59 protein-coding genes, 1 tRNA gene and 1 pseudogene (2 of these 61 cut by a window edge) are annotated in these 57,127 nt (G+C 38.8%); 36 read left to right on the forward strand and 25 right to left on the reverse strand.

What is annotated here, in order from left to right; genetic code table 11:
* The 4 genes in view from tkt to J5F42_RS06855 are tightly spaced (at most 46 nt apart) and all read right to left on the reverse strand, a layout consistent with a single transcriptional unit that may run on beyond the window.
* On the reverse strand, positions 1 to 1,814 hold the 5' portion of the coding sequence (tkt, locus tag J5F42_RS06840; RefSeq protein WP_283491276.1) for a transketolase. It extends 112 nt beyond the left edge of the window; 1,814 of the gene's 1,926 nt are visible here — the first part of the coding sequence; the start codon lies at positions 1,812 to 1,814; the stop codon falls past the left edge of the window.
* Positions 1,815 to 1,860: 46 nt separating this feature from the next.
* Positions 1,861 to 2,703, reverse strand: a complete 843-nt coding sequence (locus J5F42_RS06845; protein ID WP_097699451.1) for a bifunctional riboflavin kinase/FAD synthetase — start codon at positions 2,701 to 2,703, stop codon at positions 1,861 to 1,863.
* Entirely contained in the window at positions 2,669 to 3,376 is a 708-nt protein-coding gene (gene tlyA / locus J5F42_RS06850; protein WP_097699450.1) for a 23S rRNA (cytidine-2'-O)-methyltransferase TlyA, read from the reverse strand. Before tlyA ends, J5F42_RS06845 begins: the two co-directional genes overlap by 35 nt.
* Complete coding sequence (locus J5F42_RS06855) at positions 3,376 to 3,891, reverse strand: hypothetical protein (RefSeq protein WP_000523548.1); 516 nt, start codon at positions 3,889 to 3,891, stop codon at positions 3,376 to 3,378. The genes tlyA and J5F42_RS06855 overlap by 1 nt, the downstream gene beginning before the upstream one ends.
* Before the next feature lie 66 nt (positions 3,892 to 3,957).
* On the opposite strand from J5F42_RS06855, the gene pyrB reads away from it, so the two are divergent.
* From pyrB to J5F42_RS06895, 8 genes are all read left to right on the forward strand, one after another.
* On the forward strand, positions 3,958 to 4,881 hold the full coding sequence (pyrB, locus tag J5F42_RS06860; RefSeq protein WP_283491277.1) for an aspartate carbamoyltransferase: 924 nt from the start codon (positions 3,958 to 3,960) through the stop codon (positions 4,879 to 4,881).
* Positions 4,882 to 5,163: 282 nt separating this feature from the next.
* Positions 5,164 to 6,603, forward strand: a complete 1,440-nt coding sequence (hofB, locus tag J5F42_RS06865) for an outer membrane beta-barrel protein HofB (protein ID WP_283491278.1) — start codon at positions 5,164 to 5,166, stop codon at positions 6,601 to 6,603.
* A 90-nt stretch (positions 6,604 to 6,693) separates the two neighbouring features.
* Positions 6,694 to 8,349 (forward strand): ABC transporter ATP-binding protein, encoded by a 1,656-nt coding sequence (locus tag J5F42_RS06870; RefSeq protein WP_283491279.1) that lies wholly within the window; start codon positions 6,694 to 6,696, stop codon positions 8,347 to 8,349.
* Complete coding sequence (locus J5F42_RS06875) at positions 8,343 to 8,966, forward strand: neuraminyllactose-binding hemagglutinin family protein (RefSeq protein WP_097699445.1); 624 nt, start codon at positions 8,343 to 8,345, stop codon at positions 8,964 to 8,966. Before J5F42_RS06870 ends, J5F42_RS06875 begins: the two co-directional genes overlap by 7 nt.
* 3 nt (positions 8,967 to 8,969) lie before the next feature.
* Positions 8,970 to 9,539: a restriction endonuclease gene (locus J5F42_RS06880; RefSeq protein WP_000721761.1), complete on the forward strand. Its 570-nt coding sequence runs from the start codon at positions 8,970 to 8,972 to the stop codon at positions 9,537 to 9,539.
* A gap of 132 nt (positions 9,540 to 9,671) precedes the next feature.
* Positions 9,672 to 10,817 (forward strand): ATP/GTP phosphatase, encoded by a 1,146-nt coding sequence (locus J5F42_RS06885; protein WP_097699444.1) that lies wholly within the window; start codon positions 9,672 to 9,674, stop codon positions 10,815 to 10,817.
* Positions 10,810 to 11,502 (forward strand): DUF3226 domain-containing protein, encoded by a 693-nt coding sequence (locus J5F42_RS06890; protein ID WP_283491280.1) that lies wholly within the window; start codon positions 10,810 to 10,812, stop codon positions 11,500 to 11,502. The genes J5F42_RS06885 and J5F42_RS06890 overlap by 8 nt, the downstream gene beginning before the upstream one ends.
* A 57-nt stretch (positions 11,503 to 11,559) precedes the next feature.
* Positions 11,560 to 12,555 carry a HoxN/HupN/NixA family nickel/cobalt transporter gene (locus J5F42_RS06895; protein WP_077655321.1) on the forward strand — a complete coding sequence of 332 codons (996 nt, stop codon included), beginning with the start codon at positions 11,560 to 11,562 and terminating at the stop codon, positions 12,553 to 12,555.
* Positions 12,556 to 12,558: 3 nt separating this feature from the next.
* Here the strand turns inward: J5F42_RS06895 and J5F42_RS06900 are convergent, their stop codons facing one another.
* Positions 12,559 to 13,074 carry a flagellar FLiS export co-chaperone gene (locus tag J5F42_RS06900; protein WP_097699378.1) on the reverse strand — a complete coding sequence of 172 codons (516 nt, stop codon included), beginning with the start codon at positions 13,072 to 13,074 and terminating at the stop codon, positions 12,559 to 12,561.
* Positions 13,075 to 13,209: 135 nt separating this feature from the next.
* Between J5F42_RS06900 and csd4 the strand changes: the two genes are divergently transcribed.
* Positions 13,210 to 14,526 carry a DL-carboxypeptidase Csd4 gene (gene csd4, locus J5F42_RS06905; protein WP_097699379.1) on the forward strand — a complete coding sequence of 439 codons (1,317 nt, stop codon included), beginning with the start codon at positions 13,210 to 13,212 and terminating at the stop codon, positions 14,524 to 14,526.
* A gap of 645 nt (positions 14,527 to 15,171) precedes the next feature.
* Here csd4 and copP read toward each other — a convergent pair.
* Genes copP through J5F42_RS06945 form a run of 7 tightly spaced genes read right to left on the reverse strand, consistent with a single transcriptional unit; the run spans position 15,172 to position 21,826 of the window.
* Positions 15,172 to 15,372 carry a copper-binding metallochaperone CopP gene (gene copP / locus J5F42_RS06915; RefSeq protein WP_000869064.1) on the reverse strand — a complete coding sequence of 67 codons (201 nt, stop codon included), beginning with the start codon at positions 15,370 to 15,372 and terminating at the stop codon, positions 15,172 to 15,174.
* The gene (gene copA / locus J5F42_RS06920) at positions 15,373 to 17,598 is read right to left on the reverse strand and encodes a copper-translocating P-type ATPase CopA (RefSeq protein ID WP_097699380.1); all 2,226 of its coding nucleotides are present in this window, start codon (positions 17,596 to 17,598) and stop codon (positions 15,373 to 15,375) included.
* Entirely contained in the window at positions 17,595 to 18,308 is a 714-nt protein-coding gene (pssA, locus tag J5F42_RS06925) for a CDP-diacylglycerol--serine O-phosphatidyltransferase (RefSeq protein WP_001122219.1), read from the reverse strand. Before pssA ends, copA begins: the two co-directional genes overlap by 4 nt.
* Positions 18,298 to 18,552 carry a hypothetical protein gene (locus tag J5F42_RS06930; RefSeq protein ID WP_097699381.1) on the reverse strand — a complete coding sequence of 85 codons (255 nt, stop codon included), beginning with the start codon at positions 18,550 to 18,552 and terminating at the stop codon, positions 18,298 to 18,300. Before J5F42_RS06930 ends, pssA begins: the two co-directional genes overlap by 11 nt.
* A 2-nt stretch (positions 18,553 to 18,554) precedes the next feature.
* Complete coding sequence (ftsH, locus tag J5F42_RS06935; protein WP_187915131.1) at positions 18,555 to 20,453, reverse strand: ATP-dependent zinc metalloprotease FtsH; 1,899 nt, start codon at positions 20,451 to 20,453, stop codon at positions 18,555 to 18,557.
* Positions 20,454 to 20,461: 8 nt separating this feature from the next.
* Entirely contained in the window at positions 20,462 to 21,451 is a 990-nt protein-coding gene (prmA, locus tag J5F42_RS06940; RefSeq protein ID WP_283491281.1) for a 50S ribosomal protein L11 methyltransferase, read from the reverse strand.
* Positions 21,452 to 21,826 (reverse strand): chemotaxis response regulator CheY, encoded by a 375-nt coding sequence (locus J5F42_RS06945; RefSeq protein ID WP_000772151.1) that lies wholly within the window; start codon positions 21,824 to 21,826, stop codon positions 21,452 to 21,454.
* Between the two features lie 324 nt (positions 21,827 to 22,150).
* Here J5F42_RS06945 and J5F42_RS06950 point away from each other — a divergent pair, with 324 nt between their 5' ends.
* The gene (locus J5F42_RS06950; RefSeq protein WP_001879972.1) at positions 22,151 to 22,723 is read left to right on the forward strand and encodes an outer membrane protein; all 573 of its coding nucleotides are present in this window, start codon (positions 22,151 to 22,153) and stop codon (positions 22,721 to 22,723) included.
* Between the two features lie 2 nt (positions 22,724 to 22,725).
* Here J5F42_RS06950 and J5F42_RS06955 read toward each other — a convergent pair.
* From J5F42_RS06955 to panB, 9 genes are all read right to left on the reverse strand, one after another.
* Positions 22,726 to 22,813 (reverse strand) — tRNA-Ser (locus J5F42_RS06955).
* 42 nt (positions 22,814 to 22,855) lie between these two features.
* Positions 22,856 to 23,263, reverse strand: coding sequence for a hypothetical protein (locus tag J5F42_RS06960; protein ID WP_097699385.1), 408 nt, complete (start codon positions 23,261 to 23,263; stop codon positions 22,856 to 22,858).
* Between the two features lie 2 nt (positions 23,264 to 23,265).
* Positions 23,266 to 23,508 (reverse strand): PP0621 family protein, encoded by a 243-nt coding sequence (locus J5F42_RS06965; protein WP_000944365.1) that lies wholly within the window; start codon positions 23,506 to 23,508, stop codon positions 23,266 to 23,268.
* Positions 23,502 to 24,038, reverse strand: coding sequence for a 16S rRNA (guanine(527)-N(7))-methyltransferase RsmG (gene rsmG / locus J5F42_RS06970; protein ID WP_097699386.1), 537 nt, complete (start codon positions 24,036 to 24,038; stop codon positions 23,502 to 23,504). Before rsmG ends, J5F42_RS06965 begins: the two co-directional genes overlap by 7 nt.
* A complete protein-coding gene (gene queA, locus J5F42_RS06975) occupies positions 24,035 to 25,072 on the reverse strand; it encodes a tRNA preQ1(34) S-adenosylmethionine ribosyltransferase-isomerase QueA (RefSeq protein WP_097567143.1) in 1,038 nt (345 codons plus the stop codon). The genes rsmG and queA overlap by 4 nt, the downstream gene beginning before the upstream one ends.
* Positions 25,073 to 25,807 (reverse strand): twin-arginine translocase subunit TatC, encoded by a 735-nt coding sequence (gene tatC / locus J5F42_RS06980; protein WP_078247101.1) that lies wholly within the window; start codon positions 25,805 to 25,807, stop codon positions 25,073 to 25,075.
* Entirely contained in the window at positions 25,800 to 26,282 is a 483-nt protein-coding gene (tatB, locus tag J5F42_RS06985; RefSeq protein ID WP_078251363.1) for a Sec-independent protein translocase protein TatB, read from the reverse strand. The genes tatC and tatB overlap by 8 nt, the downstream gene beginning before the upstream one ends.
* 67 nt (positions 26,283 to 26,349) lie before the next feature.
* Positions 26,350 to 27,360 (reverse strand): Holliday junction branch migration DNA helicase RuvB, encoded by a 1,011-nt coding sequence (gene ruvB, locus J5F42_RS06990; protein WP_000664485.1) that lies wholly within the window; start codon positions 27,358 to 27,360, stop codon positions 26,350 to 26,352.
* Complete coding sequence (panB, locus tag J5F42_RS06995; protein WP_283491282.1) at positions 27,361 to 28,173, reverse strand: 3-methyl-2-oxobutanoate hydroxymethyltransferase; 813 nt, start codon at positions 28,171 to 28,173, stop codon at positions 27,361 to 27,363.
* 147 nt (positions 28,174 to 28,320) lie between these two features.
* Here panB and J5F42_RS07000 point away from each other — a divergent pair, with 147 nt between their 5' ends.
* From J5F42_RS07000 to J5F42_RS07055, 12 genes are read left to right on the forward strand one after another with little or no spacing between them, the layout of a single operon-like run.
* On the forward strand, positions 28,321 to 29,043 hold the full coding sequence (locus J5F42_RS07000) for a hypothetical protein (protein WP_050825497.1): 723 nt from the start codon (positions 28,321 to 28,323) through the stop codon (positions 29,041 to 29,043).
* A complete protein-coding gene (locus J5F42_RS07005) occupies positions 29,033 to 29,887 on the forward strand; it encodes an outer membrane beta-barrel protein (protein ID WP_097699128.1) in 855 nt (284 codons plus the stop codon). The genes J5F42_RS07000 and J5F42_RS07005 overlap by 11 nt, the downstream gene beginning before the upstream one ends.
* A gap of 8 nt (positions 29,888 to 29,895) precedes the next feature.
* A complete protein-coding gene (locus J5F42_RS07010; RefSeq protein WP_283491283.1) occupies positions 29,896 to 30,840 on the forward strand; it encodes an outer membrane beta-barrel protein in 945 nt (314 codons plus the stop codon).
* A 9-nt stretch (positions 30,841 to 30,849) separates the two neighbouring features.
* Positions 30,850 to 32,172, forward strand: coding sequence for a M23 family metallopeptidase (locus J5F42_RS07015; RefSeq protein WP_185080584.1), 1,323 nt, complete (start codon positions 30,850 to 30,852; stop codon positions 32,170 to 32,172).
* Between the two features lie 2 nt (positions 32,173 to 32,174).
* Entirely contained in the window at positions 32,175 to 32,762 is a 588-nt protein-coding gene (gene minC, locus J5F42_RS07020) for a septum site-determining protein MinC (RefSeq protein WP_198973072.1), read from the forward strand.
* The gene (lpxC, locus tag J5F42_RS07025; RefSeq protein ID WP_021175359.1) at positions 32,759 to 33,646 is read left to right on the forward strand and encodes a UDP-3-O-acyl-N-acetylglucosamine deacetylase; all 888 of its coding nucleotides are present in this window, start codon (positions 32,759 to 32,761) and stop codon (positions 33,644 to 33,646) included. Before minC ends, lpxC begins: the two co-directional genes overlap by 4 nt.
* Positions 33,647 to 33,667: 21 nt before the next feature.
* Positions 33,668 to 34,141 (forward strand): tRNA threonylcarbamoyladenosine biosynthesis protein TsaB, encoded by a 474-nt coding sequence (locus J5F42_RS07030; RefSeq protein WP_283491284.1) that lies wholly within the window; start codon positions 33,668 to 33,670, stop codon positions 34,139 to 34,141.
* 53 nt (positions 34,142 to 34,194) lie between these two features.
* A complete protein-coding gene (thrB, locus tag J5F42_RS07035; RefSeq protein WP_000261723.1) occupies positions 34,195 to 35,076 on the forward strand; it encodes a homoserine kinase in 882 nt (293 codons plus the stop codon).
* The gene (locus tag J5F42_RS07040; RefSeq protein ID WP_001232480.1) at positions 35,063 to 35,317 is read left to right on the forward strand and encodes a DUF448 domain-containing protein; all 255 of its coding nucleotides are present in this window, start codon (positions 35,063 to 35,065) and stop codon (positions 35,315 to 35,317) included. The genes thrB and J5F42_RS07040 overlap by 14 nt, the downstream gene beginning before the upstream one ends.
* Positions 35,314 to 38,154: a translation initiation factor IF-2 gene (gene infB / locus J5F42_RS07045; RefSeq protein WP_283491285.1), complete on the forward strand. Its 2,841-nt coding sequence runs from the start codon at positions 35,314 to 35,316 to the stop codon at positions 38,152 to 38,154. The genes J5F42_RS07040 and infB overlap by 4 nt, the downstream gene beginning before the upstream one ends.
* A complete protein-coding gene (gene rbfA, locus J5F42_RS07050) occupies positions 38,154 to 38,489 on the forward strand; it encodes a 30S ribosome-binding factor RbfA (RefSeq protein WP_108305125.1) in 336 nt (111 codons plus the stop codon). Before infB ends, rbfA begins: the two co-directional genes overlap by 1 nt.
* Positions 38,482 to 38,922 carry a ribosome maturation factor RimP gene (locus J5F42_RS07055; protein ID WP_283491286.1) on the forward strand — a complete coding sequence of 147 codons (441 nt, stop codon included), beginning with the start codon at positions 38,482 to 38,484 and terminating at the stop codon, positions 38,920 to 38,922. The genes rbfA and J5F42_RS07055 overlap by 8 nt, the downstream gene beginning before the upstream one ends.
* Before the next feature lie 107 nt (positions 38,923 to 39,029).
* On the opposite strand, the gene acs is transcribed toward J5F42_RS07055, so the two are convergent.
* Positions 39,030 to 41,018: an acetate--CoA ligase gene (gene acs / locus J5F42_RS07060; protein ID WP_097699565.1), complete on the reverse strand. Its 1,989-nt coding sequence runs from the start codon at positions 41,016 to 41,018 to the stop codon at positions 39,030 to 39,032.
* Between the two features lie 197 nt (positions 41,019 to 41,215).
* On the opposite strand from acs, the gene J5F42_RS07065 reads away from it, so the two are divergent.
* Both J5F42_RS07065 and hsrA read left to right on the forward strand, forming a co-directional pair.
* Positions 41,216 to 42,328, forward strand: coding sequence for a metallophosphoesterase (locus J5F42_RS07065; protein ID WP_042629858.1), 1,113 nt, complete (start codon positions 41,216 to 41,218; stop codon positions 42,326 to 42,328).
* A gap of 351 nt (positions 42,329 to 42,679) precedes the next feature.
* Positions 42,680 to 43,351, forward strand: a complete 672-nt coding sequence (gene hsrA, locus J5F42_RS07070) for a response regulator-like transcription factor HsrA (RefSeq protein ID WP_001264984.1) — start codon at positions 42,680 to 42,682, stop codon at positions 43,349 to 43,351.
* Between the two features lie 191 nt (positions 43,352 to 43,542).
* On the opposite strand, the pseudogene J5F42_RS07925 reads toward hsrA, so the two are convergent.
* The 3 genes and pseudogenes from J5F42_RS07925 to flhA form a co-directional block, all read right to left on the reverse strand.
* Positions 43,543 to 43,805 (reverse strand): annotated as a pseudogene (locus tag J5F42_RS07925) (hypothetical protein).
* Positions 43,806 to 44,141: 336 nt separating this feature from the next.
* Positions 44,142 to 45,185 carry a 3',5'-cyclic-nucleotide phosphodiesterase gene (locus J5F42_RS07075; protein WP_198934268.1) on the reverse strand — a complete coding sequence of 348 codons (1,044 nt, stop codon included), beginning with the start codon at positions 45,183 to 45,185 and terminating at the stop codon, positions 44,142 to 44,144.
* Positions 45,186 to 45,214: 29 nt separating this feature from the next.
* Positions 45,215 to 47,416 carry a flagellar biosynthesis protein FlhA gene (flhA, locus tag J5F42_RS07080; protein ID WP_097699809.1) on the reverse strand — a complete coding sequence of 734 codons (2,202 nt, stop codon included), beginning with the start codon at positions 47,414 to 47,416 and terminating at the stop codon, positions 45,215 to 45,217.
* A 136-nt stretch (positions 47,417 to 47,552) separates the two neighbouring features.
* Here flhA and rpsO point away from each other — a divergent pair, with 136 nt between their 5' ends.
* The 12 genes from rpsO to J5F42_RS07140 all read left to right on the forward strand — a co-directional run.
* Entirely contained in the window at positions 47,553 to 47,825 is a 273-nt protein-coding gene (gene rpsO / locus J5F42_RS07085) for a 30S ribosomal protein S15 (RefSeq protein ID WP_001207128.1), read from the forward strand.
* Positions 47,826 to 47,855: 30 nt separating this feature from the next.
* Entirely contained in the window at positions 47,856 to 49,145 is a 1,290-nt protein-coding gene (locus J5F42_RS07090) for an O-antigen ligase family protein (protein ID WP_283491287.1), read from the forward strand.
* Positions 49,146 to 49,275: 130 nt separating this feature from the next.
* Positions 49,276 to 49,779, forward strand: coding sequence for a type II 3-dehydroquinate dehydratase (gene aroQ / locus J5F42_RS07095; protein WP_000699293.1), 504 nt, complete (start codon positions 49,276 to 49,278; stop codon positions 49,777 to 49,779).
* 13 nt (positions 49,780 to 49,792) lie between these two features.
* Positions 49,793 to 50,866 (forward strand): aminopeptidase, encoded by a 1,074-nt coding sequence (locus J5F42_RS07100; RefSeq protein WP_283491288.1) that lies wholly within the window; start codon positions 49,793 to 49,795, stop codon positions 50,864 to 50,866.
* Positions 50,866 to 51,354, forward strand: coding sequence for a 2-amino-4-hydroxy-6-hydroxymethyldihydropteridine diphosphokinase (folK, locus tag J5F42_RS07105; RefSeq protein ID WP_001884421.1), 489 nt, complete (start codon positions 50,866 to 50,868; stop codon positions 51,352 to 51,354). The genes J5F42_RS07100 and folK overlap by 1 nt, the downstream gene beginning before the upstream one ends.
* Positions 51,351 to 52,727, forward strand: a complete 1,377-nt coding sequence (gene flhF, locus J5F42_RS07110; protein WP_283491619.1) for a flagellar biosynthesis GTPase FlhF — start codon at positions 51,351 to 51,353, stop codon at positions 52,725 to 52,727. The genes folK and flhF overlap by 4 nt, the downstream gene beginning before the upstream one ends.
* Positions 52,724 to 53,608 (forward strand): flagellum site-determining protein YlxH, encoded by an 885-nt coding sequence (gene ylxH, locus J5F42_RS07115; protein WP_283491289.1) that lies wholly within the window; start codon positions 52,724 to 52,726, stop codon positions 53,606 to 53,608. The genes flhF and ylxH overlap by 4 nt, the downstream gene beginning before the upstream one ends.
* Positions 53,609 to 53,612: 4 nt before the next feature.
* On the forward strand, positions 53,613 to 53,927 hold the full coding sequence (locus J5F42_RS07120; RefSeq protein ID WP_001265943.1) for a hypothetical protein: 315 nt from the start codon (positions 53,613 to 53,615) through the stop codon (positions 53,925 to 53,927).
* Positions 53,905 to 54,672: an RNA polymerase sigma factor FliA gene (locus J5F42_RS07125; protein ID WP_283491290.1), complete on the forward strand. Its 768-nt coding sequence runs from the start codon at positions 53,905 to 53,907 to the stop codon at positions 54,670 to 54,672. Before J5F42_RS07120 ends, J5F42_RS07125 begins: the two co-directional genes overlap by 23 nt.
* Entirely contained in the window at positions 54,665 to 55,729 is a 1,065-nt protein-coding gene (fliM, locus tag J5F42_RS07130) for a flagellar motor switch protein FliM (protein WP_000763587.1), read from the forward strand. Before J5F42_RS07125 ends, fliM begins: the two co-directional genes overlap by 8 nt.
* A gap of 3 nt (positions 55,730 to 55,732) precedes the next feature.
* Positions 55,733 to 56,590 (forward strand): flagellar motor switch protein FliY, encoded by an 858-nt coding sequence (fliY, locus tag J5F42_RS07135; protein ID WP_283491291.1) that lies wholly within the window; start codon positions 55,733 to 55,735, stop codon positions 56,588 to 56,590.
* A 28-nt stretch (positions 56,591 to 56,618) separates the two neighbouring features.
* A protein-coding gene (locus J5F42_RS07140) for a NanQ anomerase/TabA/YiaL family protein (protein ID WP_097699373.1) crosses the window boundary here: on the forward strand, positions 56,619 to 57,127 show its 5' portion. It continues 28 nt past the right edge of the window; 509 of the gene's 537 nt are visible here — the first part of the coding sequence; it begins with the start codon at positions 56,619 to 56,621; its stop codon lies beyond the right edge, outside the window.

Consider the following 57,127-nt stretch of genomic DNA (forward strand, 5'->3'; position numbering starts at 1 on the left):
ATTTTATCCGCAAAACGATACCACTCTATCGCGCGGCTCGCTTCAATGACTAAGACTTTACCCTTAAAGAGTTCTTTAAAATAGCTTTCATCTTGCTCTATCAATAAATCAAAGCATGGCGCACTCACCACTTGAGTGGGGATATTTTCTCGCTCTAAAATTTTAGCACTCTCTAAAGCCAAAGAGACTTCGCTCCCGCTCGCAACAAGCGTGATAATGGGATCTTTAGCATCATGTTTAACATACGCCCCTTTTAAAACCTGCTCTTTAGAAACCTCATCAAGCACGGGCAAATTCTGGCGCGATAAAATAAGAGTGCTAGGAGCGTTCAAACTTAACGCTACTTGCATGCAAGCCGTATTTTCAAAAGCGTCGCTAGGCCTGAAAGCATAGAAGTTGGGCAAAGCGCGTAAATGGCTCAATTGCTCTATGGGCTGGTGCGTCGCCCCGTCTTCGCCCACCCCAATGCTGTCATGCGTGAAGATAAAAAGGGCTTTCAGTTTCATTAAAGCGCTCAAACGCATGCTGGGCATTAAATAATCGCTAAACACAAAAAAGGTTGCGCAAAAAGGCACAAACAAGCCATACGCCGCTAAAGCGTTAGTGATAGCCCCCATGGCATGCTCTCTGATCCCAAAATGCAAGTTTTGCCCTAAAGGGAAATCGCCAGAGTGTTTTAAATGCGTGTTATTGGATGGGGCTAAATCCGCGCTCCCTCCTAAAAAGCCCTCGCATTCTTTAGCGATAGCGTTTAAAATCATGCCGTTACTCACTCTCGTGGCTAGAGATTCGCCTTTTTTAAAGGTGGGGTAATGGATGGCGCTAAAATCAAAATCCTTTAACGCATGGATTTTTTCTTTTGTTTTAGGGCTTAAGGATTTTTCCCATAAGGCCTCTAAGCTAACGCCCCTAACTTTCACTTCTTCAAAATGCATTTTGTTTTTTGGACTAATGATAAAGCTTTCATCAGGGTTGATTTGAGCGTTTTCTTTGGATTGTTTTAACACTTCTTTATTTAAAGGCGAGCCATGCGTTTTTTCACTCCCCTCTAAACCAATAGCCCCCTTACCAATGATCGTATGAGCGATTAAAAGCGTGGGTTTATGGGATTTTTTGGCTTCTTCTAAAGCGTTGTGAATCGCTTGATAGTCATGCCCATCGCATTCTAGCACTTCCCAATTTTGCGCTAAAAAACGCGTTTTAATCTGTTCGCTAAAACTAATATTAATAGCGCCTTCAATGCTAATTTGGTTGCTGTCATAAATCACAATGAGATTATCAAGGCGAAAGTGCCCGGCCAAAGAAGCGCTCTCATAACTAATGCCTTCTTGCAAATCCCCATCCCCACACAAGCAATAGACTTTATGAGAAACCGCTTCTTTATCTAAAAGGGTTTGAGCGTATTGGCTCGCCATGCTAAAGCCCACAGCGTTAGCAAAACCTTGCCCCAAAGGGCCTGTGGTGATTTCAATGCCTTCGGTGTGGTGCAATTCGGGGTGTCCTGGGGTTTTAGAGTGTAATTGCCTGAAACGCTTTAAATCGTCTAAACTCAAATCAAAGCCCCACAAATGCAACAAACTATACGCTAACGCGCTCGCATGCCCTCCGCTAAAAACCAACCTGTCCCTATTGAGCCATTTAGGGTTAATGGGGTTAAGGTTTAGGTGCAAGCTTAAAACCACCATCACATCAGCTAGCCCTAAGCACACGCCCGGATGCCCACTATTAGCCTTATCTATCATGTCCGCACACAAAAAGCGAAGCGTGTTGGCCATGCTTTTTAATCGTTCTAAGTCAGCGTTACTCAATCGCATTAAATTTTTCCATTTTTAAGGTTTTTAAAAGCCATTTTAACACAAATTATCTCAAAATCTCTTTGGCTCTTAAGATGTCTTGTTGGATCTGATTTTTAAGCTCTTTTAACGAAGAAAAACGCATGTTGTCTCGTATTTTTTGAACCCAACGCAAAGCGATTTCTTTGGGCGGGTTTTCTATGATGGTATCAAGCACATGGCATTCTATGGCGAAATTTTGATCCGCGCTTAAGCGGTTGCCTATAAAACTCACGCTTTTTTGATAAATTGGATCTTTTACTTTCACTAAACTCGCATACACCCCAAAACTAGGGAGGATAAAATCTTTAGTTTTGATATTTAAAGTAGGCGCTAATTCTTTATGCCCTAAGCCTTGATCGCTAATGACTTTTCCGCACACTTCATAAGGCCTGCCTAAGAGCTTGTTAGCTAAAAGCAAGTCGCCATGACTTAGGGCTAGTTTGATCATCTTAGAATGCACGCTAATCTCTTGGACTTTCACTTCAGGCACAATAATGGTTTTTTCAAAACGCTCTTTTAAAAATAAAGCGTCATTTTGTCTTCCATGCCCAAACCTGAAATCATAGCCCACCACTAGGCGTTCTAAATGGGGGAATTTCTTTTTTAAAAGCTCTAAAAATTCTAGGGCGTTTAATTGTGAAATCTCTTCTAAATACACAAAAAATAAAGGCATGCCCACGAGTTTAGCGCGGTATTTTAGGGGGGTTAAATAGCCTTTAGTGTAATGTTTTTTTTCTATGATTAAAAGGGCTTTGGGATCTTTTAATTCCTTAAAAAGGGCTTGATGCCCTAGATGCAAGCCATCAAATTTACCGATAGCTAGGCTTTTAATCTCATGCTCGCTTGAAATGGATAAAAAATTCAACATTCCCGTTTTTCCCTTTCACTAAGCTTTCTTGGATCTTTAAGATTTGAAAATCCTTTGTTTTTAAATGGTTTTTAAAGTTTTCTAAAGCGTTTAAAATGGCTTCTTTATCCATCACCACCCCCTTTTTATTGCGTTTTACTGCTCTGCCCACTTCAAATTGCGGTTTGAAAAGCGCTAAAAATTCACCGCTTAAAGGCAAAATCGCTTCCAAAATACAATATAAAGAAATAAAGCTCACATCACAAAGCACTAAATCAATTGTTTCTGGCGTTTTAAACCCTCTAATATCGCATTCTTCGTAACATTCTATGCGTGTATCGTTTCTCAAACTTTCATCTAATTGCATTTTCCCCACATCCACGCAAAGCACCTTTTTGGCCCCTTTTAAAAGAGCCACTTGACTAAAGCCCCCCTTGCTCGCTCCCACATCTAAAACCACCTTTTCTTTAAAATCTATAAAGTGATCTTCTAAAAAAATCCCTAATTTTTCCCCAGCCCTGCTAACGAATAAATTTGGAGCGATGAGTTCAATTTGATCACCCTCTTTAACGATAAAAGAGGGTTTAGAAACCACTATTTTATTGACTAAAACCTGATTTTTTAAAACCAACGCTTTAGCTTTTTCTCTGCTATTCGCTAAATGCTGGTTGAATAGGGCGTAATCTAGGCGCATTAAAATTGAGGCAAGGGGACTTGATAAGCGAAATTAAAAACAATCTTGCCTAAACTATAGGCATCAAGCTCTAGTTTGGCTTCTTGCACCGCTAAATAATCCAATTTGTCAAAAGCGAGCAAAAAGGCTCGGCTCCACCGGTTCGTGGTTTCTAAAATGCCATCAAATTCATCTTTTGTGATTTCTCGCACCCATAAAGGCTCTGAGCCTGTAGGTTTTGTGCCAAAAAGCTCATAAGAAATATAGCCATCATCTATCCAATCGTTATTTTGCGTGAAAATCTCCACTAAAAAATACTCATGGTCATAGTAAGTGCCGCTATCCACATCGTTTAAATGCGTAGCGATAGCCGTGATGATAGGCACATTATTTTGGGTGATTTCGCCCTTTCTGCTGGCTTGGATCTTTTTTTCTAACACTAAGTCTAGCGTGTAAGTGTCTTCATTGAAATTGCTCACACACCCCAAACAAAAGAATAAAAACACCAGAAGTGTTGAGAGATTTTTCAAACCCATTCCTTGCTAAAACCCATGCCATTTTTAGCTAAAATAAAACCGATATTATAACTAAAAGGGGGTTTTATGCCAAAAAAATGCCGACACTTGCTCCAAACCAGCGATTTAAGCCTAGATGAAATCAAGCTTTTATTGAACAAAGCGAGCGTTTATGCGAACGATTTTAACGCCGTATCTTTAGAAACGAAAGAAAAAATGCACAATAAAATCATCGTGGCGTTATTTTTTGAAAATTCCACCAGAACGGTGTCTAGTTTTGAAATCGCAAGCCTAAGGTTGGGGGCAAAAATAGTGAAATTAAACATGCAAACGAGCTCCACTTCAAAGGGTGAAACCCTAATAGACACTTTCAAAAATATCCATGCCATGCAGCCTGACGCTATCATCACACGGCATGCTTTTTCAAGCGCACCTTTTAAATTAGCTGAATTTTCACAATGCCCCTTGATTAACGCAGGAAGCGGCACAAGCGCTCACCCTACCCAAGCGTTATTAGATTTGTTCACCCTTTATCAGCATTTTGGCAGTTTGGAAAATTTAAAAGGGAAGAAAATCGCTTTCATAGGCGATGTGAAAAATTCAAGAGTGGCTAATAGCAACATTAAATTGCTCCAAAGGCTAGGGCTTGAGATCATGCTGTGCGCTCCAAGCTCCATGCTCCCTAGCGTTTCTTTAAAAACGACGCATAACGTTGAAGAAGCGATAGGATTTGCTGACATTTTAATGAGTTTGAGGACCCAAACCGAACGGCACAACGCGCCCATTTTTGCGAGCTTGAAAGATTACGGCAACGCTTATTGCATCACCCAAAAACGCCTAGACGATCACGCTAAAAATAAAGAGGTCATTATTTTACACCCAGGCCCGGTGCATAGGGATATTGATATAGAAAGCGCGGTGTTAGAAAACAAGCGATCTAAAGTTTTAGAGCAAGTCAAAAATGGCGTGGCAATGCGCATGGCGGTGTTGGAGTTTTTATTAATAAATTAAGTTTTAAAAACTTAAAAAAGGCTTTTAGCATTGTTTAAAATCAATATAAGAACTTTCATATTAAAAAAGTGGGTTTGATTGTAAAACGGTGCAAAAATCCCACTTTGATTAAATTTTGATTTACTCTATCTCATTTTATGATGAAACTAAAAAAATTTCGTTATAATCTAAAATAGTTGAGTTAATTAAAAGTAAATAAATAGCTTGATTATGCTTCTTTGTTTTTAGATCAGTTAAGAATTGTATAGTCTTTAAGATGTATTGGCTATTAAAAGGGAAAAAATGAAAAATAGCGCGCCTTTAAAGAATAAAGTTTTTTGTGGTTTATACGTTTTGAGTTTGAACGCTTCTGTGCAAGCGTTTGATTATAAAATTGAAGTTTTGGCGGAGTCCTTTTCTAAAGTTGGCTTTAATAAAAAAAAGATTGACATAGCTAGGGGGATTTATCCTACAGAGACTTTTGTAACCGCTGTAGGTCAGGGCAATATTTATGCGGATTTTTTATCCAAAGGCCTTAAAGATCAAGGGCATGTTTTAGAGGGAAAAGTCGGCGGCACGCTAGGAGGGGTCGCTTATGATGACACCAAATTCAATCAAGGCGGATCGGTTATTTATAACTACATCGGTTATTGGGATGGCTATTTAGGGGGTAAAAGAGCCTTGCTTGATGGCACGAGTATCCATGAGTGCGCGCTTGGATCTGATGGCAAGGTGATTGATTCTATAGCATGCGGGAACGCTAGGGCTAATAAAATCCGCCGTAATTATTTGATGAATAACGCTTTTTTAGAATACCGCTATAAGGATATTTTTACGGCTAAAGGAGGGCGTTATCAATCTAATGCTCCTTATATGAGCGGTTACACGCAAGGCTTTGAAATCAGCGCTAAAGTTAAGGATAAAAATGAAGCAAGCCACAAATTATGGTGGTTTAGCTCATGGGGTAGGGCGTTCGCTTATGGGGAGTGGATTTATGATTTTTACTCTCCAAGAACCGTGATTAAAAACGGGCGCACTCTAAATTATGGTATCCATTTAGTGAACTACACTTATGAAAGAAAAGGAATTAGCGTCAGCCCTTTTTTCCAATTTTCGCCTGGGACCTATTATAGCCCTGGGGTGGCTGTAGGCTATGATAGTAACCCTAATTTCAATGGCGTGGGCTTTAGATCCGAAACGAAAGCTTATATTTTGCTCCCTGTCCATGCCCCCTTAAGAAGGGATACTTATCGTTACGCTGTGAAAGCTGGTACTGCTGGGCAAAGCTTGCTCATTAGGCAACGATTTGATTACAATGAATTTAATTTCGGAGGAGCGTTTTATAAAGTGTGGAAAAACGCAAACGCTTACATCGGCACGACAGGAAACCCTTTAGGCATTGATTTTTGGACCAATAGCGTTTATGATATAGGGCAAGCCTTAAGCCATGTGGTAACCGCTGATGCCGTCTCTGGCTGGGTTTTTGGTGGGGGCGTGCATAAAAAGTGGCTGTGGGGGACTTTATGGCGTTGGACTAGCGGCACTTTAGCCAATGAAGCGAGCGCGGCTGTTAATGTGGGCTATAAGATCAGTAAGAGTTTGACAGCGAGTGTGAAATTAGAATATTTGGGCGTGATGACGCATTCAGGCTTTACGGTAGGGAGTTACAGACCCACGCCCGGCTCTAAAGCGCTTTATTCAGACAGGAGCCATTTGATGACAACCCTTAGCGCTAAATTCTAATCAATCGCTTTAAGCTGTTTATTAAAGCGTTAAAAATCCCTTAATAAAAACACTATAATACAAGTTTAATCAAATCCAAAGGTTAAGCATTTGAAACTCTTTTTCAGGCGGTATTCTAAATACCTTAAAGAGCATTATAAAAGTTTTATAGTGGTTTTATTTTCTTCTTTGGTGGTGGCTTTAAGCACGGCTTGGGGGACTTATTTAGTCAAGCCCACTTTAGATGAAATTTTTATCAATAAAGACACTCACATGCTCAAAATCCTGCCTTTTTTAGTGATTTTGGCGTATTTGGGTAAGAGTGGGGGCATGTATTTAGGCACTTATTTCACCAATTTCATTGGGCTTGATATTGTCAAAAAAATACGCAACACCATGTTAGAAAGCCTTCTCAAAATGGAAATGGATTTTTTTAATAGGACGAAAAAGGGCGAATTGATCGCAAGGATCACCAATGATATAGGTTTGATTAGAGCGAGTTTGTCCAATTACCTTTCAGAGAGCCTAAGAGAGGGACTAACCATTGTTGGATTAGTGGGGGTGGTGATCTATCAAAGCCCTAAATTAGCACTAGTGGGGCTAGTGATCATGCCGCTAGCGGCCATTCCTATCAGTAAAATCATTCGTAAGGTTAAAAAACTCGCTAAAGCCCATCAAGAGAGTAACGCCAAAATCACCGCTCGTTTGAGTGAAGTTTTTAACAATGTGGAAGCGATTAAAATCTCTAATGGCGAAAAATTAGAGCATAAGGCTTTTGTGAAAGAAAATGAAGCGTTTTTTAAAATCGGTATCAAAAACATCGCCGTGGCTGAAATTTCTTCGCCTTTAATGGAGTTTTTAGGTTCAATCGCTATAGCGTTAGTGATTTATTTAGGGGGGAATGAAGTGATTAGGGGCCATATTAGCGTGGGGGCGTTTTTTTCTTTCATCACGGCCCTTTTTATGCTCTATACGCCGATCAAACGCCTAACTAGGATTGTTTCTAATTTTCAAGAAGCCTTAGTCGCTAGCGACAGGATCCATGAGATTTTAGAAAGAGAGCCGGTCATTATTGATGGGGAATTAACGCTAGATAACGCTATACACACCATAGAATTTAAAAAGGTATGGCTGGCTTATGCGCTAGACAATCAAGAGCGTTATGTTTTAAGCGATATTAGTTTGAAATTCCAACAAAATGAAATCATCGCTTTAAAGGGCGAAAGCGGGAGCGGTAAAAGCTCATTAGTGAATCTGATCTTACGCCTTTATGAGCCAAGCAAGGGCGAAATTTTCATCAATGATCAAAAAATAGAGAGCATCACTCAAAAATCCTTAAGGGAAAAGATTAGCGTTGTCACTCAAAGGGTGTTTATCTTTAACGGGAGCGTGGCTGAAAATGTGGCGTATGGTTTAGAAATTGATGAGGTGAAAATCAAAGAATGCCTAAAAAAAGCTCAAGCCTTAGATTTTGTGGAAAAAATGCCTCATGGGATAGAGAGCGTTTTAGATGAATTTGGCGCTAACCTTAGCGGCGGCCAACGCCAAAGGATCGCCATTGCAAGAGCTTTGTATAAAGACGCTCAAGTTTTAATCTTTGATGAAGCCACTTCCGCTTTGGACAATAACACAGAAGAGAGCGTTAAGCAAAGCATTTTGGAATTGAAACAAAACCGCTTGATCATTCTCATCTCGCATAACCCAAGCACGCTAAAATTAGCCACTAAGCATGTGAAATTAGAGCATGGGCGTTTGATAGAATGCTAAGGATTTTAAGCGTTGGTGTTGTTTTTATTTTACTAGGGTGTCAGTTTTTCAACAACACGACTCTGCATTTAAAATATAAAGATTACCCCAAAAACAGCACTTTAAAAACCGTTTTTACTTTAAACCCACCTAAAATCTTTTTTAACGCCCGTTTTGTGCCGCCCTTTTACCAAAAAGAATTTAAAAAAGCGATCGCCCAGCAAATCGCTTATTTTTTAAAAGATAAAAGCGCTCTCACTTTCAATATTTCAGGCAATGTTTTTTTTTCTTTTGAAGAGAGTCCTAAGGATTTAAAAGCCATTAAAGAAAGGCTTAAAAAGACGATTGAGCCTAACGCTGACCCTAAATCTGTCATGCGTTTTTTAAACCTTCAAGCGAGCTTGATTTTAGAATGCGTCCCGCAAACCACTTGCCCGTTTGACACCCTTTTAATCCCCACCGCTCTCAGCGTGCCTGTTGATTACGCCAATCGTTTGGGCGATAACCCCTCTCTTTTTCCCCAAGAAGATAAATCCTATCATAACGCTTTAATCAAAGCCCTTAATAAGGCTTACTATTCTCTTATGGAGGGTTTAGAAAAGCGTTTGAACGCTATAGAAAATGCGGCATGGCTTTAGGGCATGAAAAAGATTTTATTTTTTATTTTTGTTGTTTTGTTTTCGGTAGGGATTTATTTAACTTGGCATGTTTTATTGGAAAAAGCCCTAGAATTGAAATTAGTAACCTCGGCTAACGATTTGCTTTTAAAATTGTTGGCAATTCTTGGCGTTTTTTCCATGTTAGTGCTTTTTCAAGGCGTTATCTCTTCGTATAAGAAGCGCCAACTCAAACGCATTTTGCAAAAAATAGACGCCATGAACGGCTTTGAATTTGAAGAATATTCCAAAATCTTTTTCACTTCAAAGGGTTTTGAAGTTACAATCACTCAAAAAAGCGGCGATTATGGAGCGGATTTGATTATAGAAAAAGACGGCGTCAAATGGGCGGTTCAAGCCAAACGCTACTCGCACAAAGTTTCGCCCAAAGCCATTCAAGAGGTGGTCTCTTCTAAAGCTTACTACGCTTGCGAAAAAGCCTGCGTGATCACTAACAGCTACTTCACGCAAGCGGCTCAAAAACTGGCTCAAGCTAATGAAGTGCTTTTGATTGATAGAGACGAATGGATCAAATTTTTGGGTGGGAAAAACTAATCCAAATAGGATAATTTATATAATGTTTTTATTTTTATGATTTCTTATTTATTTCCTATTAAATTTTTTCGTAATCGCATGCGTTATAATATGAAAATTTAGCATCAATTTTTGTTTGGATAAAGGGGTTCGATGATTCAATCTGTTCGCATTAAAAATTTTAAGACTTTTAAGGACACTCAAATTGATGGTTTTACCAAACTTAATATTATCACCGGCCAAAACAATGCGGGCAAATCCAATTTGTTAGAAGCGTTGTATTATTTGGTAGGTAAATCCATGCACCCATGCACTAATGTATTAGAAATTTATGACAATATACGCAAAGAGCCTTTAACATCAGAATCAAAAAGCTTAATGTTTTATGGTTTAGACACTAAGGAAGAAATACAAATTGTTACAACTTTAGACAACAATCAGACCTTGGACTTGCAAATAAAATTCATAGCCAGTGAAAACCAAAAGGTAATAGAGTCGCAAATAATACCTACAGCAGAACAAACTCAAATGCTCTCTCAGCTTAATTTCACTCTTAAAAAAAATAATGAAGAAATCTATAACGATCATTTAAATATTGCTAAAGTTCCTAATTTCCCACCAATTCCTAATCAGTCAGGCTACAACAGGCAATTTAAGAATTTTGATCCTAATCAATTGCAAAAACTTTTACCCTTTGAAAGCGCTACCATAATACCTAGCGATGTTGTTTACAGGCAAGCTCATATGATTCAAGCGGTGAGTAAAATTTGCAGTAACAACCAATTAGAAGAAGAATTAAATAAACATCTTAATCAATTTGATAACAATATCCAATCTATTAGCTTTAACACCAACAACCAACTCAAATTAAAAGTGAAAAATATCAAAGAAAAAGTCCCACTATCTGTATTTGGCGATGGTTTGAAGAAATATTTGCATATTGTAAGTGTTTTTATGGTTGATAACGCAAAAACGATTTATATTGATGAAGTAGAGAATGGCTTACACTTTTCTCGCATGAAATTATTATTAAGGTGTGTTATTGATTTTATCAACGACAACAAAGATGGTAATTTGCAAGTGTTTATGACCACCCACAGCCAAGAATTTATAGAAATTCTAGATCAAGTTATCAGAGAAAAGGATTTTGTGCATCAAACTAAGTTGTTTTGCTTGGAACAATACGATGATTTAATCGTTGCAGAGCCTTATTATGGAGAAAATTTATCTCTTTATTTCAAGAATGGTGCCAATCTTTTTGGAGGTAAAGAAAGGTTTAAGGAAAATAACTATGAGTAAAAAGACACTCATTTATACAGAAGGAAAAAATGATAAAATTTTTCTAAGTTGGTGTCTTGATGTTTGGAAAAATGAAGATCATTTTGATCAAGCTCATTTTGATATAATCCATGTAGGAGGTAAAAATAAAATATTCTCAGATGAATTTTGTGAAAGAATTGAGAATATTTTAAAGAATGAAAACCAAGAATATGGACAAGTGTGCATTATTTTTGATGCAGACATAAAAGAAGAGAACCAAGAACGCGATGCAGGTTTTGATAACAAGCTTAAGCATATTCGTAAAGAATTCAAAGAAAAAGGGATTGATTTTCCAAAAGAACAAATCTTTTTATTCCCTAACAATCAAGATGATGGCGATTTAGAAACCCTATTATTAGAAATTGCTAAACACGATGAATTTCTTAAATGCTTTGAAGGATACTTAGAATGCATTAAAAGTAAAGAATATTATAAACCGATTAAGAACATAAGAAAAAGTAAGTGGCATGCCTATTTAGAAGCACTTGGATTAGAGAATTTAGATATTTTTGATAGTAAAGGTAAAATAAAGGAAAAATACAAAGAAGAATATGAAAAACTAAAAGAAGCGATTGATTTTAACTCAAAATCTCTCATTCCCCTTAAAAATTTTCTAGGGCAATTCGCAGAAAATAATCAAAAAACAAATTTTAAGATTTTCTAATTTAACAAAATATATTACAATTATCTAAAAAATATTATTTTTACAAAAAGGCACGTTGTGAAATTGTGGTTTCCTTATTTTTTAGCGATTGTGTTCTTGCATGCATTGGGTTTGGCGTTACTTTTTATGGCTAATAACGCTTCGTTTTATGCGGCGGCGTCTATGGCTTACATGCTAGGGGCAAAGCATGCGTTTGATGCGGATCACATCGCTTGCATAGACAACACCATTAGAAAGCTCACCCAACAAGGCAAAAACGCCTATGGTGTGGGGTTTTACTTTTCTATGGGGCATTCAAGCGTGGTGATTTTAATGACCATCATCAGCGCGTTTGCGATCGCTTGGGCCAAAGAGCATACGCCGATGCTAGAAGAAATAGGGGGGGTAGTGGGGACTTTAGTTTCTGGGCTTTTCTTGCTCATTATAGGGCTATTGAATGCGATTATTTTAATAGATCTATTAAAAATCTTCAAAAAATCGCATTCTAACGAAAGCTTGAGCCAGCAACAAAATGAAGAGATTGAACGGCTTTTAACGAGTAGGGGCTTACTTAATCGCTTTTTTAAGCCTTTGTTTAATTTCATCTCCAAGTCGTGGCACATTTATCCTGTGGGTTTTCTTTTTGGGCTAGGCTTTGATACCGCTAGTGAAATCGCACTTTTAGCCCTTTCTAGCAGTGCGATTAAAGTGAGTGTGGTGGGCATGCTCTCTTTACCCATTCTTTTTGCCGCTGGCATGAGTTTGTTTGACACATTAGATGGGGCGTTCATGCTCAAGGCGTATGATTGGGCGTTCAAAACCCCTTTAAGGAAAATCTACTACAACATCTCCATCACCGCTTTAAGCGTGTTTATCGCGCTTTTTATCGGGTTGATTGAGCTTTTTCAAGTCGTTAGCGAGAAACTCCATTTAAAATTTGAAAACCGCCTTTTAAGTGCCCTACAAAGCCTGGAATTTACAGACTTGGGCTATTACTTGGTGGGCTTATTCGTAATAGCGTTTTTAGGCTCATTCTTTTTATGGAAAATCAAATTTTCTAAATTAGAGGGCTAGATTTTAAGTCCTCAAGTTATCGCTCAACAAATCTTTAGGGCTTTTATTTGAAAAACTTGGCATGAAAGCTTTAGGGTTTGAAAGGCTTTCACTCAAATAACCTAATAATTCCTTAATTTCGTTTAATTTTTCTCCCAAATAAGCTTGAAACTCGCTTACATTTTCCAATAAATCCAAAGGATTATCCACAATCATGGAAAAAACTTCATCATGGATTGCAATGTTGAGTTGGGTGTCAAACAAAGGGGAGGCTAAAAACTGGCAATTTTCTACAATTTCTCGCAATTCTTGTTTGATGATAGAAGTTTGCAAAGCGTCTTTATCTTCTAAACCCATGCTCTTATTGAAAAGCTTTTTGCAAGCGATTTGCAAGACTTGCAACGCCCCAACGCTCTCGTTTATATTTTTCATGTCCCTACTGAATTTGGCGATTTGTTGGGATTTTTCTATCGCATTGGTTTTAAAATCGCTTGTTTCAACATCGCCCAAATGCTTTTGAAGAGTTTTTAAAATATCCATAAAAAACCTTTTAAATAGAATTAATCATTCACAAGCATTTTTCGTTCCTTTTTTATGGAAACTTTAAAAAACCCCCTTAAAAAGGTTTTTAGGTATAATTAGCGATCTTTTAGTTTCAAATAGTAGAGAGATGGGATGAAAAAAATATGGCTTTTAGTGTGGGGCTTGTATTCTTTGGTGTTTTTGCATGCGATAGAGATGATAGAAAAAGCCCCTACAAATGTAGAGGATAGGGACAAAGCCCCCCATTTGTTGCTTTTAGCAGGGATTCAAGGCGATGAGCCTGGAGGGTTTAATGCAACTAATTTGTTTTTAATGCATTATAGCGTTTTAAAAGGCTTGGTGGAAGTGGTTCCGGTATTGAATAAGCCTTCCATGTTAAGAAACCATAGGGGCTTGTATGGGGATATGAACCGCAAATTTGCCGCTTTAGACAAGAATGACCCTGAATACCCCACTATCCAAGAAATCAAATCCTTGATTGCAAAACCCAGCGTGGATGCCGTCTTGCATTTGCATGATGGCGGTGGGTATTATCGCCCTATTTATATTGATGCGACGCTCAATCCTAAGCGTTGGGGGAATTGCTTTATTATTGATCAAGATGAAGTTAAAGGGGCGAAATTCCCTAATTTGCTTGCTTTTGCAAACAATACGATTGAGAGCATCAACGCCCATTTATTGCACCCCATTGAGGAGTATCATTTAAAAAACACGCACACCGCACAAGGCGATACAGAAATGCAAAAAGCCCTAACTTTTTATGCGATCAACCAAAAAAAGAGCGCTTTTGCCAATGAAGCCAGCAAAGAACTCCCTTTGGCATCAAGGGTGTTTTATCATTTGCAAGCCATTGAAGGCTTACTCAATCAGCTCAATATCCCTTTTAAGCGCGATTTTGAGCTTAACCCTAACAGCGTGCATGCCCTAATCAATGATAAAAGCTTGTGGGCAAAAATCAGCTCTCTGCCTAAAATGCCCCTTTTTAATTTACGCCCTAAACTCAATCATTTCCCTTTGCCCCACAACACTAAAATCCCACAAATCCCCATAGAGAGCAACGCTTACATTGTGGGGCTAGTCAAAAATAAGCAAGAAGTGTTTTTAAAATACGGCAACAAGCTCATGACACGATTATCGCCCTTTTACATAGAGTTTGATCCTTCTTTAGAAGAAGTGAAAATGCAAATTGACAATAAGGATCAAATGGTTAAAATAGGGAGCGTGGTTGAAGTGAAAGAGAGTTTTTATATCCATGCTATGGATAATATCCGCGCGAATGTGATTGGCTTTAGCGTTTCTAATGAGAGTAAGCCTAATGAAATGGGCTATACGATTAGATTTAAAGATTTTCAAAAACGCTTTTCACTAGATAAGCAAGAAAGGATCTATCGCATAGAATTTTACAAAAATGATGCGTTTAGCGGGATGATCTTGGTGAAATTTGTGTAGGGATGGATAAACCTTACCAAAAGAGCTCATAGCATTTTAAGGCAACGCCTGATAAAATATGATAATCGCAAATAAAGGATAGTGATGCCAGATATTAGAAATCTTTATTTATCATTACCTAACTTAACAGAGAGGCTAAGCAAAACAAGCAATAGACTCTACACCATGCATTCATCTTGTTCTTTTTCAGCAAGGGGGCATCGTATTTTAGAAAGAATGCATGAGATAATCCAAAAGGGTCCAAAAGGGTATGGATGGCTTAATACAGCGACTAGACAATGACTTAAAGGATGATTGCTCTCGTATTCTTGTCCCTATTGAATGCATACAAGGCTTATGCCTTGTTGGCAACATGAAACCTGATTGATCTATGCGTATTGTTTGTTAAAATCTCTGAACTGATTCGTTCGCAATGCAGAAGCAATCTGTCTCGTAATTCCCTTTTTTTTATTAGTGGTGTAATTAGCAGCTTGAACAGGCAGATTCGTTTGTATCAAAAATGGAAATGAGAAAAGGAAAATGCGATAATTTTTTTCTCTTATTGTTATGATAAATCACCATTAAAGGGCGTAAAAACACCCAAACAAAGCATTCAAAGACAACAACCCTTTTGAACGTTGCGGTCTTTAAACTACTACCTCTATATCACACCACTTCTTGCCCCGCATCTAATAAGGCTTCTTTAATCAAATCCTGTGTCGCTGGAGCGTCAAACTCTACAACCACGCTCTTTTTTTCCACGCTCGCATCAATAAAGCTCACGCCTTCAATTTCGCCCACAAATTTTTCAATTTTATCCACGCAATGGTCGCAAGTAATGCTTGGCACTTGAAAAGTAACTTTCATTCAATGATCCTTAATTTTAAAATTCCTTAGCCTTTGGGAGTTTAAAACCACACTCACAGAGCTTAAACTCATCGCTAAACCCGCAATCGCCGGGCTTAACATGATATTAGCCTTATAAAGAACCCCACAAGCTAAAGGGATAAACACGCTATTATAACAAAAAGCCCAAAACAAATTTTCTTTGATATTTTTAATGGTCGCCTGGCTTAATTTAATCGCGCTATAAACCGATTTAATGTCGTTGTTAAAGCTCACAATATCCGCTGCTTGCACGCTCACATCGCTCCCTTTAGCCATCACCACCGCCACATCGCTCATAGCAAGGCTAGGGGCGTCATTCAAGCCATCGCCTACCATCATCACGATCTGCCCTTTTTCCTTAAGCTCTTTGATCTTATTGAGCTTGTCTTGTGGTTTGGCGTTGCTGATATAACCATCAATCCCTAATTCAAGTGTGCATTTTTGGACATTCTCTCTATTGTCCCCGCTTAAAAGAAAAGTGTTAATGCCTAATTTTTTGATTTGAGCGATATGCTCTTTCACGCCTTTTTTGGGCAAATCTTCTAAAACAAACGCCCCTAAAAGCTCGTCTTCTTTTTCATTAATCATTCTACCCACAAACACTAAAATCCCGTTTTCTTTAATTTCTAGTGCGTTAATAGGGTTAAAAAACTCGCCATTGCCTACTTTAATGATCTCTTTAGTGCCTTGATAATCTGTTTTAGCGCTGATGCCAAAACCCGTTTTCACTTTAACTCCGCTCATTTCTTTTAAGGGAGCGTTATGCTCTTTGGCGTATTCTACAATCCCTTTAGCAATGACATGCTCGCTGCTCTTTTCAATACTGCCCGCCAAACTCAATAACTCTAATAATTCTATGTTAGAATGAACGCTTTTAACGACAGGTTTTCCGTTAGTGAGCGTGCCGGTTTTATCAAAAACGATCGTATTGACTAGCCTTGCTTTTTCTAAACTTTTAGCGTCTTTAAAAAATAAGCCTAAAGAACTCGCTTTCTGGTTCGCTACTAAAATACTCATAGGTGTAGCCAGCCCTAAAGCGCAAGGGCAAGAAATCACTAAAACCGATACAAACACTTCTAAAGCGATCCCAAAATTCCACCAAAAATCAGGCTTAGGCGCAATGATGAGCCACACCACAAACGCTAAAACAGCGATAGCGATCACGCTTGGCACAAACACGCTTGAAACCTTATCCGCTAAGCGAGAAATCTCTGCCTTTGAGCTTTGAGCGTTATGGATCATTTCTACAATTTGAGACAAGGTGCTGTTTTTGTTATTTTGCGTGGCTTTCATTAAAAAACTCGTGTGGCTATTGAGCGTCCCTGAAAAGACTTTATCGCCGACTTTTTTATAAACGGGCAACGCTTCACCGCTTAACATGCTCTCATCTAATTCCCCTTCGCCTTCTATGATTTCGCCATCCACCGCAATCGCGCTTCCAGGGAGGACTTTTAGAATATCCCCCACCACAATGCTATCCACTAAAACTTCAATCTGTTGGTTATTTTGCATTTTAAGGGCGGTTTTTGGGGCGTTTTTCATCAAAGCTTGCATGGCATCTAAGGCTTTGTCTTTAGAAACATTTTCAATGCGTTTGCCCACCATCACAAACATTAAAATCACGCACACGCTTTCAAAATAATAATGCCCATAAGACCACTGGCTTGTATAAACGAAATACAATTGCCACAGGCTTGAAATTAAAGCAGCGCTTGTGCCTATGGCGATAAGGCTACTCATGTTAGGCTGTCTGTGCCATAAGGCTTTAAACCCTTGAATGTAAAAATCCCTCCCCCAATGCATGACAATGAGCGCGCCTATAAGCTGTAAGCAAGCGTTTAAAAAATTACTATGGTTGTTAATCGTAAGCAAGCTTTCAGGTAAAAGGCTAGGACTAAGCATCGCCCCCATAGAAAGATACACCACAAAAAGCGTGAAAATAACCGCCAACGCTAATTTAACATTAGGGCTAAAAAATTCTTTTTTTTCTTCTGCTAGAGTTTTTTTAGGGCTATAGCCTAGCTTTTCAATGAGTTTAAAAATCTCGTCTAAATTGGTTTCGTTTTCGTTAAATTCAATGTTAGCGCTCTTATTTAAAAGGCTCACTTCTATTTTTTTTACAAAACTCTTACGCCCTAAAGAGCGTTCAATCCCGCTAGAACATGCCGTGCAAGTCATTCCCTCTATGTAAAAAGATTCTTTCATGCGCTTTTATTTTTATTAAAAATAATTTTTACCATTAAAAAGAGCCACCGAATGATGCCATAAATCAAATACAGCCCCATAAACACGCTTAAAGCTTCTAAAGGGCGCACAAACACTAACGATAAAAAAATCAACACTAAGATGAAAAGCTTGAGATTCCATTTGACTTTTTTAAAATTAGGGTAGCGGATATTGCTCACCATAAGCACCCCCAACAAGACAATAAAGCTTAAAAATAACTTTTCGGTATTGCCTTCTAAGAAATGGTATTTGTTATCCAATAACACACAAAGCACCACCAATACCGCCGCCGCAGGAATGGGGATACCGATGAAAGAATAGGGGTCGCTTGTGTTGGTGCTGATATTGAATCGCGCTAATCGTATCGCTCCAAAAATCACAAACAACGCGCTCACCGCCATGCCTATGCGCCCAAAGTTATACCCCACATAAAAGTAAGTGATTAAGCTTGGGGCCACTCCAAAAGCGACCACATCAGCCAGAGAGTCAAATTCAATACCAAACTTGCTAGTGGTGTTGGTAAGCCTTGCGACACGCCCATCAAGCCCGTCTAAAATAAGGCTCGCTACCACTAACCAACACGCCATGACAAATTGATAACTGGAAGCGTAAAAAATACTCATCATGCCTAAAAAAATACTGCTAGCGGTGAAAAGATTAGGGAAAAGATAGAGAGGGTTAATAGGCATTAGAAACTCTTTTTAACTTGGCTTTTAGAATGGGAATAAAAACGATTTTAAAATCCATTATGGGAATAAAAATCTCACAAGCGTTAAAAAACCTACAAGAAAAGAGCGTTAGAGCGAACGCTTTATAACGCTGTTGATAAGCATGAATTTTTAGAAAACAGAATTTAAAAAAAGGCTTTAAGCAAACAGAATGTTTATAATAGGGCTTTAAACCCTTATCAAAAATCTGTTTGCAAGATCGCACTTTTAACTCGCTTGCTCTTCTAAAGGGATCAAACGGCTTTCTAAATTGTTGGCGGCTTCGTATTCGCTGATGATTTCACGCACCCTTTCGCCTGTAATGACTTCTTTGTCAAACAATTCTTTGACCATGATTTCAATCGCCTCTCTATAGTCGCTTAAGGTTTGTTTGACATGCTGATAGCGCTCTTCTAGTAGGTTTTTAATGAAAAGATCCATTTCTTCTGCGGTCTTTTCGCTAAATTCCCTACTGCTTCCATAACCGCCTCCTAAAAAGGCGTTCCGTTGCTTTTCTAACACCATAAGCCCACTGACACTGCTCATGCCGTAGTAACTCACCATGCCTTTAATAATATCAGTCGCTCTTTCTAAATCGTTGCTCGCACCGGTAGAAATTTCTTCCAAAAAGACTTCTTCAGCCGCCCTCCCGCCTAAAAGCACATCAATTTCAGCGATGAGTTCGTGTTTTTGCATCAAGTATTTGTTTTCTTCAGGCGTGTTAAGGGTGTAGCCTAAAGCCGCCATGCCCCTTGGAATGATAGAGACTTTATTCACCCTAGCGCTCCCTTTAGTCATTTCAGAAATCACGGCATGCCCGCTTTCATGGTAGGCGACGATTTTCTTTTCTTTAGGGCTGATGCGCCTGCTTTTCTTTTCTAACCCTGCAATCCCTCTTTCAACCGCTTCTTTTAAATGCTGTTGCCTGACTTCTTTTTGGTTGTTTCTTCCTGCTAAAAGCGCGGCTTCATTGATGATATTCGCTAAATCCGCCCCAGCAAGGCCTGCAGTGAGCTTAGCGACTTCTTGCAAATTCACATCATTAGCGAGTTTCACGCCCTTAATATGCACTTTTAAGATTTCCACCCTGCCATTAAAATCAGGCTTATCCACTAAAACCTGCCTGTCAAAGCGCCCTGGACGCATTAAGGCCGGGTCTAAGATTTCAGGGCGGTTCGTTGCAGCTAAGACAATCACAGGCGCGTTTTCGCTCCCAAAACCATCCATTTCGGCTAAGAGCTGGTTTAAGGTTTGCTCTCTTTCATCATTCCCGCTCACCACGCCTCCAGCCGCTCGGCTTTTACCTATGGCATCAATTTCATCAATAAAAATGATGCTAGGGGCTTGTTTTTTAGCGGTTTCAAATAAATCCCTAACCCTGCTTGCCCCTAAGCCCACAAACATTTCAATGAAACTGCTCCCTCCCATAGAGAAAAACGGCACATGCGCTTCGCCGGCCACCGCTTTTGCTAAAAGGGTTTTACCCGTTCCTGGAGGCCCTACTAACAGCACGCCTTTAGGGATTTTAGCCCCTAAGTTGGCGTATCGTTCAGGGTATTTTAAGAAATCTACGATTTCTACCACCTCTTCTTTGGCTTCTTCATTGCCCGCCATGTCATTAAAACGCACATTAGGTTTTTCAGCGTTAATGAGTTTTTTCGCACTCCCCATGCCAAAAATACCCCCACCCATATTTTTTTGCATGCGGTTTGCCATAAACATCCATAGCCCTAAAATCACTAAAATAGGCATGAGCCACCCTAACATGTCCGTAAAAAAGTTAGACTCGCTAAAACCAGAATAATTGATTTTTTTCTCGTCTAACAAAGGCACTAAGGTCAAATCAGGCACTCGTTTAGCGATATAAATCACACGATTGTTGCCCTCTTTATGGCTGGCTTTGATCAAAGTTTGACCGATGCTCACATTTTCCACTTCATTATTGCTGATGAGCTGTTTGATTTCATGGTAGCTCACATTTTTAGTGCTAGAAGCTAAGAAATTGTCCGAAAAACTGCCATCAGAATTGAAAGAGCGCAGAAAAAAAATGAGTAAAATCCCTCCAAGAACCGCAAGGATAATGGGACTTTGAAAAAAAGGTTTTTTAGGTTCGTTCGTTGGTTTCATTATAATCCTTAATTTATTGGTTGTTTTTTAAGCAATTTTAGAGCGACCCATTCGTTACGCTTTCGTTGCTCTAAAACCTCAAATCCATTATAATAGATCTGTAAAACAGAGTTTAAATGGGTTTCTAAAATCCCTGACAAAATAAGAGTGTGGTTACAAAGCCGCACAAATTCACTATACAAACTCTTAATCACATCAGCGACAAGGTTCGCCACAATAATATCAAAACGCCCTTCAATTTTTTGCGTAGAGCCATAAATGACCTTATCTTGCACTAATAGGGGTGTTTGATTCAGGCTAAAATTTTTTAGGGTTTCTTCAACGGCTAAACTATCCGTATCGCAAGCTACTAAAGCACTAACGCCTTGTTTTTTTAGGGCGATACTTAAAATCCCGCTCCCACAGCCCACATCTAAAGCGTTTTTGCGTTTTAAATCAAGGTTAGAGAGCAATTCCAAACACATAGAAGTGCTTTCATGATGGCCTGATCCAAAGGCCAAAGCCGGATCAATCATTATGCTATCATCTGTAGCGATATGGCTTGGTTTTTGATGCCAGCTAGGGTGTATGTAAAATTTGGCGCATTGCACCGGTAAAATAGCTTGTTTGTAGGCTTCTAGCCAGTCTTTTGAAGCCAAATTGCGTGAAAGATAGAAAAAATCAAACTCACTTTGCAGGTTTTGTTTTAAATTCAAACAAAACGCTTTTAATGCTGGAATGAGCGAGTGATTCAAATCCTTTTCAGAGCGTAAAATAACGAAATTTTTGAGGTGTGGGGGTTTTTCTTTTAAATCTTTCTTTAGGGGGTCATGAGTGGCGAAATAATGCCAATTGGATTGGCTTATAAACTCAATGGTTTCTTCATCATCAAACGCTTTTAAATTGTCTAAGCTTGATTCTTCTAAGGCTAGACGCGTGGTGTCTAAAAGAAAGCCCTCAAAAAGCTCTCGCTCCTTAGGGAAGATAAAGAAAAACTCATAGTACATTGATTCTAACACTCAATCGTTCGTCCCTAAAACAACCTCTAATTTTTCTTTCAAAACTTGGGGGGTAAAAGGTTTCACAATGTAGTTATTCACGCCCGCTTTCAAAGCCGTAATGACCTCGGCCTTACCGCCCTCTGTGGTGATCATGATAATAGGGATTTCTTTAAAACGGCTATCAGAGCGCACCTTTTTAACGAGATCCAAGCCGTTCATTTCAGGCATGTTCCAATCTGTGATAAGCACCTTAGTGTCCGCATTAGCGTCCAGTTTCTCCCAAGCTTCCACCCCATGCTCAGCTTCTAAAACATCTTCATAGCCTAAGCGTGAAAGTGTATTTTTAATAATTCTTCTCATAGTTGAGCTATCATCTACTACTAGTAGTTTCAAAGCGCTTCTCCTTTTAAGATTGCATTTAAATTAGATTCTTTTAAACAGCCAAAGCGTCTCTAACGCCTTATAATAATAAATCGTTCCAAATAATAGCATGTTTTGATTAAAATTACCTTGACTAACATTAATCATTGGCTGAGATGGAGCGTTCAATGAGCGTCCTTATTTGTAAAAAAATTCAGTTTGTTTGCTATGATAATAGTTCAAAAATAATAAGACACCCCTAACTTTTGAGCGTGATAAAGGGTCATTGGATGGTTTGAAAAAGAAAGACAAGGATTTTACAAGCAAGTGCATTATTTAAGAATTTTAATACTGAGTATGAGTTTTTTAAATATTTTAAATGCTGAAAATTTGAGTTATATGTCTTCTTCTTATCAAATAGGCACGGTGTTTATGCGCCCTTTAAACACCAACAAGCTTTTACAAGGGGCTTCAATCCTTCAAGGCTATGAAGTGAATCCTAAAAACGATTGGGCTTATTCTAGGTATTATTTCTTTATAGATTATGGCAATGTGCTTTTTAATAATGACTCTACTTTGCAAGCGAACATGTTCACTTATGGGGTGGGAGGGGATTTCATGGTCGCCTACGCTAAAAACCCTATCAACCGCTGGGCTTTTTTCTTTGGTTTGCAACTAGCAGCTAACACATGGATACTCAATAATAAAGTCAAAGATTTGGTGGTGAATACTTGGGATTCATTGAAAGATTTCAATTTTCACAACACTTATTTTAGGGCTATTGGGAAGTTTGGGGTGCAGTTTCGCACGATCGTTTTGTATCATAAGGTGGATGTAGAAATTGGCATGAAAATCTTTTTAACGCCTGAAAGGCGTAGCTTGTTTGAAAGGAGCTTTTTGTTTTTTGTTTCGCACTCGTGGCATTTTTAAAATGGCGGAGAGAGAGGGATTCGAACCCTCGAAGGCTTGCACCTTACACGCGTTCCAGGCGTGCTCCTTCAACCACTCGGACATCTCCCCTTAAAAAGGGCTTATTATAACTAAGATTTGTTTAAAAAGGGCTTATTTTAAAAGGAGTGAGTCTTTAGAAATGACGCCATCTATTTGATTTTTAGCACAAATTTCCCATGACTCTGTATCGTTTAAATCCATAGAAAACAAGATTTTGCTATCTAATAAGTAATTAGTGGCGTGTTGTTGGGCGAGTATGGCTTGCTTAATATCCTTAAAAATGCAATAGAGCGGTTTGAAAGCGTTGAATAAAAAAAAGGCGTCCGTTTCTATCTTGTGCGATAAAAAGATCACGCTAAAATTGACGCTATTTTCACAGCAATACTTAGCTAATTCCAAATTTTTTGGGTGTGCTTCAAAACACACTATATCGTTATTGGTGCTGGAATGAATAGCATCGGTGTCTTTAATGAAAACAAAACGAGTGCTAGGGATTAAAGGGTGTCCTAAAATAAGCATATTTACCTCTTATCCTTCAAACAAGTTTCACTGCAATAGGCTACCGCCCCGCTATAAATAGCGTCTTTGCTAGAGACATAGGTTTGGCATTTAGAGCATACAATCATGTGATCTTCTAATTCTTTGGGGGTTTGTTGCGTGTAAGAGTGGTTGTCTTTGGGGTCGTCTTTGTGGGGTTTTTGTCTCAAAAACAAACGCCATAAAATCCATACAATAATGAGTAGGGGGATTAAAATTCTTAACATAAACTTTCCTTTGATTTGTAAAAATAAACTCGTTTTTGATGCATAAAGCATTCATTGTCTTTACAAGCGATTTCATCTTTTAACTGCTCGCCTTTATAAAATAAAAAATACCCCTTATCTTTTAGGAAGCGTTGGCTTTTTTCTATCAAAAAAGAAGAGCTAGCGACCGCTCTAGAAGTGATTAAATCCACTTGTAAAAGATTTTTATAATCTTCTAAACGCTTTTTAATGATTTCAATGTTTTTTAAAGGCAAAACACTTTTAAGGTAGTTTAAAAAAGCCGCTCTTTTTATTCTTGGCTCTAAAAGAATGAATTTGACTTCAGGTTTTTCAAGGGCTAAAGGGATAGCAGGAAGTCCCGCCCCGCTCCCAATATCCAAGCAGCTTTTAAAATCTTTGATAAATTCTAAGGGCTTTAGAGCGTCTGTGATCTGGGGTTCTAACTCGCTTAAATTCCTCGCGCCGCTCAAGTTGTGCGTTTGATTCCATTCTAAAAGGATGCGCGCGTAATCTTGCAATAAGGGGTTCATAAAATCAGCATCCCATCGCCATAAGAATAAAAACGATACTTCTTTTCTATGGCTATTTTGTAGATTTCTTTGGTTTTTTCTAAGCCTATCATCGCACTCACAAGCATTAAAAGGCTTGATTTGGGCAAATGGAAATTAGTGAGCAAATAATTAACATGCAAAATAGGATTAGCAAGATGCAAGAATATATCGCATTCAAACGCCTCTTGATTAGGGTTTTTTAAGCGTTTGAAATATTCCACGCTCCTTAAAGCGGTCGTGCCGATGCATAAAATCTCTTGGGATTCTTGCAAAATTTCTTGACTCTTTTTAGGAATGCGTAAAACTTCTGTATGGATTTGATGCTCTCTAATATCTTTAGTTTCTACGCCAAGAAAAGTCCCAGCCCCCACATGCAAGGTTAAAAAAGCGTGCTTGAAATCTTTCAATAATTTTTCTAAGGTATTTTGAGAAAAATGCAATGACGCTGTAGGGGCAGCCACTGCGCCGGTGTGTTTGGCGAACACGCTCTGGTATTCATGCGCATCCAAACTTTCATCGGCTCTTTTAATATAAGGGGGTAAGGGCATATGCCCGTATTGCTCTAAAAGCTTTAAGATATTTTCTTGATTTAAGGGGGTTTTATGGTCATAAAAAGCGATCAAGCGTTGGCCGTTATGGAGTAATTCCAAAACTTCAGCGTAATAATTTTCATCAAAAAAGATTTTATCCCCCACTTTGATCTTACCCTTGATTTGAGTTAGGGCGGTATTGTCTTTAAAAAAGCGGTGGAAAAACACTTCGGTCGTTTTTGATGGCAAAAAGGCATGCTTAGATCCAAAAAGCCTGGCCTTCATCACTTTAGTGTCGTTCAACACAATAAGGGCGTTTTTAGGGAAAAAATCTAAAACATGCTCAAAAGTGGTGTGCGTGATTGTTTGCGAACGCCTTTCATATACGAGTAATTTAGCCTTTTCTTTGGGCAAAATGGGGTAGTTGGCGATCAATTCCTTAGGCAAACAATAATCATAGCTTTCTAGATCAAATTCTTTCAACTAATTCTCTTTGGTGTCATTTTCGCTGTCTTCTCCGTTGTCTTTGGGAGCCGGATTGACCATTTTGGCGATTAAAATAGAAAGCCCATAAAGCCCCACTAAGGGCAACGCCATAAAGATTTGACTCACCACATCAGGGGGAGTGATAATGGCTGCTACAATAAAAATCACTACAATAGCGTATTTGAAATACGCTTTCAAGCTCGCATCGGTAATCAAGCCCACTTTAGCTAAAAAATACGCCAAAACAGGCAATTCAAACGCCACGCCAAAGCCTAAAATCAAGCGTGTGAAAAAGCTCACGTAACTGGACGCAGAAATATTAGCCGCAAACACATCGCTCCCAAAAGTGGCCAAGTATTCAATGATGAAAGGGAACACCACATAATAAGAAAACGCCGCCCCAATTAAAAACATCCCACTCCCAAAAAACACAAAAGGCAAAATCACTTTTTTTTCATTCTTGTAAAGCCCTGGAGCGATAAAAAGCCACAATTGCCAAAAAATAATGGGCATGGAAATGACGATAGCGGCTGAAAAACTGATTTTAACCGCTACCATGACCCCTTCAATAGGGGAGAGCTGAATGAGCGTGCCTTTATAAGAATTTTTAACAAATTCAAAAATATTTTTCCAAAAATGAAAACACCCCAAAAACGCCACTAAAATCGTTCCCACAGAAACCATCAAACGCTTTCTTAATTCCTGTAAATGCGGTTTTAAATCTTCAAACATGCTCTTTTTCTTTGTCGTGTTCTTTGGCGTTGTTATCGGTTGCTAATTGGACTTCTTTAAGAGATTCATCGCTTGAAGCTTCTTCATTTAAGGCTTCTTCATTGGAAACTTCTTTATTGGAATGGTTAGGGGGTGCGTTGTTTTCTAGGCTTTGTTGGTAATCTTGCATCAAATCCTGAATGCTTTTAATCTCCTTTTCTGCAGTTATTTTAGCGTCTTCTAATTCTTCAATCTTAACGCCCTTAAGACTCTCCACTTTATTTTCAAAGAGTTTTTGATACTCTAAGGTTTCTTTTTTGATTTCTTCAATATTGATTTCTTTATCTAAAGTGTCCTTAGCGTCATTGAGCGTTTTTTTAACCGCGCGAAAAAATTTCACCATATCCACGACGGCTTGGGGGAATTTTTCTGGCCCTAAAAAGATAATCGCTACAACCAACACCACAAGGATTTCAAAAAAGCCCATGCCAAACATAATAATCTACTTTCACACCCTTTAAAATTTTATCGTTATTGTAGTGTAATTTTCTTTCCAAACAAGATTAAAATAAAGTTTGAGACTTTAAAGTGGGGATTTTTAAAAGTGCATGGGTTTTAGGCGTGGCGATTCTGCCTTTAGCGGTGCGCTCTAAATAACCATTAGCGAGTAAAAAAGGCTCAATCATGTCTTCAATCGTGCCTTCATCTTCTCTCATAGACGCTGCAATCGTGTTCAAACCCACCGGCTTTCCTTGAGCGTTAGCCAACAAAGATAAATACGCCAAATCCGCTTCATCAAAGCCTAATTCATTCACGCCCAATTCATTCAAAGCATGCAAAGTGATGTTTAAATCCATCAAGCTTGAATTTTTGACTAGCGCAAAATCGCGTACCCTTTTTAAAAGCCTTAAAGCGATCCTTGGCGTGCCTCTACTCCTTTTAGCGATTTCATCAGCGCTTTCTTCTTTGATGTCTTGGTTGAGTTTAACGGCGGCTTTTTTAATGATGAGGGCCAGTTCGCTAGGGCTATAAAATTGCATTCTAAAACTCATGCCAAATCTGTCTCTTAAGGGGTTAGAGAGCATTCCGGCTCTAGTGGTAGCGCCGATGAGGGTGAAAGGGGGTAAATCAATTTTAATGGTTTGAGCGGCTGGGCCTGAGCCTATGATAATATCCAGTCTAAAATCTTCCATAGCCGGGTATAAAACCTCTTCAATCGCTGGACTGAGCCGGTGGATTTCATCAATAAAAAGAATGTCTTTAGCTTGCAAATTAGTCAAAATGGCGGCTAAATCACCGCTTTTTTCTATCATGGGAGCGGCGGTGATTTTGATATTGGTTTCCATTTCTTTAGCGATGATATGGCTGATTGAAGTTTTACCCAAACCGGGCGGGCCAAAAAAGAGCATGTGATCCAAACTCTCTTGGCGTTTTTTAGCCGCACAAATAGAAATCTGCAAGTTGCTTTTAATCTTTTCTTGACCGATAAAATCTTCCCAAAGATTAGGGCGCAAACTCACTTCTTGAGAAGTTTCAAAATCCAAAGTTTCTAAATTGACTATCCGTTCTTTCATTTAATGATAACTTTCTAATTCGTTAGGGAAGTTTCCCTTTTTCACATCATCAGCGTATTGCTGAAGCGCGTTTTGAATCAATTCTTTCCCCTTAAGGTATTCTCGCACGAATTTAGGCTTAAAGCTATCAAAAAAGCCTAACATATCGCTCCACACTAAAATCTGCCCATCGCAATCCTTGCCGCTCCCTATGCCGATCGTGGGGATTTTGATTTTTTGCGTGATTTTTTGAGCAATAGGGGTGGTTATACCCTCTAAAACCAACAAACCTACCCCAGCTTCTTCTAAACTCAAGGCGTCTTCTAAAAGCTTTTTTTGTTGCTCTTCATTTTTGCCCTTAATCTTATAACCTCCATCAAGGTGCACGAATTGGGGCATCAAGCCGATGTGTCCTACCACAATAACGCCCTCATCAGTGAGCGTTTTAACCAATTTCGCTTTTTCTTTCCCCCCCTCTAATTTGATCGCACTCGCTTGGGTTTCTTTATAAACTCTAATGGCGTTTTTTAGGGCTGTTTTTTCATCTTTATAGCTTCCAAAGGGCATGTCTGTGATGATAAAAGGAGTCTTAGCACCCGCGCACACGGCTTTAGTGTGATAGAGCATCATTTTTACACTTGCGCTTAAAGTGTCGTTTTGGTTGAAAAAACTCATATTCAAACTATCGCCCACTAAAATCACATCCACTAGCGGATCAAATATGTGAGCGAACAGCGCGTCATAAGCGGTAATGGCGATGATTTTTTCTTGATTTTTTTTAGCTTGGAGGTGGTTGAGAGTGATTTTTTTAATTGGGGCGGTTTGCATGCTCATTAAAAATCCTAAGTGTTAAATATAGTGGCATTGTAGCATGACTTTATTGGGGTGGGTAAAATTTCACTCAACTTTAACCGGTCATTTTAATTATTTTAGTATAATTGGAAAAAACTTTTAACAAACAATTCAAGGGATTTAGCGATTTTGGGTCTTAAAAAATATGTTATTTTATGGTTTTTAATGGGGTTTTATGCGGGGTTGAACGCACTTGATTATGACACCTTAGACCCAAAATACTATAAGTATATCAAGTATTATAAAGCCTATGAAGATAAAGAAGTTGAAGAATTAATCAGAGATTTAAAGAGGGCGAACGCTAAAAGCGGGCTTATTTTAGGGATCAATACCGGGTTTTTTTACAACCATGAAATCATGGTTAGAACCAATAGCTCTAGCATCACCGGGAATATTTTAAATTATTTGTTCGCTTATGGCTTGCGTTTTGGCTATCAAACTTTCAGGCCGTCGTTTTTTGCACGCTTGGTCAAGCCAAATATCATTGGCAGGCGCATTTATATCCAATATTATGGAGGAGCTCCTAAAAAAGCGGGCTTTGGGAGCGTGGGGTTTCAATCGGTTATGCTGAATGGGGATTTTTTATTGGATTTTCCTTTGCCTTTTGTGGGGAAATACCTTTATATGGGGGGGTATATGGGTTTAGGCTTGGGGGTTGTAGCGCATGGGGTGAATTATACGGCGGAATGGGGGATGTCTTTTAACGCAGGCTTGGCTCTAACGGTATTAGAAAAAAACCGCATTGAATTTGAATTTAAAATTTTAAATAATTTCCCTTTTTTGCAATCTAATTCTTCAAAAGAGACTTGGTGGGGAGCTATAGCAAGCATTGGGTATCAATATGTGTTCTAAAAAAATAAGAAATTTTATTTTATGCTTTGGTTTTATTTTAGGCTTGAATGCTGAAGAAAATACGGCTCAAGAGAATATGACTGAAGAAAATCCCCCTAAAGACGCTCCCATTCTTTTGGAAGAAAAACGCGCCCAAACGCTAGAGTTTGAAGAAAACAAGGAAGTTAAAAAGAATATTGATGAAAAAAGCCTGCTTGAAGAAATCCATAAGAAAAAACGCCAGCTTTACATGCTCAAAGGGGAATTGCATGAAAAAAATGAAGCCATCTTATTCCAACGAATGGCTAAAAATAAGAGCGGTTTTTTTATAGGCGTAATTCTTGGCGATATAGGCATTAACGCTCATTCTTACGCCCGATCTTATGAGAGCTTTGAATCTTTAAACAACATTCAAGCTTCTCCTTTGTTGTATGGCTTAAGGAGCGGGTATCAAAAGTATTTTGCTAACGGGATTAGCGCCTTACGCTTTTATGGGGAATATTTAGGGGGAGCGATGAAAGGGTTTAAAAGCGATTCTTTAGCTTCTTATCAAACCGCAAGCTTGAATATTGATCTATTGATGGATAAGCCTATTGACAAAGAAAAAAGGTTTGCGTTAGGGATATTTGGAGGCGTTGGAGTGGGGTGGAATGGGATGTATCAAAATTTAAAAGAGATTAAAGGGTATTCACAGCCTAACGCTTTTGGGTTAGTGTTAAATTTAGGGGTGAGCATGACGCTTAACCTCAAACACCGCTTTGAATTAGCCTTAAAAATGCCTCCCTTAAAAGAAACTTCGCAAACCTTTTTATATTATTTTAAAAGCACTAATATTTATTATATTAGTTACAACTATTTATTGTAAAGGCTAAAATGTTGAAATTTAAATATTGTTTGATTTATATCGCGCTCATACTGGGACTTCAAGCGACAGATTATGACAATTTAGAAGAAGAAAACCAACAATTAGACGAAAAAATAAACCATTTAAAGCAACAGCTCACCGAAAAAGGGGTTTCGCCCAAAGAGATGGATAAGGATAAGTTTGAAGAAGAATATTTAGAGCGAACTTACCCAAAGATTTCTTCAAAGAAAAGAAAAAAATTACTCAAATCTTTTTCCATAGCCGATGATAAGAGCGGGGTTTTTTTAGGGGGCGGGTATGCTTATGGGGAACTGAACTTGTCTTATCAAGGGGAAATGTTAGACAAATATGGTGCAAATGCCCCTAGCGCGTTTAAAAACAATATCAAGATTGACGCTCCTGTTTCTATGATTAGCGTTAAATTCGGGTATCAAAAATACTTTGTGCCTTATTTTGGGACACGATTTTATGGGGATTTATTGCTTGGGGGAGGGGTGTTAAAAGAGAATGTAATCAAGCAGCCTGTAGGCTCGTTTATTTATGTTTTAGGGGCTATGAATACCGATTTATTGTTTGACATGCCTTTAGATTTTAAGACTAAAAAGCATTTTTTAGGCGTTTATGCGGGTTTTGGGATAGGGCTTATGCTTTATCAAGACAAGCCTAATCAAAACGGGAGGAATTTGGTAGTAGGGGGTTATTCAAGCCCTAATTTTTTATGGAAATCTTTGATTGAAGTGGATTACACTTTTAATGTGGGCGTGAGTTTAACGCTTTATAGGAAACACCGCTTAGAGATTGGCACCAAATTACCGATTAGCTATTTGAGGATGGGAGTAGAAGAGGGAGCGATTTATCACAATAAAGAAAATGATGAACGATTGTTGATTTCAGCTAACAACCAGTTCAAACGATCCAGTTTTTTATTAGTGAATTATGCGTTCATTTTTTGAGGCTTGATCTTGGGGTTAGGGTTTAAAATTTTAGCGTTAGTTGTTTTGATTTTAGGGGGTTATTTGATTTTTAACGCCTTTATCACAAAACCCAAGGCTTTAAGTTTTAGTTTAAAGAGCGAAGAAAATGCGTTTGATGATAACAATGAAGCACTTTTTTGGGATTTGAAAAAACCCATTAAGGTTAAAATCACAGCCCCAAAGGGCATCAAACGCTATGAGATAAAAGTAACCACAAAAGACAATTTGATCTTATATGAAAAAGAAAGTCTGGTATTGGATAAACCCAAGTCTTTAGAAGTGCCTTTGATTAGGCCTGAAATCATGGGATTAGAAGACAAGTGCCTTGATTATGAATTTCAGGCGAGCGATTGGAGCTATGCTAATTTTTTCAATGGCAATAAGGCGTCTTTCAAACAGGAAGTGTGTATTGATACGATAAAACCTCTAATTAGTGTTTTATCTCGATCCCCAAGCATCGCTTATGGAGGGAGCGCGATAGTCATCTTTGAGGCTTTGGATAAGAATTTGTCTCAAGCGTTTGTGCGCGTCAAAAAAAAGGATTTTAAAGCGTTCAGGCTTTTAGAATTCAAGCAGCGTGATGTTTTTATCGCTTTAGTGCCTTGGTCTTATGAGAATAAGGATTTTAAGGCGTTCATTGTCGCTAAAGATAAAGCCTATAACTCTAATACCACCCCTTTATTGTTCAAACGAAAAACCCATCGTTTGAGGGAAAGGGATATAAATTTAAGCGCCTTAAAAGATAAGATTGCAAAGCAAGAAAAATTTCAAAATCACACTGAGCAAACTTTATTGGAAATGTTTTCCAACGCGCGCTTAAAAGATTTAGAAAAAATCCAAAAGATCGCTTTAGAGCAAGGGGATTTTGATAAGGATTTTTCCCATTTTCAAGCGTTAAAACCCTTGAATGGGTCTTTTAAAATGATAAGCAATTTTTTAGAAAATCGGCGGTTTTTAAAGGATAATCAGGTGTTGTTTAAATTCTTGCATTTAGGGGTGGATTTGATGCCCAGTAAGGATTTATCCTTAGCGTTTGATCCATCGGTGAAGAGGGTTTTTAAGGGGGAATTGGATTTTTATGGTAATAGTTTAATGGATTGCTATGGGTTAGGTTTGTGCGTTTTTTTAGCGCATTTAAAGGATGATGGAAGCGTGGGGAGTAGTGGTTTGAAATTAGGGATTGGGTTGCATTTAGGGATACTTTTGCAAGGGGTTTTTGTCCGGCCCAATGAATGGCTTAATGAGCAATGGATAAAAACCAATATCATTGCCCCTATAGAGCAAGCCAAACGGCTTTTAATGAAAGGATAGTCATGTTAAAAACGAATCAAAAAAACGTGCATGCGTTTGAAATTGAAAAGCAAGAGCCTAAGGCGGTCATGGAATTTTTAGAAAAAAACCATGCCCTTTTGCAATATTTTCTCATTATATTTAAATACGATATTGAACCAGAAGTCAAAGTCATTTTGCGCAAACACCAGATTCTGTTTTTAGAAACAAATCGCGCTTTAAACGGACGCCATATCAAAACCATGCCTTTAAAAGAAGAAACCAACCATTCAAAACCCAATCATTCTAAAACAGAACCCAAGACAACGATTTATGAACGCCACATCAGGAGTGGGGAAGAGATTTATAGCGCTAATCATCTTATTTTTTTGGGGAATATCCACAATGGAGCGAAGATTATTTCAGAAGGCTGTGTGTCGGTTTATGGGGTTTGCGAAGGGGCGATTGTGTGCTTTGGAGAGTGTTTGATTTTAAAAGAAGTCAAGAGCGCTCAAATCGTTTTTCAAAATAAAATTTTATCTTTAAAAGAGGTTGAACGGCTTTTGGTAAATAAAAATATTAAAATAATCACTAAAAATGACGATATACTAGACATAAAGGAAGTATTATGAAACAAACAACCATTAACCACTCTGTGGAATTAGTAGGGATAGGCTTGCATAAGGGCGTTCCTGTGAAGCTTGTTTTAGAACCCTTAGAAGAAAATCAAGGCATCGTTTTTTACCGCTCTGATTTAGGCGTGAAGCTCCCCTTAAAACCTGAAAACATCGTGGATACCAAAATGGCAACCGTGTTGGGTAAAGATAACGCTAGAATTTCTACGATTGAGCATTTGCTTTCAGCTATCCATGCGTATGGTATTGACAATCTTAAGATCTCTGTGGATAACGAAGAAATCCCTATCATGGATGGGAGTGCTTTGACTTATTGCATGCTTTTAGATGAAGCAGGGATTAAAGAATTAGACGCTCCTAAAAAAGTGATGGAAATCAAGCAGGCCGTTGAGATTAGAGAGGGCGATAAATTTGTTAAAATTGAGCCAGACAGCCAACTTTCTTTGAATTTCACGATTGATTTTAACCATCCGGTTATCGCTAAGCAAGCCCACCATTTTGTCTTTAGTAAAACCGCTTATAAAGAGCAAGTCGCTAAAGCCCGCACCTTTGGGTTTTTGCAAGAAGTGAATTACTTGCGCTCCATTGGTTTGGCGAAAGGGGGGAGTTTGAATAATTGCATCGTGCTGGATGAAAACAGCATTTTGAATAAAGAGGGTTTGAGGTGCGAAAAGGAGTTTGTGTGCCACAAGATTTTAGACGCTATGGGGGATCTGATGGTTTTAGGCATGCCTGTGATGGGCAAATACACTTCTTTTTCAGGCAGCCACAAGCTCAATTCCATGCTGGTTAAAGCCATTTTAGCAGACGCTAAAAATTATGAAGTTTTGATCGCTATAGATCCGGCTAAAGAATTTGCGTTGCAAAAGGCTTTCGCTTAATCCTGAATTAGGGTTTATTTTTTGGAATTGGATTTAGTGCTTATCTCTTTAGGCGATGGGGTTTTGCTTGGGGCGTATCAAAACAATTTTTTATGTGCTTCTTACACTTCCAAATCAAAAACAAGTGAAGCTTTAGTGGAAGTTTTTTCACAATTATTCAAGGATTTTAAAAACCCTACTTTACCGGCGATTAAAGGGGTTTATTACGCTAAAGGGCCAGGGAGTTTCACTAGCCTAAAGCTCACGCATGTTTTCTTACACACTTTGGCTTTAATCCATAACTTTGAACTCTATTCAACTACAGGCTTTGATTTTAACGACAACACGCCCATTTTGGCGTATGCCAATAAATACTTTGTTTCAAAAGAAAGGGAAAGCTTGACCGATTTTAAAGATTTGAAAATTGCGCCAAAAGATTTCAAGTTGCCCTCTTTTTTAGAGAAAGACAAATTCACCCAATTGAACACGCCGTTTTACATTTTGCCTCCTATTTAGTGTATAATGCTAGTTTTAAAAATGAAAGGGTATCAAAAATAGGGGTTTAAAATTTGGTAGTGAGTGTTCCTGCAACGAGTGCGAATTTAGGCCCCGGTTTTGATTGCTTGGGTTTGAGCTTGAATTTACGCAATCGTTTTTTTATTGAGCCTAGCAGTTTTCATGCGGTGAAATTGGTTGGGGAGGGTGAGGGGATTCCTAAGTTTTTAACCAACAATATTTTCACTAAAGTGTTTTATGAGATTTTAAAAAAGCATGGGAATGACGGATCGTTTAAATTTTTATTGCATAATAAAGTCCCTATTACAAGGGGTATGGGGTCTAGCTCGGCGATGATTGTGGGTGCGGTCGCTTCAGCGTTTGCGTTTTTAGGGTTTGATTTTGATAGAGAAAACATTCTTAATACCGCTCTAATTTATGAAAACCACCCGGATAATATCACCCCAGCGGTCTTTGGGGGGTATAATGCAGCGTTTGTGGAAAAAAAGAAAGTGATAAGTTTAAAAACCAAAATCCCTTCTTTTTTAAAAGCGGTGATGGTGATCCCTAATAGGGCCATTTCCACCAAGCAATCGCGCCACCTCTTGCCCAAGCGTTACAGCGTGCAAGAAAGCGTGTTTAACCTTTCGCATGCGAGTTTGATGACGATGGCGATTGTGCAAGGGAAGTGGGATTTGTTGCGTTGTTGTTCTAAAGACAGGATGCATCAATACAAGCGCATGCAAACTTATCCTGTGTTGTTTGCGATCCAAAAGCTCGCTTTAGAAAATAACGCCTTAATGAGCACGCTTTCAGGGAGCGGTTCGTCGTTTTTTAACATGTGTTATGAAGAAGACGCCCCTAAATTAAAGCAGGTTTTGAGCAAGAAATTCCCTAAATTTAGGGTAGCGGTTTTAGATTTTGACAATGATGGAGTCCTTATTGAGAAAGACTGAAATTAAAATCCGCATGTGTGTGGCGTGCAGAATGCGCCAACCCCAAAAGGATTTGTTGCGTTTGAAAAGTTTTGACAATCAAATCATGGAGTTTGATGGTAAAGGCCGTAGTTTTTATGTGTGTGGAAATTGTTTGAAAAATGGAGAAAAAAAGTTGTTGAAAGCGGTTTCAAAAATAAAGAATGCCCCAAAAGATACCAAAAATATCATTACTTGGATTAAGGAGAGAAGCATAGCATGAGCGAGATGGTTGATTTAAAAGAATTTTTAGCCGAGCTTGGTAAGACCCAAAAAGAGCTTAAAAATGTGATCGAGCAAGCCAAAGACATTGGTTTAGAGCTTAAGACAAATTCTAAAATGACCCCAGAGGAAGCAAACAAGCTATACAAATACATTGTGGATGGCATTAAAGAACAAATACAAGCCAATCAACCCACTAAAAATCCTGAACAAGACAATAAAGACGATTTGAATACAGCCGCAACGCCCAAATCTCTTAACAAAAAGGTTTCCAAAACGCCCAAAAAAGAAGAAAAAAGCCAGCCAAAGCCCAAAAAAACTAAAGAAAAGAAAAAAGAAGCTCCCACGCCCATTGCCAAAAAAAAGGGAGGAATAGAGATTGTCAACACTTTTGAAAACCAAACACCCCCTGTAGAAAACACCCCTAAAGTGGTTAGCCACTCTCAAATAGAAAAAGCCAAGCAAAAGCTCCAAGAAATCCAAAAAAGCCGAGAAGCCCTAAACAAGCTCACCCAAAGCAACGCTAACAACGCTAACAGCACCAATAACGCTAATAACGCTAAAAAAGAAATCAGCGAAGTTAAAAAGCAAGAGCAAGAGATCAAACGCCATGAAAACATTAAAAGACGCACCGGTTTTAGGGTGATTAAACGCAACGATGAAACAGAAAATGAAAGTGAAAACAGCGTAACAGAAAGCAAAAAACCCACTCAAAGTGCGGCGGCTATTTTTGAAGACATTAAAAAAGAATGGCAAGAAAAAGACAAGCAAGAGGCTAAAAAAGCCAAAAAACCCAGTAAGCCCAAACCCACCCCCACAGCCAAAAACAACAAATCCCATAAAATTGATTTTAGCGATGCGAGGGATTTTAAGGGCAATGATATTTATGATGATGAAACCGATGAAATCTTATTGTTTGATTTGCATGAACAAGATAATCTCAATAAGGAAGAAGAAGAAAAAGAAATCCGCCAAAATATCAACGACAGGGTGCGCGTCCAAAGAAAAAACCCTTGGATGAATGAAAGCGGGATCAAACGACAATCCAAAAAAAAGCGCGTATTCCGTAACGATAACAGCCAAAAAGTGATCCAAAGCGCGATTGCAATCCCTGAAGAAGTGCGCGTCTATGAATTCGCGCAAAAAGCGAATTTGAATCTGGCTGATGTGATTAAAACCCTCTTTAATTTAGGGCTTATGGTAACTAAAAACGACTTTTTGGATAAGGATAGCATAGAAATTTTAGCCGAAGAGTTTCATTTAGAAGTTTCTGTTCAAAACACCTTAGAAGAATTTGAAGTAGAAGAAGTGCTAGAGGGGGTGAAAAAAGAGCGCCCACCTGTGGTGACTATCATGGGGCATGTGGATCATGGTAAAACTTCACTATTAGATAAAATCCGTGATAAAAGAGTCGCTCACACTGAAGCTGGGGGGATCACTCAGCACATTGGCGCTTACATGGTAGAAAAGAATAACAAATGGGTGTCTTTCATTGACACCCCAGGGCATGAAGCCTTTAGCCAGATGCGTAATCGTGGGGCTCAAGTAACAGATATTGCAGTGATTGTGATAGCGGCTGATGATGGCGTGAAGCAACAGACTATTGAAGCTTTAGAGCATGCAAAGGCCGCTAATGTGCCTGTGATTTTTGCGATGAATAAAATGGATAAGCCTAATGTGAATCCGGACAAACTCAAAGCCGAATGCGCTGAGCTTGGTTATAACCCTGTGGATTGGGGCGGAGAGCATGAGTTTATCCCTGTTTCAGCTAAAACGGGTGATGGCATTGACAATCTATTAGAAACCATTCTTATCCAAGCGGATATCATGGAATTAAAAGCCATAGAAGAGGGTAGCGCTAGAGCGGTTGTTTTAGAAGGAAGCGTGGAAAAAGGGCGTGGGGCAGTGGCCACTGTGATTGTCCAAAGCGGGACTTTGAGCGTGGGGGATAGTTTTTTTGCCGAAACGGCGTTTGGTAAAGTAAGAACGATGACTGACGATCAAGGCAAGAGCATTCAAAATTTAAAACCCTCTATGGTGGCTCTCATCACAGGCTTGAGCGAAGTGCCGCCTGCGGGATCTGTTTTAATAGGGGTAGAAAACGATTCTATCGCGCGCTTACAAGCTCAAAAGAGGGCGACTTATTTACGCCAAAAAGCGTTGAGTAAAAGCACTAAAGTGTCTTTTGATGAGCTTTCAGAAATGGTCGCTAATAAGGAATTGAAAAACATTCCTGTAGTCATTAAAGCGGATACGCAAGGAAGCTTAGAAGCCATTAAAAACAGCTTGTTAGAGCTTAATAACGAAGAAGTGGCGATTCAAGTGATCCATTCAGGGGTGGGGGGTATTACTGAGAATGATTTGAGCCTAGTCTCTAGCAGTGAGCATGCCGTGATTTTAGGCTTTAATATCCGCCCCACTGGTAATGTGAAAAATAAGGCTAAAGAATACAATGTGAGCATTAAAACTTACACGGTGATTTATGCCTTGATTGAAGAAATGCGATCGCTGTTATTAGGCTTGATGAGTCCTATTATTGAAGAAGAGCATACCGGGCAAGCGGAAGTGAGAGAAACCTTTAATATCCCTAAAGTAGGCACGATAGCCGGGTGTGTGGTGAGCGATGGGGTGATCGCTCGTGGCATTAAGGCGCGTTTGATTAGAGATGGCGTGGTGGTTCATACCGGCGAAATCCTTTCTTTGAAACGCTTTAAAGACGATGTGAAAGAAGTTTCTAAGGGCTATGAGTGCGGGATCATGCTAGAAAATTATAATGAGATTAAAGTGGGCGATGTGTTTGAAACCTATAAAGAAATCCATAAAAAAAGAACCCTCTAATGAACGCTCATAAAGAACGCTTAGAATCCAATCTTTTAGAATTACTGCAAGAGGCTTTAGCGAGTTTGAATGACAGCGAGTTGAATTCTTTAAGCGTTACTAAAGTGGAATGCTCTAAAGGGAAGCACCACGCTTTGGTGTTTGTGCTTTCATCAGATCATAAAATCCTTTCCAAATTAAAAAAAGCTGAGGGTTTGATCAGGCAATTTGTTTTGCAAGCGAGCGGGTGGTTTAAATGCCCAAAACTCAGTTTTGTTTCAGACAATAGCTTAGAAAAGCAGCTCCGATTAGACGCCATATTTAATGAAATCGCTAAAGGGAAAGGTAATGACTAAAAAAATAGAAGAGAAAATAGAGGGCGTGATTGAAAGCTTGGGTTATTTGCTTTATGATGTGAGTTTGGTTAAAGAAAATGAGCAGCATGTTTTAAGGGTGAGCCTTAAAAACCTTAATGGAGCGGTTAGTTTGGACATTTGCCAACAAGTGAGCGAGATCATTTCGCCCTTATTAGATGTGTGCGATTTTATTCAAGACGCTTATATTTTAGAAGTGAGCTCCATGGGGTTAGAAAGAACGCTTAAAAACCCCAAACATTTCAAGCTTTCTTTAGGCGAAAAAGTGGAAGTCAAACTCATCAATAAAGAAAGCTTTCAAGCTATTCTTAAAGACGCTAACGATTTGAGTGCGGATTTTGAATTAGAGAATCACGCTATCAAAAGCGTGGAATATAAAGATTTAAAGAAAGTTAAAACGCTTTTTGAGTGGTGAAATAATGCGAAGCGGTAGCGTTCCTACACTTTATGAGAAATTACCGCTTGATTGAAATTGGACTCTCATTATTTGGCTAAAAAACGCCAAAAAGCATTTTTTAGATTTCACTCTTCCATTTGAACGATACTCATTATTTCTTTAACCACATTCACATCTTCTAGCGTGCTTAAATCTTGAGTGATTGGCTCTTTTTTGGCGATAGATTTCAAAAGCCTTCTCATGATTTTCCCGCTCCTGGTTTTAGGCAAACCTGGCACATACATGACATTGTCTAATTTCGCGATCTTTCCAATTTCAACGGATAAGATATGATTCATTTCTTTTAACAATTCTAAACTCTCGCCAAGATTGCATTTAGCCCCATCGCACAGCACTACAAATGCAAACAAGCCCTCTCCTTTAATCGTATCAGGGATACCCACTACCGCGCATTCAACCACCATTTCATGTTTAGAAATAGCGCTCTCCACTTCAGCCGTGCCAATCCTATGCCCACTCACATTCACAATATCATCTGTGCGCCCAATAATAGTGATGTATCCGTTTTCATCCACGATAGCGCCATCTCCAGAGAGGTAGACATATTCCCCATTCAACTTGATCTGAGAAAAATAGCTATCAATGTATCGTTTTTCATCGCCCCAAATGTTTCTTACCATAGAAGGCCATGGCTTAGTGATGCATAAAAACCCTTGCTCTCCGGGCTTTGTTTTGGTGCCGTCTTCGTTTAAAACTTCTGCATGAATACCTGGCAAAGGCAAAGTCGCGCAACTGGCCCTTATAGGCGTAGCTCCCGGTAAAGGGCTGATGATATGCCCTCCTGTTTCTGTCTGCCACCAAGTATCCACGATACTGCATTTTGAATTGCCGATTTTTTCATAAAACCATTTCCATGCCGTAGGGTTAATGGGCTCTCCTACCGTTCCTAAAACTTTGAGCGATTCTAAATTATACTTTAAGGGTTCGTTTTCGCCTTTGGCATGCAGCATTCTTATAGCGGTGGGGGAAGTGTAGAATTTATCCACGCGGTATTCTTCTATCATCCTCCACCATCTCCCATAATCCGGATAAGACATCGTGCCTTCTAGTATCAAAGTCGTCGCCCCACAAGCTAAAGGTCCATAAACCACATAAGTGTGCCCTGTGATCCAGCCAATATCAGCGGTGCACCAAAAATTATCGTTATCCCTAATATCAAAAACCCACTCCATCGTCATTTGCGCCCATAACAAATACCCTGCACTGCTGTGTTGAACGCCTTTAGGTTTCCCGGTTGATCCGCTTGTATAGAGCAAGAATAAAGGATCTTCAGAGTCCATCATTTCAGGTTCGCATTTATCGGATTGGTAATGGACCATTTCATTATAGACAAAATCGCGCCCTCTCACATAATCAATCTCTTTGGCGTTTCGTATCACAATGAGCGCTTTTTCCACGCTAGGGCAGGCATTATTTTCTAGAGCCTTGTCAAGGGCTGGCTTGAGCATATAGGGTTTGCCTTTTCTAAAAGTCCCATCCGCTGTGATAACTAATTTGGCTTGAGCGTCGTTGATCCTATCCCTCAAGGCTTCAGGGCTAAACCCAGCAAAAACGATGCTATGGATCGCTCCAATCCTAGCGCATGCGAGCATCATATAAACGCTTTCTACAATCATAGGCATATAGATAATGACTCTATCGCCTTTTTTGACATTGAATTCGTTTTTTAAAAGGTTGGCTGTTTTATTGACTTCAGAGTGGAGTTTTCTGTAAGTGATGACATTATAATCCCCCATTTCCCCTTCAAAAATGATCGCTACTTTATTTTTTTTGTCTTTTAAATGCCTGTCTATGCAATTGTAAGAAACATTGATTTTGCCGTTTTCAAACCATTTGAAAAAAGGGGCGTTATCGCTGTTTAAAACCTTATCAAAAGGTTTAAACCATGTGAGTTTTTGCTTGGCTAACTCGCCCCAAAAATGCTCGTAATCTTCATTGGCTTCATGCACTAAATCCTTATATTCGCACATGTTTTTAATCCTGGCTTGCTTGGCAAACGCTCTGTTAGGGTTAAAGACTTTTTTGGTGAATTCTAAATCTTCGTCTAATTGCATCGCATCTCCTTTTTCATGGTTTTAAGCGCATTTTTTATTATTATATCCAAACTCACACTCTTTTAAAGGGAGGGATACTTTTCTCTTTCTGTGTGGATTGAGACTGATAAAAAAGGAAATAGCACGATGAAACCTAAAGGGTGTATTAGCGTTAATATGCTAATATAGTAGAACATTATGACTACAAAAAGGGTGGTATGCTGATCTCCATAGCGTTTTTATTGGTTTTGTGTCTTTTGAATTATAGTTCTTTTAGGATGTTGAAATCGTTTTTAACCTTAAAGAAAATCTCTCAATACGCTTATTTAGGGTTTTTTATCCTTTTGAGCATAGGCGAGGCGGCTTTTGCTTTTTATAGAAATGCTATGCCTAGCCATTTGTTTGTTTTGACTTCGGCGTGTTCGTTTGTATCTTTTATTGTTTTTATCCTTTCTTTAAGTTTTTACGGGTTTTCCTACTCTATAGAAAAAATAGATTTTTTATATTCAAGGCGTAAAAGTTTAAAAAACTTTTTAAAATTGGGGTTTTATCTGGCGTTATTAGGGTATTTTTGGCGCGGCTTTTATGAAGGGTTGGCCCGCCCTAAAATCAAAGAAACCCCTATTTATTTAGACAAGCTGGATAAAGAATTAAAGATTATTTTACTCACAGACATGCATGTGGGGAGTTTGTTGCAAAAAGATTTTGTTGATTACATTGTAGAAGAAGTCAATCAAAAAGAAGTGGATATGGTGCTGATTGGGGGGGATTTAGTGGATGAAAACATTGAAAAAGTCAAATCTTTTTTACTGCCTTTAAACAACCTTAAAAGCACGCATGGCACTTTTTATGTGCCAGGAAATCATGAGTATTATCATGGCATAGAGCCGATTTTATCGTTTCTTGACACGCTTAATTTGACGATTTTAGGGAATGAGTGCGTGCATTTAGGGGGGATCAATTTGTGCGGTGTGTATGATTATTTCGCAAGGAAGCGTCAAAATTTTGCCCCTGATATTGACAAAGCTTTAAAAAAGCGCGATAGTAGTAAGCCCACGATCCTTTTGGCCCACCAACCCAAACAAATTAGAAGCCTCAAAGAAGGCCACTCTGTAGATTTAGTGCTTTCAGGGCATACCCATGCAGGGCAAATCTTTCCCTTTAGCCTTTTAGTCAAGTTGGCGCAAACCTATTTACATGGTTTATACAAGCACAGCCCCACCACTCAAATCTATGTGAGCAGTGGGGCAGGGTATTGGGGGATTCCTTTAAGGTTTTTAGCCCCTAGCGAGATCGCATACCTTAGGCTTTTACCTAAAAATCAAGCTTAGTTGAACAAAATCTTAAAATCGTAATCAAGCGGTTAAAAAAGGATTAAAACAAGGAGTTAAAAAACAACCGCCAAGACAAAGGGAAAGGAGGGGGAGGTGACCCTTTAATCTTAGCGGTGCCAACCAAACCATAAGGAATGGTTGGATTTGTAATTATACAATAAAATGGTGATTTTTAGTAAATGGTTTTAAAAATTATCCATAAAAACGCTCAAAGGCATTTTTTACAACCAATAATCAAGGGCTTGATTTTAATCAAGCGATAACTTTTATTAATATTTTCTTAAACTAATTTAAAATTATGATATAATCAGTGCTTGAATTACTCTTAAATGCAGGAGTCCATACACCATGCGCGTTCTACTGATTGAAAAAAATTCTGTTTTAGGTGGAGAAATTGAAAAGGGCTTAAATGTTAAAGGCTTTATGGCTGATGTAACAGAGAGTTTAGAGGATGGGGAATACCTTATGGATATTAGGAATTATGACTTAGTTATGGTTAGCGATAAAAACGCTTTAAGTTTTGTTTCTAGAATCAAGGAAAAGCATTCTTCTATTGTTGTTTTAGTTTCTTCTGATAACCCTACAAGCGAAGAAGAAGTCCATGCGTTTGAGCAGGGCGCGGACGATTATATCGCTAAGCCTTACCGCAGCATTAAGGCTTTAGTCGCAAGGATTGAGGCTCGTTTGAGGTTTTGGGGCTCTAATGTGATTGAAATTGGGGATTTGACCATTAGCCCTGATGAAGAAAAGATTATTTACAAGGGGCGTGAAGTTGAAGTGAAAGGGAAGCCTTTTGAAGTGCTTACCCATCTTGCCAGACATAGGGATCAAATCGTCTCCAAAGAACAGCTTTTAGACGCTATTTGGGAAGAGCCTGAAATGGTTACCCCTAATGTGATTGAAGTGGCTATCAATCAAATCCGCCAAAAAATGGATAAACCCTTAGGGATTTCCACGGTTGAAACCGTGAGGCGCAGAGGCTATCGTTTTTGCTACCCCAAACCGGCGTGTGAAGAGTAAACTTCGTAATTTTTTGCTAAAAAATACGATTGGTTGTCGTGGGGTGGAGCGGGTGCGAGATCATTGACAATATTTTAATAACGATAGCAATAATATCATATTATGTTTGGTTGGGTGGTATGATTATTTTATCTGTAGTTGGATTAGTGAGGTATTTTGATTAAAAAACACTCAAATAAATTCATATCAATTCATGGATTTAAATATCCATCAAAATACAAAAATATAAGATTTGGCTCTGTTTTCATTGGATATTGACAAAGTCTTATTTTTGTGGGATTTTTATGGGATACAAGAAAAATACACAAAGAAAACGCTAGCAAGATTTTAAGCTTATGCTGAAATTTTAGTGTAGTGGCGTTGCGAGAACCATAAAACCATGATGACTAATCGTTTCATAGTTGGTTGTCTCGTTTTTAAGATAACCACCCGCTATTACCCCAAACCCTAACATGCTCCAAATACCCGCAACACAAAACAATAAAATAGAGGGATAACTTAAACCACTATTGGCTGTGATTACGGATTAAAAAACCTAAAAATATTAAAAAAGCATTTTTTATACAATCAATAATAAAAAGGCTTGATTTTAACCAAGCGATAACTCTTTAAGCGACCTTTTGGGGTTAGGGGGTTTGTAGGGGAATATAGGGGAATAGTTTTTAAAATACCCCTTTACCTTAAAGAAATGGGTTTATACAAAATGATAAAATAGAAGTTTCTAAACCTTTCCAAAAAGAGTTTTTAAACTCTTGTTAGTTTTTGTTAGCTTGTTACAAACAGCTTAGTTTTAAGCGTTATTAAAGATTTCTTCAATTTGTTCTTTAATATCCCTGTAATTGAAACTCTCCCTAAAGCCATCAATCTTGCCTCCGCTCGCATTCCTATGCCCGCCCCCATTAAAACACATTTGACTGAGTTCACACACATCGCAATTCCCATTCGCTCTTAAGCTCACATTCCCTTTAGAATTCACATCTATATAAAAATCAAAATCCGGATTTTGCGTTAAAAAAAGGTTAGCCAACACGCTAATACCCCCCATAGAATAACTTAAAAACCCTTTTTTATCCTGGTAATAAACGCTGCAATCATGCTTTTTTAAAGAGAGCAAATGCGTTTGCGCGTTTGAAGAGATATTGTCCATCGTTTCTGTATCAGGGTCGCCCCCTAAAGCGATTTTTTTAAGCCTAAACAAATCATTATCATAGGCTACAGGGGCATTTTCTAAAAACAAATAGTTTTTAACTTCTTCTAAAAGCTTTAATTTATAATCGCGGTTTTCATCATCAAACATGAAACGATTCAATTCAGAGCTTTGAGCGATCATGCGCATGCACACCTTGCCTAATTCAAAGCCATAACCTTGCGTGTCCCAAATATCCACAGAATTGACCATTTCCACTAAAGGCTCTAGCCATGTTGTGTTTTTTGGCTCTAAAAGAGCGTAATGCTTTTTCAAAAATTCATACACGATTTTAGTCGCGCAGCGGTTCGTGTCTAAAAAATACCAATGGAAACTCTCAGCCACTTCCTTACCGCTGATATGGTGATCCAAAAGCTGGATTTGAATGCTTTTATTTTGCAAGCGGTGTTCTTGGATTTTATCCTGCAAATACTCTGCTTCATTTAAATTCAAATTCAAATCGCTAACCAAAATAAGGAATTCACTCTCTTTAGATTGAGCGATTGCGTTTAAAATCTCATAAATTCTCGCTGAGACTTCACGCCCGTAATTAGCGTTATAGCATTGGATATTTTTAAAAAATTGTTTTGAAACAAGCTGGCATGCATAGCCATCTAAATCAATGTGTGAAAGGTGGTAAACTTGCATCATTTTCCTTTTTTATTTTATAAATTAAATTAAAAGTTAATGTGGATCGTGCCTAAGGCTTCAAAATTAGAGTTAGGATCTAATTCCGCATGGCTTAGCACGACCACATCAATCCTGGCCTGCTCCATTTGATTAGAAAGAGCTTTTCTTAAATTAGGCTCTACGATCAAAATCACCGGAGCGATCCCTTTTTGCAAGACTTTCATGGCCTCTTCAGAAACCCCTTCAATGAGTTTTTGCAATTCGCTCACATTGAGTAGCAAGCTCTTAGAAGTGCCATTTTCTCGCAATTTATTAAGCAAAAATTGTTCGCTATCGGTAGAAAAGGTTAAAAATTTCAAACGCCCGTCTTCAGATTTAAAAGCGTTAGTGATCACCCTAGAAAGCCTCGCCCTCACTTGTTCGGTTAAGATATTCACATCGTTTTGAACCAATGGGGCAATATCGGTAATCGTTTCTAAAATAGTAAGCATGTCTTTAATGGGGATTTTTTCATGCAACAAGGCTTGCAAGACTGAGCGGATCGCACCGGTGGGGATTTTTTTACTCTCTTCTACAATCGTAGGATAGTCTTTAGCCAAGCGCTCTAAAAGGGATTTCACTTCATCTTTAGTGATAAAATCTTCAGCGTATTTTTTCACTAATTCGCTGGTGTGTGTCGCAATAACGGTGCTTGGATCAATAATAGTATAGCCTTGAATAATGGCTTCTTCTTTATTTTTAGTTTCAATCCATAAAGCGTCCATTCCAAAAGCCGGCTCTTTAGTGGGAATGCCTTCAATTTCTTTATTCACAAAACCGGTATTCATGGCTAAAAACTTATCCGGCATCACCATGCCCTCACCAATCACAATGCCCTTAAGCTTGATTTCATAATGCGTTGGGGGGAGCTGTAAGTTATCTCTGATCCTAATTTGTGGCATCAAAAAACCATAATCGCTCGCTATCTTTTTTCTAATGCCCCTAATCCTTTCTAACAAATCGCCCCCTTGTTTCATGTCCGCTAAGCTGATGAGCTGATAGCCTAAAGCCAATTCTAAAAATTCAATTTTTAACACTTCATCAATCGCTTGTTCTTCTTCTCTTTTAAGCTCTTCTTGGGTTTTAGTTTTTGTGGTGGGGGCATGGGGTTTGATTTTGGAGCTGTGGGGTTTTTCGCTCAAATCCAAGCCGAATTTTTGACTCAAATAATTTTCTAATTTGGTGAGCAATCCGTCTTTTCCCTCCCTGCTAATCAGCCATGCGATGAATAAAAAGAGAGTCCCTACAAACGCTAAAGAAAAGGTAGGGAGTCCAGGAATGGTGGCAAAAAGCAATAAAATCGCCCCCACAATCACTAAAGTTTTGCTTTTATTCGTGAGCTGTGTGATGAGTTTAGAAGCAAAGTCCTCTTCTTCGTTTTGCGTGGTACGAGTGGCGACGATACCAGTCGCTGTCGCAATGATTAAAGCAGGGATTTGCCCTACAAGCCCATCGCCAATGGTTAGGATAGTGAAAGTGCTAGCGCTAAAGCTCAAACTCATATCCCTTTGAAACACGCCCACTAAAAACCCCCCAATGATATTGATAAGCGTGATAATGATAGAAGCGATCGCATCGCCTTTGACGAATTTAGACGCGCCATCCATCGCGCCATAAAAATCCGCTTCTTGGCTTAGAGCGGCACGCCGTTTTTTGGCTTCCTTATCATCAATAAGCCCTGAGTTTAAATCCGCATCAATCGCCATTTGCTTTCCTGGCATAGCGTCTAGGGCGAATCGCGCCCTAACTTCAGTAACCCTAGTAGAGCCATTAGTAACCACTAATAAATTCACTAACACTAAAATACTAAAGATAATCGCCCCAATCACATAATTCCCGCTCACGCTAAATTCCCCAAACGCCGTGATAATATCGCTCACCGCACTAGGCCCTTTATAGCCTTGGGTTAAAATCATTCTAGTAGTCGCTACATTTAAAGCCAAGCGGTATAAGGTTACAATGAGCAATAAAGTGGGGAAAGCGCTAAAATCAGTAGGCTTGTCAATATAAAGCCCGATTAAAATAATCAACACCGATAGCGCGATAGAAATCGTGAGTAAAAAATCCAACACAAAAGGCGGTAACGGCACGATAATGATCGCTAAAATCGCTATCACAAAGACCACAAGGGCTAAGTCTTTGGATTGCAAAAAGCGTTTAAAGACAGGGAAAGTCTTTTTAAAAGCTAATTTGGAGCGTTCGTTTGCCATAATCTAAAATCAATGCCTTAATTTTGGTAGGTGTGTTTGTCTCTTATTATAATATAAAGTTTAAAAGTATGACACAAAAAAGCTTATTTTACGCTATAATGCGATCTTTATTAAATTACCAATTTAGGAGGTCGTTATGGCTTTGAATCTGGAGAAAAAACAAGAAATCATTAAAGCGTTTGCCACTAAGGAAAACGATACGGGTTCTTGTGAGGTGCAAGTGGCGTTGTTGAATGAAAGGATCAAGCTTTTAACCGAGCATTTAAAGACTAACCCTAAAGATCATTCCAGTCGTTTAGGGCTTTTAAAATTAGTCGCTCAAAGACGCAACTTGTTGAAATACATCAAACGCACTAATCATGCGCGTTATGTGGTTTTGATTGAAAAGTTAGGCATTAAAGACAGATAATTTTTATCGGTTTTAGGGTATGGCGAGTTTGTGTTGAAAGAGCGTTTAAAAGCCTTTTTTAGTGCGGACTCTGTTTTCACTTTAATTTTTGCCCTTTTTTTTCTCACTTCGTTTAAAAAGCCTTTAACGCAAGTCTTGTTGATTGTTTTAATGGTTTTTTTGCTTCTTAGGTGTTATTTCCAAGCGTCTTTGAAAGAAACTTTCACGATTAATCATTTAAAAACCATGCCTTTCAAATGGCTCACTCTGGCTTTTTTGGGCGTGTTTTTAAGCATCTTCCCTAACATGTTTAACATGCATGATAGCCAAACTTTCCGCTACAATTTATTCGCTCTAAACATGTCCTTAACTTACGCTTGCGGGGCGTTATGCTTGCTTTTTGCGAGCCGTTTAAGAATCAAATTGAATCAAAAAATCCTTTTTTATAGCATGGCTGTTGCAAATTTCATCAACGGCTTGCTTTCATTAGTGCAAAAAATTTATTTTAACATGCCCAGAGCGCAAGGGTTTAGCACGGTTAAGGAGTATGTGGTTTTAGTGAGCGTGTCCATTTTAGGCTGTTATATTTACGCGCTTTATTCGCACAATCAAAAAGAAAAACTTTTTTTCACTCTTTCTGTTTTCGTGGGGTTTTTAGTCGTTATTTTAAGCGCTACAAGGAGTGCAACAATCGCTTTTGTGGCTACTTTTTTAATCCTGTCTTGCTTTATTTTATACGCCAAAAAATCGCTCAAACCATTGGGTTATATGGTGGTTGTGAGTCTTATTTTGAGTGCTTTGTATGTGGGGAGTAACGCTTTAGAAAAAAGGGGGGCAATAGAGCAATCTAGAGTTCAAAACCAAAGCTTTGAAGAGGATTTGAAACGCTACGCTAAAAAGGACGCCGATAGCAGTATCGGGTGGCGTTTGGAGCGCTGGAAAGAAGCCCTAACGGTTTTGCGTTTAAGGCCCTTTTTTGGTATGGCCGCTAGCGAGAAATGCCAGAGGTTAGAAGAGATTTTATCCTTATCAAAGTCTTATAGAGCCAAAGATTTGATTCTTTGTTATGAAAGATACGACAATCAAATCATTCACATTTTAGCCACTAGGGGGATCATAGGCTTTTTGATCTGGCTCTTTTTCTTGTTAGTCATTGTAAAGATTTTTTGGAGCGGGATAAAGCAAAACTCTTTAATATCGTTTTTTATACTAATGACACTCGCCTTTTATCTTATTTTTGGCATCGGATTTGACCCCTTTGATTTCTTCATTACGGGAAGTTTTTTTGTGGGAATGATCATGATGGCTGTTTTTTTAAAAAAGGATAAAAGCGTTTTTTAGCATCAAGGGGTTTGATGTTAGTCAAGCGGTAGTTTCTTGACAATGCGTTCTTAGGGGGATTTAAGGGGTAAGATAAAAACTTATGCTATAATGTGGTTTCATTCCATATTCAACAAGGAGAAATAAATTAATGAAAATTTTAGTGATTCAAGGGCCTAATTTAAACATGTTAGGACACAGAGACCCAAGACTTTATGGCATGGTAACCTTAGACCAAATTCATGAAATCATGCAAACTTTCGTGAAACAAGGCAATTTAGAAGTGGAATTAGAGTTTTTTCAAACCAATTTTGAGGGCGAAATCATTGATAAAATCCAAGAGAGCGTGGGCAGCGATTATGAAGGGATTATCATTAACCCTGGAGCGTTTTCGCACACTTCTATTGCGATTGCGGATGCGATCATGCTAGCGGGCAAACCTGTCATTGAAGTGCATCTCACTAACATTCAAGCCAGAGAAGAATTCAGGAAAAATTCTTACACTGGAGCGGCTTGTGGAGGCGTGATCATGGGATTTGGCCCGCTTGGTTACAACATGGCTTTAATGGCGATGGTCAATATTTTAGCCGAAATGAAAGCGTTCCAAGAAGCCCAAAAAAACAACCCTAATAACCCCATTAACAATCAAAAATAAAAGGGGGCTACCCATGAAAGGATTAGAAAGAGAATCGCATTTCACGCTCAATGAGAACGCGATGTTTTTTGAGTGTGCTTATAGTTGCGATAACGCTTTGTTTTTGCAATTAGACGATCGCTCGTTTTTTATCACTGATTCTCGCTACACTCAAGAAGCTAAAGAAAGCATTCAGCCTAAAAATGGCGTTTTAGCGGAAGTGATAGAATCTAGTGATTTAGTGCAAAGCGCGATTGATTTGATCGCAAAGAGTTCGGTTAAAAAGCTCTTTTTTGACCCCAATCAAGTGAATTTGCAAACCTACAAGCGTTTAAATTCAGCGGTTGGGAATAAGGTTGTTTTAAAGGGCGTGCCTAGTTACCACCGCCAAAAACGCATCATTAAAAACGAACATGAGATCCAACTTCTCAAAAAATCTCAAGCCTTGAATGTTGAAGCTTTTGAAAATTTTGCCGAGTATGTGAAAAAGATTTTTGATGAAAAAGAGTCATTGAGCGAGCGGTATTTGCAGCATAAGGTTAAGGACTTTTTGACTAAAGAGGGGGTTTATGATCTGAGTTTTGAGCCTATTTTAGCCTTGAATGCGAACGCGAGCAAGCCCCATGCTTTGCCTAGTGCGAAGGATTTTTTAAAAGCGGAGCATAGCATTCTTTTGGATATGGGGATCAAATACGAACGCTATTGCTCAGATAGGACTCGCACGGCTTTTTTTGACCCTAAAGATTTTGTCTTCACAAGAGAGCAGAGTTTCAAGGATAAAGAGCGTCAAAAGATTTATGACATTGTGAAAGAAGCACAAGAAAAGGCTATTTCAGGCATTAGAGCGGGCATGACCGGTAAAGAAGCGGACAGTTTGGCTAGGGGGGTGATTAGCGATTATGGTTATGGGCAGTATTTCACTCACAGCACCGGGCATGGCATTGGCTTAGACATTCATGAGCTTCCTTATATTTCATCGCGCAGTGGAACCATTTTAGAAGAGGGCATGGTGTTTTCTGTGGAGCCTGGGATTTATATCCCTGGATTTTTTGGGGTGCGCATTGAAGATTTAGTGGTGATTAAAAATTCTAGGGCTGAGCTTTTGTGATGCGAGAGATCCTTACTAGCCGCTTTTTCCCTAGCCTTTTTAAAAAAAGGCTTGATTTTTCTAACAGGGTGGTTTTAGGGTTGGGATCTAATCTTAAAAATCCTTTAAAAATATTAAAAAATTGTTTTTTATATTTTAAAAATCATAGTAAAATCGGGAAAATTTTTTCTTCGCCCATTTATATCAATCCGCCTTTTGGTTACACTAATCAACCTAACTTTTATAACGCTACGATTATCCTTAAAACATCTTTAAGTTTACGCCATTTTTTTGCTCTGGTTTTTTATATAGAAAGGCGTTTTGGGCGCAAAAGGAAGCGCGATTTTAAAGACGCTCCAAGAACTTTAGATATTGACATTATCGCTTTCAACCAAGTCATTTTAAGGCAGAACGATTTGACTTTACCTCACCCTAAATGGAGTGAAAGGGATTCGGTGTTAGTGCCTTTAACTTTGCAACAAATCCTTTTTAAAAGAGAAGAGTGGTGAAATTCTATACTTATAGTGGGGAGACGGCCGCTGAAGCTTTAAAGATCGCTCAAAGCCACCATGGGGTGGATACGCTGGTGTTTAAAACGCAAGAAATCCGTAAAAAAACGCTCACTTCTTCTGGGCTTTATGAAATCGTTGTGGCGGTTGAAGAAGAGAGCGAAAACAAGCCCCCTAAAGCCCCCCTTATTCTAGAAAGCTTGTATGATGAAGAATTGAATGAAGAAGACGTGGTCATGCAGCTTTCAAGCACTGTAGAAGAAATGCGCAAACTCGCCGGGGTTTCATCTAATCAGCGCAACTATAGTTTTTCAAAAAATAAGATCCTTTTAGAAAAAGACGCCCCGTTAGAGGATACGCCTTTAGAGGCTAATAAGCAGGACGCTTTATTGCAAGCCTTAAAAGATGAAGCCAACCATAAAAAAGAAAGAGAAAAAAGAGAGGTCAAACAAGAAGAAGAGATTAAAGATATTAATCTGCAATTAAGTAAAATCAGAGACAGCTTAAAACTCATTCAAAACATGTTTTGGGATGAGAAAAACCCCAATTCTGTCAATATCCCTCAAGAATTTGCCGAAATTTACAAACTGGCCAAACAAAGCGGGATGAAATCCAGCCATTTAGATGAAATCATGCAATTGAGCCTGGAATTGATGCCTTTACGCATGCGGGAAAATTCCGTAACGATCAAGCGTTATTTTAGAGAAGTGTTGCGCAAAATGATCTTATGCCGCCCTGAAGATTTGAATTTAAGGCAAAAACGCATCTTAATGCTTGTAGGGCCAACAGGCGTGGGGAAAACGACGACTTTAGCTAAATTAGCCGCGCGCTATTCTAGAATGCTCGCTAAAAAATACAAGGTGGGCATTATCACTTTAGACAATTATCGCATTGGGGCTTTGGAGCAATTGAGTTGGTATGCTAATAAAATGAAAATGAGTATAGAAGCGGTGATTGACGCTAAGGATTTTGCTAAAGAAATTGAAGCGTTGGAATACTGCGATTTTATTTTAGTGGATACGACAGGGCATTCGCAATACGATAAAGAAAAAATTGCCGGTTTGAAGGAATTTATAGATGGGGGTTATAATATTGATGTGTCCTTAGTGCTTTCAGTTACCACTAAGTATGAAGACATGAAAGATATTTATGATTCTTTTGGGGTGTTAGGGATTGACACTTTAATCTTTACAAAATTGGACGAGAGTAGGGGGTTAGGGAATTTGTTTTCTTTAGTGCATGAAAGCCAAAAGCCTATCAGCTATCTTTCTGTTGGGCAAGAAGTGCCTATGGATTTGAAAGTGGCTACTAATGAATATTTAGTGGATTGCATGCTAGATGGCTTTAGTAACCCTAATAAGGAACAAGCATGAACAATCAAGCGAGCCGTTTAGATAATTTGATGAATCTTAAAAGCCCTAAAAGTTTTTTTGATAATAAAGGGAATACCAAATTCATCGCTATCACAAGCGGTAAGGGAGGCGTGGGGAAGTCCAACATTAGCGCTAATTTAGCCTACTCTCTATACAAGAAAGGTTATAAGGTAGGGGTGTTTGATGCGGATATTGGTTTAGCGAATTTAGATGTGATTTTTGGGGTGAAAACCCATAAAAATATCTTGCATGCCTTAAAGGGTGAAGCCAAATTACAAGAAATCATTTGCGAGATTGAACCCGGGCTTTGCTTAATTCCCGGGGATAGCGGCGAAGAAATTTTAAAATACATTAGCGGTGCAGAAGCTTTAGATCAATTCGTAGATGAAGAGGGGGTTTTAAGCTCTTTAGATTATATTGTGGTTGATACAGGCGCTGGGATTGGAGCCACTACGCAAGCGTTTTTGAACGCGAGCGATTGCGTGGTGATTGTTACCACACCCGATCCATCAGCGATTACCGATGCGTATGCATGCATTAAAATCAACTCCAAAAATAAAGATGAATTGTTTCTTATCGCTAACATGGTAGCCCAACCTAAAGAGGGCAGGGCGACTTATGAAAGGCTGTTTAAGGTGGCTAAAAACAATATCGCTTCATTAGAATTGCACTATTTAGGGGCGATTGAAAACAGCTCTTTATTGAAACGCTATGTGAGAGAGCGGAAAATTTTAAGAAAAATAGCCCCTAACGATTTGTTTTCGCAATCCATTGATCAGATAGCGAGCCTTTTGGTTTCTAAACTAGAAACCGGTGCTTTAGAAATACCAAAAGAAGGTTTGAAAAGCTTTTTTAAAAGGCTTTTGAAGTATTTGGGGTAGACTGATGAGAGTTCAAAATTTTATCCATTTTTCTGTTGTGGTAGGGTTTTTTTTAGGGTTAGTGTTTTCGGTGTTGAAATTCAATGAGCCAGAGAGCATTCTATTATGGACGGTGTTATCCACGCTTGGGGGGTATTTGATCGCCTTATTGTTTGCGTCTATTTTTATCGCTTGCACGGATTTAGATATTTGTCTTTTTGACAAAAAAGGCACTGAAGAGAGTTTGCTTCGTTTCAACCATGAGTTTAAAAACAGAGAAAAAGAAGTGGCTAGTATTTTAAATTACATTAGAAATTATGATTTTGATGATGGAAAATAGAATGCCCAAAGAAATTCAAAAAACTGAAGCGAGCGAAAAAAGTATAGAAAAGGTTTTGAACGCCTATGACAAGCAGCAACACCACCATCAAGACGCGCTCGCTATCCAGTATTTACCGGCCGTGCGCGCCATGGCGTTTCGTTTAAAAGAGCGCTTGCCCAGCTCTATTGATTTTAACGATCTGGTTTCTATTGGCACTGAAGAATTGATTAAATTAGCCAGGCGTTATGAGAGCGCGTTAAATGATTCTTTTTGGGGGTATGCTAAAACGCGCGTCAATGGGGCAATGTTAGATTATTTGCGCTCTTTAGATGTGATTTCTCGCTCCAACAGAAAGCTGATTAAAAGCATTGATATTGAGATCACCAAACACCTTAATGAGCATGGGAAAGAGCCTAGCGATGCGTATTTAGCAGAAGCTCTAGGAGAAAATATTGAAAAGATTAGAGAAGCCAAAACGGCTTCAGATATTTATGCGTTAGTGCCAATAGATGAGCAATTCAATGCGATTGAGCAAGATGAAATCACTAAAAAGATTGAAGCAGAAGAGTTGTTAGAGCATGTCCAAAAAGCGCTGAATCAAATGAGCGAAAGAGAGCAAATCCTTATCCAGCTTTATTACTTTGAAGAGTTGAATTTGAGCGAGATCAAAGAGATTTTAGGCATTACTGAATCGCGCATTTCTCAAATCATTAAAGAAGTGATTAAAAAGGTGCGCCAATCCTTAGGAGTGGATCATGGCTGATATTTTAAGCCAAGAAGAAATTGATGCGCTTTTAGAAGTCGTTGATGAGAACGTGGATATTCAAAATGTCCAAAAAAAAGATATTATCCCCCAACGCAGTGTAACCCTCTATGATTTCAAGCGCCCTAATCGTGTGAGTAAGGAGCAATTGCGCTCTTTTAGGAGTATCCATGACAAAATGGCTAGGAATCTTTCCAGTCAAGTCTCTTCTATCATGCGTTCTATTGTAGAGATCCAGCTCCATAGCGTGGATCAAATGACTTATGGCGAATTTTTGATGAGTTTGCCTAGCCCTACGAGTTTTAATGTCTTTTCCATGAAGCCTATGGGGGGAACGGGGGTTTTAGAGATTAATCCTAGCATCGCTTTCCCTATGATTGACAGACTATTAGGGGGTAAGGGGAGCGCGTATGATCAAAATAGGGAGTTTAGCGATATTGAATTGAATTTATTGGATACGATTTTACGCCAGGTGATGCAAATTTTAAAAGAAGTGTGGTCGCCTGTGGTGGAGATGTATCCTACCATTGACGCTAAAGAATCCAGCGCGAATGTGGTCCAAATCGTCGCTCAAAATGAAATTTCTATCATGGTGGTTTTAGAGATTATCATTGGGCATAGCCGTGGGATGATGAACATTTGCTACCCGGTGATTTCCATTGAGAGCATTCTTTCTAAAATGGGGAGTAGGGATTTCATGCTTTCAGAGACGAACTCCAAAAAGAGCCGTAATAAGGAATTGCAAGCGCTATTGAGCGGGGTGAGCGTGGATATGATGGTGTTTTTGGGCGCGGTGGAATTGAGTTTGAAAGAAATGCTGGATTTAGATGTGGGGGATACTATCCGGTTGAATAAAGTCGCTAACGATGAAGTGAGCGTGTATGTGCATAAAAAAAAGCGTTATTTAGCGAGCGTGGGGTTTCAAGGGTATAGGAAAACCATTCAAATTAAAGAAGTGATCTATAGCGAAAAAGAACGCACTAAAGAAATTTTAGAAATGCTAGAAGAACAGCGCAGAGGCAAAGTGGGCGATATTATGAAGATAGAAGAAGAGTGAGAAATGCAAGATTTTATTAAAATTTTTATTCAAGAGGTTGTCTCTACTTTAGAAGGGTTAGTGGGTAAGGCTCCAAGCGTGGGATTAGAAAAAGAAGTTTCTAACAATGAAGAAGCGAGTTTAATCAGCCTGCCTTATGCAAGGGTTAAGATTAGCGCGATTGAAAAAGAAGAGAGCTCTATTGAATTACTGGCTCCGGTTGATTTAGTTACCGCTTTAAGCGATTTGATGCTAGGAGGTGAGGGGGCGAGTAAGGAAGAAATGGATAATGACGATTTAGACGCTTTTAAAGAAATGGCTTCTAATATTTTTGGCGCGATCGCTACAAGCTTGAAATCTCAAGAATTGCTCCCTAAACTCAATTTCACCACTATAAACGCTGAGATCGCTAAAGAGCTTCCTAAAAAAGAAGATTACGCTAAGGCGATGGTGTTTTCTTTTAAAATGGAAGCCATCAAAGAAAGCCAAATCGTTTTATTGACTACGACAGCTTTTGAACGCCAATTTGAAAAAACGCATAAAGAAGAAAAAAAAGAAACGACAGAGAGCGTTGCTGAAGAGGTTAAAACCCACGATGCGTCTTTAGAAAACATAGAAATCCGCAATATCAGCATGCTTTTAGACGTGAAATTGAACGTTAAGGTGCGCATCGGGCAAAAAAAAATGATTTTAAAAGATGTGGTCTCTATGGATATAGGGAGCGTGGTAGAGTTGGATCAATTGGTGAATGACCCTTTAGAAATTCTTGTAGATGACAAGGTGATCGCTAAGGGAGAAGTGGTGATCGTGGATGGGAATTTTGGCATTCAAATCACGGATATTGGCACTAAAAAGGAACGCTTAGAGCAACTGAAAAATTAAACCATTTTAGAGTAAAAAAGGAAGGATTATGGCTATTTTTGGGGAATTAGGCTCGCTTGGGCATTTGTTTAAAAAAACGCAAGAATTAGAAATTTTGCATGCGTATTTAAAAGAGGTCATGCAAAAGGGTAGTGGAGCGAATCAAAGGGTTTTAAACCTCGATCCTAATACAGAATTTCAAACGCCTTTAGGGCATGGCATTTTTAGCATAGAGCAGAGTTATTGTTTAGAGCATGCCAAAGAAAGCGAGAAAGGCTTTTTTGAAAGCCACCGACAATATGTGGATTTCCAATTGATCATTAAAGGCGTTGAGGGGGCTAAGGTGGCAGATATAAATAGGGCTGTCATTAAAACCCCTTATGATGAAAAAAAAGACTTGATCGTTTATGAGCCGGTTAGTGAAGCTTCTTTTTTGCGTTTGAGCGCGGGCATGCTGGCTATTTTTTTGGAAAGCGATGCGCATGCGTTGAGGTTCTATGGAGAGTCTTTTGAAAAATATAGGGAAGAGCCGATTTTTAAAGCGGTCGTTAAAATGCC

The sequence above is a fragment of the Helicobacter pylori genome (assembly GCF_030062585.1).
GTDB classification, from domain to species: Bacteria; Campylobacterota; Campylobacteria; order Campylobacterales; family Helicobacteraceae; genus Helicobacter; species Helicobacter pylori_CN.

Excerpts from the sequence above, each read along its gene's own strand:
- J5F42_RS06845 (WP_097699451.1), bottom strand. The coding sequence starts at position 2,703 with ATGTTGAATTTTTTATCCATTTCAAGCGAGCATGAGATTAAAAGCCTA.
- tlyA (WP_097699450.1), bottom strand. The coding sequence starts at position 3,376 with ATGCGCCTAGATTACGCCCTATTCAACCAGCATTTAGCGAATAGCAGA.
- J5F42_RS06855 (WP_000523548.1), bottom strand. The coding sequence starts at position 3,891 with ATGGGTTTGAAAAATCTCTCAACACTTCTGGTGTTTTTATTCTTTTGT.
- pyrB (WP_283491277.1), top strand. The coding sequence starts at position 3,958 with ATGCCAAAAAAATGCCGACACTTGCTCCAAACCAGCGATTTAAGCCTA.
- hofB (WP_283491278.1), top strand. The coding sequence starts at position 5,164 with ATGAAAAATAGCGCGCCTTTAAAGAATAAAGTTTTTTGTGGTTTATAC.
- J5F42_RS06875 (WP_097699445.1), top strand. The coding sequence starts at position 8,343 with ATGCTAAGGATTTTAAGCGTTGGTGTTGTTTTTATTTTACTAGGGTGT.
- J5F42_RS06880 (WP_000721761.1), top strand. The coding sequence starts at position 8,970 with ATGAAAAAGATTTTATTTTTTATTTTTGTTGTTTTGTTTTCGGTAGGG.
- J5F42_RS06885 (WP_097699444.1), top strand. The coding sequence starts at position 9,672 with ATGATTCAATCTGTTCGCATTAAAAATTTTAAGACTTTTAAGGACACT.
- J5F42_RS06890 (WP_283491280.1), top strand. The coding sequence starts at position 10,810 with ATGAGTAAAAAGACACTCATTTATACAGAAGGAAAAAATGATAAAATT.
- J5F42_RS06900 (WP_097699378.1), bottom strand. The coding sequence starts at position 13,074 with ATGGATATTTTAAAAACTCTTCAAAAGCATTTGGGCGATGTTGAAACA.
- csd4 (WP_097699379.1), top strand. The coding sequence starts at position 13,210 with ATGAAAAAAATATGGCTTTTAGTGTGGGGCTTGTATTCTTTGGTGTTT.
- copP (WP_000869064.1), bottom strand. The coding sequence starts at position 15,372 with ATGAAAGTTACTTTTCAAGTGCCAAGCATTACTTGCGACCATTGCGTG.
- copA (WP_097699380.1), bottom strand. The coding sequence starts at position 17,598 with ATGAAAGAATCTTTTTACATAGAGGGAATGACTTGCACGGCATGTTCT.
- pssA (WP_001122219.1), bottom strand. The coding sequence starts at position 18,308 with ATGCCTATTAACCCTCTCTATCTTTTCCCTAATCTTTTCACCGCTAGC.
- ftsH (WP_187915131.1), bottom strand. The coding sequence starts at position 20,453 with ATGAAACCAACGAACGAACCTAAAAAACCTTTTTTTCAAAGTCCCATT.
- J5F42_RS06950 (WP_001879972.1), top strand. The coding sequence starts at position 22,151 with ATGAGTTTTTTAAATATTTTAAATGCTGAAAATTTGAGTTATATGTCT.
- J5F42_RS06960 (WP_097699385.1), bottom strand. The coding sequence starts at position 23,263 with ATGCTTATTTTAGGACACCCTTTAATCCCTAGCACTCGTTTTGTTTTC.
- J5F42_RS06965 (WP_000944365.1), bottom strand. The coding sequence starts at position 23,508 with ATGTTAAGAATTTTAATCCCCCTACTCATTATTGTATGGATTTTATGG.
- rsmG (WP_097699386.1), bottom strand. The coding sequence starts at position 24,038 with ATGAACCCCTTATTGCAAGATTACGCGCGCATCCTTTTAGAATGGAAT.
- tatC (WP_078247101.1), bottom strand. The coding sequence starts at position 25,807 with ATGTTTGAAGATTTAAAACCGCATTTACAGGAATTAAGAAAGCGTTTG.
- tatB (WP_078251363.1), bottom strand. The coding sequence starts at position 26,282 with ATGTTTGGCATGGGCTTTTTTGAAATCCTTGTGGTGTTGGTTGTAGCG.
- ruvB (WP_000664485.1), bottom strand. The coding sequence starts at position 27,360 with ATGAAAGAACGGATAGTCAATTTAGAAACTTTGGATTTTGAAACTTCT.
- panB (WP_283491282.1), bottom strand. The coding sequence starts at position 28,173 with ATGAGCATGCAAACCGCCCCAATTAAAAAAATCACTCTCAACCACCTC.
- J5F42_RS07005 (WP_097699128.1), top strand. The coding sequence starts at position 29,033 with ATGTGTTCTAAAAAAATAAGAAATTTTATTTTATGCTTTGGTTTTATT.
- J5F42_RS07010 (WP_283491283.1), top strand. The coding sequence starts at position 29,896 with ATGTTGAAATTTAAATATTGTTTGATTTATATCGCGCTCATACTGGGA.
- minC (WP_198973072.1), top strand. The coding sequence starts at position 32,175 with ATGTTAAAAACGAATCAAAAAAACGTGCATGCGTTTGAAATTGAAAAG.
- lpxC (WP_021175359.1), top strand. The coding sequence starts at position 32,759 with ATGAAACAAACAACCATTAACCACTCTGTGGAATTAGTAGGGATAGGC.
- infB (WP_283491285.1), top strand. The coding sequence starts at position 35,314 with ATGAGCGAGATGGTTGATTTAAAAGAATTTTTAGCCGAGCTTGGTAAG.
- rbfA (WP_108305125.1), top strand. The coding sequence starts at position 38,154 with ATGAACGCTCATAAAGAACGCTTAGAATCCAATCTTTTAGAATTACTG.
- J5F42_RS07055 (WP_283491286.1), top strand. The coding sequence starts at position 38,482 with ATGACTAAAAAAATAGAAGAGAAAATAGAGGGCGTGATTGAAAGCTTG.
- acs (WP_097699565.1), bottom strand. The coding sequence starts at position 41,018 with ATGCAATTAGACGAAGATTTAGAATTCACCAAAAAAGTCTTTAACCCT.
- J5F42_RS07065 (WP_042629858.1), top strand. The coding sequence starts at position 41,216 with ATGCTGATCTCCATAGCGTTTTTATTGGTTTTGTGTCTTTTGAATTAT.
- hsrA (WP_001264984.1), top strand. The coding sequence starts at position 42,680 with ATGCGCGTTCTACTGATTGAAAAAAATTCTGTTTTAGGTGGAGAAATT.
- J5F42_RS07075 (WP_198934268.1), bottom strand. The coding sequence starts at position 45,185 with ATGCAAGTTTACCACCTTTCACACATTGATTTAGATGGCTATGCATGC.
- flhA (WP_097699809.1), bottom strand. The coding sequence starts at position 47,416 with ATGGCAAACGAACGCTCCAAATTAGCTTTTAAAAAGACTTTCCCTGTC.
- rpsO (WP_001207128.1), top strand. The coding sequence starts at position 47,553 with ATGGCTTTGAATCTGGAGAAAAAACAAGAAATCATTAAAGCGTTTGCC.
- aroQ (WP_000699293.1), top strand. The coding sequence starts at position 49,276 with ATGAAAATTTTAGTGATTCAAGGGCCTAATTTAAACATGTTAGGACAC.
- J5F42_RS07100 (WP_283491288.1), top strand. The coding sequence starts at position 49,793 with ATGAAAGGATTAGAAAGAGAATCGCATTTCACGCTCAATGAGAACGCG.
- folK (WP_001884421.1), top strand. The coding sequence starts at position 50,866 with ATGCGAGAGATCCTTACTAGCCGCTTTTTCCCTAGCCTTTTTAAAAAA.
- ylxH (WP_283491289.1), top strand. The coding sequence starts at position 52,724 with ATGAACAATCAAGCGAGCCGTTTAGATAATTTGATGAATCTTAAAAGC.
- J5F42_RS07120 (WP_001265943.1), top strand. The coding sequence starts at position 53,613 with ATGAGAGTTCAAAATTTTATCCATTTTTCTGTTGTGGTAGGGTTTTTT.
- J5F42_RS07125 (WP_283491290.1), top strand. The coding sequence starts at position 53,905 with ATGATTTTGATGATGGAAAATAGAATGCCCAAAGAAATTCAAAAAACT.
- fliM (WP_000763587.1), top strand. The coding sequence starts at position 54,665 with ATGGCTGATATTTTAAGCCAAGAAGAAATTGATGCGCTTTTAGAAGTC.
- fliY (WP_283491291.1), top strand. The coding sequence starts at position 55,733 with ATGCAAGATTTTATTAAAATTTTTATTCAAGAGGTTGTCTCTACTTTA.